Genomic DNA, 57,671 nt, shown 5'->3' with positions numbered 1-57,671 from the left:
GGAGCGAGCCACGATGATGTTTGAGGAAGAGAGAAAACAAAAAATCGTGCTTTTTGTGGAAAAGAACTCCAGAGCTTCTGTACAGGAGCTAAGTCAGGAAATGGGCGTATCTGAGTCTACTGTGCGCCGTGATCTGAAGGAGCTGGAAGAAGCCAAGCTATTAAAGCGTACTCATGGAGGAGCGGTTTCCCTGCAGAGCGTCAATTTTGAGGCGGCTTATCCTGATAAGGAAGACCATTTATTGGATGAGAAGCAACGGATTGCCCGTAAGGCCGTGGAGATGATTCAGGAGGGGGACGCAATACTGCTTGATGCAGGAACAACAACACTGCAGATTGCCAGAGAGCTGAAGAAATTTTCGAATATCAAAGTCATTACGAACTCGATTATGGCGCTGAATGAGCTGCGGGATTGCCGCAATATCGAAGTCTCAATTACAGGCGGTATGCTTCGCCCGGATACGATGGCTTTTGTTGGACCGATGACAGAGCGTTCCTTAGATATGGTGAGAGTGGATAAAACTTTTCTTGCCACTAATGGACTGGATTTGCGGGAAGGCATCACAACCCCGAACATGTTAGAGGCAGCTACAAAACGCAAAATGATCGCAGTCGCCAAGCAAGTTATTCTACTGGCAGATCACAGTAAGCTGGGGCAGGTATCCTTTAGCAAGGTTGCAGATGTGACGGAAATGGATCATTGCATTATAGATTCAGGAGCGTCTGACAAATTCATCCGTGAGATCACGCAATTGGGTGTGGATTTCACGCTTGTATAAATTTTATATAGGATAAGCAATTATGAATTACCGTGTGATCGTTTGGAGAAATTACAGATGCCGTATTTGTGATCGGTAATCTATGGCTTAGAAAACCAACATAATTGAGGGATAATCATGATCTATACTGTAACGCTTAATCCTTCCATTGATTATATCGTGGAAGTGGAAGATTTGAGACTGGGTGACTTGAACCGGATGAAACGTGATTTGAAGCTTCCGGGAGGGAAGGGGATTAACGTATCCCGAGTGCTTAATCAGCTTGGGGTTCAGAATAAGGCTATGGGATTCCTTGGAGGCTTCACCGGCCGATATATTGAGGATTGGTTACACGAAGAGTCAATTTCAAGCGATTTCGTGTTTGTTTCTGATGATACGCGGATTAACATCAAGCTCAAGCATGGAGAGGAAACGGAGATTAACGGTGTTGGACCCGTCATTCATGATCCTGAAGCCAACGCACTATTGCAAAAGCTGGCTGCCCTGAACGCGGAGGATGTAGTGATTTTGTCGGGAAGCGTTCCCCCATCACTGGGTGCAGATTTCTATGACAAGCTTATATCTGTGTGCAAACAGAGCGGAGCGGAATTCGTCATTGACACTACTGGTGCTGCACTTCAAAAAGCACTGGCGTATCAGCCATTGCTGGTTAAACCGAACCATCATGAGCTCGCAGAGCTATTCGGCGTAACCATAGATACGAGGGAAGAGATTATTACTTATGGACGCAAGCTGCTGGATGCAGGAGCGAAAAATGTACTGGTTTCCATGGCGGGTGAAGGGGCTTTGTTCATTACGGAGCAAGGGGTATACCACGCCAACGCCCCATCAGGTAAAGTGAAAAATTCTGTAGGTGCAGGAGATTCCATGATCGCTGGTTTTGTAGGGACACTGTCTTTGACAGGAGACTTGTTGGAGGCGTTCCGTGCAGGCGTTGCCTCGGGCAGTGCAACCGCATTCTCTGATGACTTAGCGGACAGAGAATTCATTGAACAGCTGAGACCGCTGATCCAAATCTCAGAAGTGTAAGCCGGCAGCATTCAAAGTACTTAAGGGAGTTGAGCATGATGAGAATAACGGATTTAATGATAAAAGAAACGATGATCATGGATCTAAAAGCTACAACTAAGGAAGCTGCAATTGATGAATTGATTGCGAGTCTTGCTGCAAGTGGCCGAATTAATGATCCGATCCTTTTTAAAGAGATGATTCTGAAGCGCGAAGAGCAGTCCAGCACTGGGATTGGCGGCGGCATTGCAATGCCGCACGCTAAGACTAAAGCGGTAAATGAAGCGACAGTTGTATTTGCTAAGAGCGCAAAGGGAGTGGAGTTTGAATCCCTTGATGATGAGCCAGCACGTATCTTCTTTATGATTGCCGCTCCAGAAGGAGCAGGCAATATGCATCTTCGTACACTGGCCTCATTGTCCAGACTACTGATCGATAGCGAGTTCATTGAACAGCTTATGAATACTCAGACTCCTGACGAGGTATCAGCTTTGTTTGATGCCAAGCAGGCGGAAGGTGAAGCTAAGGAGAAAGAGAACGAAGCTGCTGAAACTGCCGCGAAGTCAGAGCCTGAACGTGTAATCGTGGGCAACCCGGATTCCCAAGCTTTTGTCGTAGCTGTAACTGCTTGTCCTACAGGCATTGCACACACTTTTATGGCTGAAGATGCCCTTAAGAAAAAAGCTCTGGAAATGGGAGTTAATATCCGTGTAGAGACGAATGGTTCAGAAGGGGCCAAAAACGTACTTACCCCTGATGAGATTCGGCGTGCAAGCGGTGTAATTGTTGCAGCTGATAAAAAGGTGGAAATGGCCCGTTTTGACGGTAAGCCTGTACTGCAAAGACCTGTAAGTGATGGCATCCGTAAGTCGGAAGAGCTTATTCGTAAAGCTATGAATGGGGAAGCGCCGATCTATCACAATGAAGGTGGCAGTGGCAATGACGAAGGATCTAAAGAGAAATCTGGCAGTATCGGCAGTAAAATATATAAGGACTTAATGAATGGGATCTCCCACATGCTCCCGTTTGTAGTCGGTGGCGGTATACTGCTAGCAATCTCCTTCCTGATTGAACAAGTAGGTGGAGCAGATCACCCGCTGTTCCAGTTACTGCAGACAATCGGTGGCGGAGATGGTGCCTTCCATTTCCTAATCCCAGTCCTTGCTGGATTTATAGCGCTCAGCATTGGTGATCGTCCGGCTCTGATGCCAGGTATGGTTGGGGGTTACATGGCCTTGAATTCCAACGCTGGGTTCCTCGGCGGGCTGGCTGCTGGTTTCTTGGCGGGTTATGTAATTATCGGACTACGTAAAGTATTTGCAGGTCTGCCTAAAACACTTGACGGACTGAAGCCGATCCTGTTATATCCGGTATTTGGGCTTCTAATTACCGGCGGATTGATGTATTACCTGTTCGATCCGGTCTTTAGCTGGATCAATGTAGGACTGATTGATTGGCTTAATGATCTTGGAACTGTTAATGCTGTTATTCTGGGCCTGGTTCTCGGTGGCATGATGGCCATAGATATGGGTGGACCTTTCAATAAAGCTGCTTATACTTTTGCCATCGGTGTATTCACTACCAGTGGCAATACCAACGGCTTCATGATGGCTGCTGTAATGGCGGGGGGGATGGTACCTCCACTTGCAATAGCACTGGCTTCTACTTTCTTTAAGAATAAATTCACGGAAGAAGAACGTAAATCAGGCTTAACGAACTATGTGCTGGGCTTATCGTTCATTACAGAAGGGGCCATTCCATTCGCCGCAGCTGATCCGCTTCGTGTCCTAACCTCTTGTATTCTTGGTTCGGCCGTTGCTGGAGGTCTTACACAACTTTGGAATATCAACGTGCCGGCTCCGCATGGCGGGATCTTTGTAGCTGCCCTTTCAAGCCACGCGCTGTTGTTCCTGTTGGCTGTTCTGATCGGTTCGGTCATCTCCGGATTGATGCTCGGATTATGGAAGAAACCGCTTGAAGCAAAGTAACTTTATAAGTAAATTGAACTGCTGGGTGCCAGAATTTTCATTCTGGTGTCCAGCAGTTTTTGCATGGACATTAATCCCCCCCTCCTCACCCATAGGTAGATTTATCTCCATAAATGAGGTTTAATTTTATATAATTGAAAATATATATAATCAGAAGGAAAAGGAGCGAGCGAGATGATATTACATAAGGGGGAAGTCTTGTTCCGCCAAGGAGACAGCTGTGATTTTTTATTTAAGGTAAAAAGCGGGCTGTTCAAGGTCACAAGACTTCATGAGAATGGGAACATGGTGTTATTCAACATCCTGTATCCCGGTGAGATGGTTCCCCATCATTCACTCATTTCGCCAAAGGAGGCGCATGGAACGGCAGTTGCGATGATGAAGAGCGAGGTGGAGGCAGTTCCATCAGCTGAATGGTATCAACAGCTGCGGGATGATTCTGGTCAAGCGATGGAAATCGCCAGACTGCTTCAGGAGAAGGTACGGTTTATGCAGACACGGCTGGATCATCTGACTGTAGGTACACCTGCAGAACGTATGGAATTGCTAACCCGCTGGTTTAATGACTACTCTCATGGCGCAGCGCTAACAGAGTTATTGACCCAGGAAGAAATAGGACAATTGATCGGTGTAAGACGTGAAACAATCAACCGTTTGCTGCGGAGTACAGAGTGATTCCTGCTTTTTTCTGGCAAACTGTTTAGAGTAGGGTGGCTCCGTGGTATAATGTAAACAGAACTTATCAAATTAGAGAAAGGATCAGGATACCATGTGTCCCCGAAGGACGATTCCCCAAAGGACGATTTGGAAACGTTATGATCTGTCTTATACTTAGCTTCCCTGTAGAAGGTGCGTAAACCGTTGTTACTTGACGAACCGCCTCTGCGAGGGGAAGGAGTATATATATGCGAAGGAGCAATACCTCCGGTTTTACCCGTCGTAGAGGTTGGTGGGACGTCTAGCCGCCATATACGATAAGGGGAGACCTGTATGAGGAACCACAATTACGGAGTGAATGTACTGCTCCGATTGACAGTCATTTTGTTTGGAACATTTTTGCTTGCATTTACTTATTATCACATCAATTTTCAGAATCATTTGTCAGAGGGCGGATTCGTAGGATTATCGCTGCTCGGCAAATACGTATTAGGAATTTCACCTTCGATTTCAACTCTGCTTCTAGACGTTCCAGTACTCTTGATAGCATGGATGTTCAAAGGGAAAGCGTTCGTGTGTAACACTTTTGTTTCTGTAGGAGCTTTTACAATCTTCTACGGTCTCATGGAACGTTATTCCGGTTTGGTCATCAACTTGCAGGACAATTTGGCATTAGCAGCTCTTTTGTCCGGCGTACTGACAGGTTTAGGAGCGGGAATTATCCTGCGGAGTGGCGGGGCTAGCGGTGGAGACGATATTTTGTCGCTGCTGGTTAGTGAATGGAAGGGAATCAAAGTAGGTACGGTATTCATCATGATGGATGTAATCGTTCTGGCACTATCACTCTTTTATATGCCTGTTAAAGAAACGATGTATACAGTGATGGCAGTAGTCGTAGCCGGCTATGTGATCACCTTTACAACCTCTTTAGGCAAACCAAAGCTAGTGAAGGCGCCAAAGATTCAATCTACACTGCGTAAACCGCATGATGGTACGGTAATGTGAAGAAGGCTGGTATAAACAGCTTATTCGGGGATATACTACATTTAAGGTCAGCCAGAGTTTCTGGTTGACTTTTTTTTGCTGGATATGACGTAATTTAAAGGGTGTAGTCCTTAGGGGCGTTGCTTGGATGTTTCGCTCATAACAAAAGGTGGCGTACAGTGAAAATCCTGTACGCCACCTTTTAGTTAACTTAAGACTCACTAGTGCTCGTAATTGAATCGTGCAGAAACATTTGCGGCCAGCTTGTCCTTTTATTTAGCCCACAGCATTTGTGATAGCTTCGCATTCGTCCGAGCAATGACCGCTGTGCTGTGTTTCACAGTCCTCACAGCAAATATGCTGAAGATGACAAGCATCGTTAGCACAATTGATAAATTGGTCAGCTGGCTGACCGCAGTGATGGCAACGTCCGACAACGATATCCTCGTCGGTATGATTAATCTGTACGGAAATCCGCTCATCGAAGACATAACATTTGCCATCAAACAGTTGGCCCTGTACCTCAGGGTCTTTACCATAAGTCACAATGCCGCCATCCAGCTGGTACACCTGTCCAAAGCCTTCCTTCATCATAAACCCGCTTAATTTCTCGCAGCGGATCCCGCCTGTACAGTAGGTCAGGATTGGTTTATCCTTAAGGTCGCTCATATTCTCGCGAATCCAGTCCGGGAATTCTTTGAAGCTGTCTACTTCAGGGCGGATGGAGCCGCGGAAATGACCAAGATCGAATTCGTAGCCGGTACGACCATCCAGAATCACCACATCGTCGCGCTGCATCATTTCATAGAAATCTTTAGGCGCCAGATGCTTTCCGGTAATCACGTTTGGGTCTAGTTCATCCTCGACCCGGAACGTCACAAGTTCCTTTTTATAACGAACGAAGATCTTTTTGAAGGCATGACCATCAGCCTCATCGATCTTGAAGACGATATCGCTAAACAGAGGGTTTGCGCGCAAATCCTTCATGTATTGCTCGGTTTGGGCAACCGTACCAGATAGTGTTCCGTTAATGCCTTCATCTGAGATGAGAATTCGTCCCTTTACATCAAGCTCTTTGCAGTAAGCCAAATGCTCCTGGGCGAATAGTTCTGCATCCGGCACTTTTACAAATTTATAGTATAGCAGAATTGCATATTCCGATTGTGGATTCATTCATTTCACCTTTATCATTAGAATTAGACTACTAAATAAACATTTAAGTATAAAAAGTATTGTAACATATTATCAAGTATTGACAAGAGATGTGGTACAGTAACCTGAAGAAAGCTGGTATAAATAACATTTTTCAGAGATACCAGGATTAAGGTCAGCCAGAACCTCTGGTTGATTTTTTTTGCTGGATATAGGCGGTTTTCATGGATAGTTAGGTTTGCGAAACCGTGAATCGCAACGCACGTATATATTTTCATTCATAAGTCACATGTTGACTTTAATTATAAGGAGGAACTGCGGGATGAGTGCTCATGAGATTGATTATGCCATTATGGGTGAGGAAATACAGTGTGTAGAGGTGCAGCTTGACCCAGGAGAGAGTGTAATTGCCGAAGCCGGGAGCTTCATGATGATGGATCAGGAAATAACAATGGAGACGATATTTGGCGACGGCAGCGGAGGCTCGCGTGGAAGTGGCTTGATGGGGAAGCTGATGGGGGCGGGCAAACGTCTGTTGACAGGTGAAAGCTTGTTTATGACCGTCTTTACACACAGTGGTTCTTATGGACGTAAAAGTGTCACCTTTGCTGCTCCGTACCCAGGCAAAATCATCCCGCTCGACCTGCAGCAATACGGTGGAAAAATCATCTGTCAAAAGGATTCGTTCCTTTGCGCGGCAAAAGGTGTTTCAATCGGTATCGAATTTCAGCGTAAGCTGGGTACCGGCTTTTTTGGTGGTGAAGGTTTTATTATGCAAAAGCTGGAGGGTGACGGACTTTCATTTGTACACTCTGGCGGTTATGTTATGGAACGCACACTTCAACCGGGAGAGACGCTTAAGCTGGACACTGGCTGTTTAGTCGCTATGACATCTTCGGTGGATTACAATATTGAGTTTGTAAAAGGGGTCAAAACCGCGCTATTCGGCGGCGAAGGCCTGTTCTTCGCAACATTGCGCGGACCCGGCAAGGTGTGGGTACAGTCGCTGCCATTCAGCCGAATGGCCGATCGCATCCTGTCTGCTGCTGGCAACAGCGGTCGGAAAGAAGAAGGAAGCGTACTTGGCGGGCTCGGCAATCTGCTGGATGGTAGATAAGTCTGCGTGAGCGCATTGCATAGTGTGGAAGTAGAGGATATATAGAATGTGGAGTGAGCGTGGAAATGCTGAACATATGAGGCAAAGAGCGTACGAAATAAGGAACATACGAGGTATACAACATTACAAGAGGACGCGTCGTTTCAGCGGTAGTGCTATAGGTTGTGGTGAAACAAGGGCAGAAATGCCCTTGTTTTGCTGTAAAGGTTTAGTATCGCGTGAGACAAGGGCAAAAGTGCCCTTGATTTGCTCGAATGAGCTAGTGTGGCGCGAAAGAAGGGCAGAAGTGCCTTTGATTTGCACGAATGAGCTAGTATCGCGCGAAAGAAGGGCAGAATTGCCTTTGATTTGCACGAATGAGCTAGTGTTGCGAAAGAAGGGCAAAAGTGCCTTTGATTTGCACGAATGAGCTAGTTTGGCGCGAAAGAAGGGCAATAATGCCTTTTATTTGCACGGATTGGCTAGTGTGGCGTGAAAGAAGGGCAAAAGTGCCTTTGATTTGCACGGATTGGCTAGTGTGGCGCGAAAGAAGGGCAAAAGTGCCTTTGATTTACGCGATGCTGCAAAATGAACGGTATAAATCCCGTAGAATGGAGCCGATCGAGCGTATACGGTCAGATGTACGGTATAAATCCCGCAGAATGGAGCCGGTGGAGCAGTTGTGGCTAAATGAGCGGTATAAATCCCGCAGATGAGCTACTCCAACAAGTAATAAGTTACTTATGTTCGATGGGATATCACCGTTCGGCGTCTGCAATATCAACTTTACATTGTCCTCCACTACTGCTATCGCTACCACTAATACTGTTACTGCTACCACCACCACTACACTACCACCACTACACCACCACCACTACACTACCACCACTACACTACCACCACTCCTGTATCTTTAAACCAATTTATAGTTTGTTAGAGCCGTGATGAGCTATGCTCATTTACGGTTTTCTATGTTTTTTGTAAGTAATGGTTGTCCGGAGCAGGAGACCACTCATATACAATTAAGATAGTTTAATTGATAACTATATAATACCAGCTCATGAGTAGCTGGTTCAGGTATGATGTGTTCAACACTATATCGTACTTTGGAGGAATGTATATCGGTAAGGGACGTGGAATTTGGCAAGGAAATTGAGAGTGCTATTAGTTGGGCTGAGGAGCGGCTGGGGTCGCAGGAGTATCCGCTGCGTTGTCTTGCTTTTGTTGAAGATGCATATGAAAGAAGCAATGGAATCGAAATGTGGGGAGGCAGCGATGCACGCGAATCCGCAGAGCTGTACGATGCGCACAAGAATACCGGAGTTCCGCCAGCTGGCGCGTTTGTTTTTTATGCTTGCTCAGGGTTGGTGGACGGTGAGCTTAAGGATTGGGGGCATGTAGCTTTGGCCCTGGGGAATGGCGAGGCCATTCATGCCTGGGATAAAGTAAGGATAGATCACTACATGGAAATTTGCCATCTGCAAGCTACTCCGGGCTGGAGCCAACCAGAACTTATCGGCTGGGCACCTGTAGAGAGAGTTCTTGCCGGGATTCAGAAGAAACAATGGGACTAGTTGATATTCTTAAACCTAAATTATCCAAGAACCCAAAAGGTGCCGTAAACAGGTGCTTCAAGGGTTATTTTTTCTTCCTTCTGATTTGACTAACCCTATGCACGGTGTATATATTATTTGGCAGACCCCCTTATATTGTGAGGCTGGACCGGAGGCATGATATGTTCAAAATATTCATTATAGAAGATGACCGTGGACTTGTGGCTTTGCTGAAGGATTATTTACATAAGTTTGGATATGAAACGCAGGCGGTGAGTGACTTTGAGCGGGTCCGCACTCAGTTTGAGGCGTTCGTGCCACATCTGGTACTCCTAGATGTTAATTTGCCAAAATACGATGGCTATTACTGGTGCCGCCAAATTCGCGGAATTTCAACCTGCCCTATTCTTTTTATATCTGCCCGCGATGGCAAAATGGACCAAGTAATGGCGCTGGAAAATGGAGCCGACGATTATATCACTAAGCCTTTTGATTACGAAATCGCGATGGCCAAAATTAAAAGTCAGCTGCGGCGCGCCTACGGCACCTATGCTGGTGGGAATAATGAACGCACACTGAACGTTGCCGGAATGACGCTGGATGTAGAGCGGCTAATCCTTACCCGAGGCGAAGCTAAAGTGGACTTAAGCCACACGGAAGCCAAGATACTAGATGAATTGATGCAAAAATCGGGAGTCATCGTTACCCGGGACAGGCTGCTCGAAAAAATTTGGGATGATCAAGCCTTCGTGGATGAAAATACCTTAAATGTATATGTTACACGTGTACGCAAAAAACTTGCTGCTCTCGCTATCACAGACGGACTACAGACCGTACGCGGTCAAGGCTACCGTTTGATTCCGAATTGGGGGGATGAGGAATGAAGTTGTTATTACGGGAACAGTTCCCCCTGATCGTGGTCTATCTAGCCCAGCTAGTCCTGATCACATTAGTGTACCGGCTGGACGGAGGCAGCGGTCTGAATGTAAGTTTATATGCCGCGCTGCTCAGCACTTGTCTACTGATTGGCTACCTCGCTTACCGTTACGTCACCAATCGCACGTTCTATGAACGTTTGGAGACTACGCCCTCCTCTCTCGATGAGGCAGGTGGCCCTACACAGGATTCTCCGCTAGCCGTAAGCTTGCGAGGTTTACTGGGGTCGCAATTCCGCCTCTACAAAAATGATTTGCACAGCTACCGCCACAAATTAGAAGAACATATTCACTTTATTAATCAATGGGTACATGGCATGAAGACGCCGTTGTCTGTCATTCATCTGATCATTCAGGATAAGGATGGCTCTCCTTTTACGGCAATTGGTGATGAACTGGATCGTTTGAAAAAAGGACTGGATACCGTGCTTTATACGGCCCGTCTGGATACTTTTGAACATGATTTCTATGTGGAACGGCTGAATTTGGAGAGCATAGTACGTGGTGTGACCTCTGAGCAGAAGCGTCTTTTTATTCGGAAAAGAGTATTTCCAGCTATACAAATAGATGAGCAGATTACTGTAACCACGGATGAAAAATGGCTCACTTTTGTCCTTACGCAGCTGATTACGAACGCTGTACGTTATACGACAGAAGAGGGCAAACATGTTTTTTTTCAAGGGATGGTCACGGAAGATAAGCAGACTGTGCTTGAGATCCGGGATGAAGGAGTAGGCATACCAGCAGGAGATCTTCCGCGCGTGTTCGATGCTTATTTTACCGGGGTGAATGGACGAACCTTCCAGGAATCTACGGGGATGGGTTTATATCTCGTGAGGCAGATCTGCGGCAAGCTTGGACATGAGGTGAGTATCCGTTCCGAAGAAGGAAGCGGGACCACCGTGCGGATTGTATTTAGGGAGCAGCATATAACAAACCTTACAAATGTGTAAGGGCATTGTAAGTTTCAGAAATAGCAGCCTATGTGTACACTTTGTATAATGAAGGCAATCCAGTCGAAAGAAGGAGAGGTAACACTTGCCCATTCTAGATGTTCATAATTTATCAAAAATATATGAGGGTAAAGTGTCCACTCAGGCGCTGAATCATATCCGCTTTTCTGTAGAAAAGGGGGAGTTTGTTGGCATTATGGGTCCATCAGGGAGCGGGAAAACAACGCTGCTCAACACGATTGCCACCATCGACCAACCGACCTCCGGTCAGATTCTGATCAACGGCCGAGATCCTAATCTGCTTAGCAGAAAAGAAAAGGCGCTTTTTCGCCGTCATGAGCTAGGCTTCGTCTTTCAGCATTTTAATCTACTGGATACGCTCACTGTAGAGGAGAACATTGTATTACCTTTAACGCTTGCAGGTGCTCGTGTCCCAGAGATGGAGAGCAGGCTGAAAGAGGTCACTACCTTGCTTGGCATCGAACATTTGCTGAAGAAACGCACGTATGAGGTCTCAGGCGGACAAATGCAGCGGACGGCTATCGCCCGGGCGATGATTCATCGTCCAGCGTTAATTTTGGCGGATGAGCCCACAGGCAATCTGGATTCCAAAGCCTCAGGGGAAGTCATGAATATGTTGACAGAGGTGAATAAGGAAGAAGGAGCTACGGTGCTGATGGTCACGCATGACGCAGTGGCTGCTAGCTTTTGCAACCGGGTCATCTTTATTAAAGACGGACGTTTCTATAGTGAAATGTACAAGGGCAGTAATAGAGGCGCTTTCTTCCAAAGTATTATTGATATGCTGTCTCTGCTTGGGGGAACCAGCCATGACCTTTCGGCAATTCGCTTATAGGAATGTAACACGTAATAAACGCAAATATGCCGCTTATTTTGTCGTCAGTGCTTTTTCGGTGATGATCTTTTTCGTGTGCGCTTTGTTTATTTACCATCCGGATATTTCAAAGAGCTTAATTTATAGTACGGCGGCTCATACGATGATGGTGGCAGAGGCAATCATTTATGTCTTTTGTTCTTTGTTCGTGCTCGTATCCGTTGGATCCTTCCTGCAGTCGCGGAAGATGGAGTTCGGAATTTTATTGATGCATGGAATGACGAAGAGACAGCTGAACACCATGGTTTTTCTGGAAAATATGATGATCGGCACCTCTGCCATCCTGACAGGTACCCTTCTCGGTTTACTTCTGGGTAAATTATTTTTGATGATCGGGTCCACTTTTTTGGGAATCCCCCTGTTAACCTTTCATCTCCCATGGCAGGCACTTGTGCTTACGATCTGCAGCTTCGTGTTATTGTTTTTTCTGATATCACTTTGCACCTTTGTTTTTATTGGCAATGAGTCACTGATGCGTATGTTTCAGGGAGAGCGTAAGGCAGAAGAAGAACCCAAAGTATCCTTTGTATTATCTATTATTTCTGCTGTACTGCTGATCAGTGGTTATTATATGGCGGCTACTGCAAAAGCTGCTTCCGTAGAGAAAGTTATGTTTCCGGTCGTTGCAATTACGGTTATCGGGACGTATCTCTTTTATACCCAGCTAAGTATTTGTTTGGTTAAGCTGCTTAAGGACATTCGGCGCTTGTATTGGCATCGTACGAATATCATCACTTTATCCGGGTTGTCCTACCGCTGGAAAGAGAATGGCCGAATGTTTTTTATGGTGACGATTGTATCCGCAGTCTCCTTCACTTCCGTAGGAGTATTTGCATCGATACATACACTTTCCAGAGAGCTGAAATTGGATTATCCCGCAGCAGTGGGTTATGTAGCCAAAGGAAACCCGGCGGGTGTACCTTTTGATCAGCATCTGAACGAAATTAAGGAAGAGCTCAAGACGCACGGACTCCCTTATGAAGCGCTTAGTATTCCGATTAAATATGCTGAGGTTGAAGCTCAGACTGGACCCGATCGCACTTTACGCCTTCCCTTGATTGCTTTCAGTGATTATAATCTCGCCCTGCAACGTGCAGGTTTCACAACAGATGAGCGTGTTCTGGTGGGCAACGATGGTCTGGTGATGATTGGATCGCAGCGGGATCGCAGTTTAACAGAAGGCAGAGTAAAAGCAGTCTATTCCTTGCAGCAAGGACTTGCCATTAAAGAAATAGGTTATACCGAGCAAGTCCCCATCGCCGAATATTTATTGCCGGAGCTGGATGGTAGAGATGGCGGGGATTTTAGTGGTGTCGTGATCAGTGATGAGCTTTACAGCGCTATTGATCCCGTGCAGTCGGATCTTTATACAGGTTTTTATGTAGAGGATTTTCCACAGACGGTAGGTATCGCAGCTGATCTTGCCCATAAAGGTAAACAGTCCTATGAAAGTGATTCTCCGTATGCGATTGTGATCAGCGGCACGCTGTTTGAACTTCAGAAAACATTGTATAACACAATGCTTTTTGCTTCCTTGCTGGTGGGCACTGTCTTTTTTATCGCGGCGGGCAGCTTTCTTTACTTCCGGTTATATACCGATCTTGATCATGATCGCAATCAATATTCCACTTTGTCCAAGATGGGGCTTACGGATAAAGAACTCAATCGAATAGTTACGATTCAACTCGCTTTGTTGTTTTTTGTGCCGGTCGGAATAGCTATTTTACACAGTGTGTTTGCCTTTATTGCCCTTCAACGGTTGTTCTACTTATCTATCGCAACGGAGACAGGCGCGGTGTTACTCGGATATTTGGCTGTTCAAGGACTATACTTCTTTTTTATTCGCAGCCGCTATTTACGCAACCTGAAGAAGAACTTGATATGAGAAATGGGGGGGAACAAGATGCAAGCATGGATTACAGATTTTATGGAGCAGTTTGGTTACTTCGGTATTTTTCTGATGCTGGCCTTTGAAAATATATTTCCACCAATTCCTTCAGAAGTGATCCTGCCCTTTGGAGGATTTATGACGACTACGACGAGCTTAACGATCCCTGGTGTAATTATTGCTGCCACGGCTGGTTCGCTACTGGGTGCAGTAATCCTCTATTATATTGGCCGATTATTGGATGTGAGCCGGTTAGAGAAACTGGTTGAACGCTGGGGTGGCCTAATTCGGATCAGTAAAAAAGATATCCACAAGGCTGACGCCTGGTTTGATAAATATGGCTATTGGACTGTATTGTTTTGTCGGATGGTTCCGCTGGTCCGCAGTCTGATTTCGATTCCGGCGGGAATGTCGGGCATGAAATTTGGAGTGTTTATGATCTTCACAACGATTGGCACATTGGGATGGAATTTGCTGCTTGTGCTTATTGGCGCGGCTTTGGGCGAATCCTGGGAAGACATTGCCATGTACATGGATGTGTACTCCAATGTAGTCTATGTACTAATTGCTGGCGGATTAGTTATTATTGGGTTTCTGTACTTCCGCAAACGCAGCCGGAGAATGAACACTGAGGGCTAAGCGGGTGGAGGACTGATAATAGAAATGATTATTAAAAAGGAGGGAAACACATGGAGCTATTAACGATTATTAAAGCCATTATTTTGGGGCTTGTTGAAGGTTTAACTGAATTTGCTCCAGTATCCTCCACGGGTCATATGATTATTGTTGATGATATGTGGCTGAAATCACAGGCGTTATTTGGACAATATACGGCAAATACCTTCAAAGTAGTTATTCAACTGGGTTCAATATTAGCGGTTGTTGTGATTTTTAGAAATCGGTTCATTGATTTGTTAGGCTTAAAGCGTTTCAGCCGTAAGCAATTGGATCCTGTAACAGAGGAGCTACCGCAGATGGAGCAGGGCGGGCATCTCAAGCTGACTCAGGTTCTGGTAGGGTTAGTGCCTGCAGGTGTGTTAGGTGTTCTGTTTAATGATTATATTGATGAGCATTTATTCTCTACCTCAACGGTGTTAATTGGTCTAGTGATCGGGGCTATATTGATGATTATTGCGGATCTGTTTGGGCCGAAGAAGATCAGAACTGAGAGTGTAGATCAGATTACATACAAACAGGCACTTGGTGTAGGTCTTGTACAGTGTTTTTCGTTATGGCCTGGATTTTCACGCTCGGGCTCGACGATTTCTGGTGGCGTACTCCTCGGGATGAGCCATCGGGCCGCTGCTGATTTTACGTTTATTATGGCAGTACCCATCATGGCAGGTGCCAGTCTGTTGTCACTGATGAAAAACTGGCAATATTTCACCATGGACGCGTTGCCGTTTTTTATTGCTGGCTTTATTAGTGCCTTCCTATTTGCGCTGTTATCGATGCGTTTCTTCTTAAAACTGATCAATCGTATCAAGCTCTTACCGTTTGCTATATACCGTATAATTCTTGCTGCTGTAGTATATTTCGTATTTTTCTAAGTCCGTTATAAGGAATCGATATAACAGAAGCCCCAGTAATCTATTGCAGATTGCCGGGGCTTTCACGTATGATGACATCAGATTAAGACACTCAAATGATGAAAGATATCGGAGACAGGTGCTGACCGGAAAATAGTAATTCGGTAGGCTTAATAGGGAAATTCGGTTCGAAGCCGATGCGGTCCCGCCACTGTAACGGAAGAATCTCGAGCAACAGAGGTCACTGGCAATTTACTACTGCTGGGAAGACTGCTCAAGATGTTGACGCCGCTAGCCAGGAGACCTGCCTGTTTCAACAGCACTGCTTCACCTACGGAAGATAGGGAGGTGTTAGACGTTAACCATGGGTATATCATGGGCGTCTTTCCCTTTGACTTTTTTAGGGAAGGGCGCTCTTTTTTATAGGAAAGCAAGTAGCTTTGGAGTTTGAAATAAGAGATTGAAGAGGGAGTGTATCGAGATGACGAATAAAGTAAAAGTAAGCAATCTTGGATATCCGAGAATCGGAAAGAACCGCGAATGGAAAAAGACACTGGAAGCCTACTGGCAGGGGAAAATAAATGAGGAGCAATTCCGCTCCGAAATGGCAGCAATTCAGCTGCAGCATTTGAAGACCCAGCAAGAGGCAGGAATTGAGCTTATTCCGGTAAATGATTTTACATTTTATGATCATGTGTTGGATACGGCTGTTATGTTTGGAATTGTACCTCCACGGTACACGTATGATGGCGGCGACATCGGGCTTGATCTTTATTTTGCAATGGCCCGTGGTAATGCTGAGGCTACTGCCTGTGAGATGACCAAATGGTTCAATACGAACTATCACTATATCGTTCCAGAGATCGGCACACAAACACCACGCCTGACTGAAAATAAACCTCTAGCGGCTTATCGTTTTGCTAAATCGCAGGCAGGGATTGAAGGTAAACCGGTACTTTTAGGTCTGTATACCTTCCTTAAGCTGTCCAAAGGTTACGCAGCGGCAGATATCGCCAAGATTGCTGCACGTTTTGTTCCGGTCTATGTTCAACTGCTACAGGAACTGAAGCAAGAAGGGGTAAGCTGGGTACAAATCGATGAGCCAGCGATTGTTACAGGCATAAGTAAAGAAGAATTAACACTGCTTAACTCGATATACACAGAAATTGCCGGCTCCGTGCCGGGCTTGAATATTATTTTACAGACGTATTTTGAAGCTGCTGAACCGCTGGAGGCACTGCTAGAGTTGCCTGTTCAAGGCTTGGGTCTTGATTTTGTGCACGATGGTGGAGCGAATCTGGCTTCTATCGAACGTCTTGGCTGGCCGAAGGACAAATGGCTGGGTGCCGGAATTATTGATGGACGGAACATTTGGCGTTCCGATTTAGACGCTAAGCTGCAACTGGTAGAAAAGCTCAGCGTTCATGTGCCGCTTGATCGTCTTATTCTTCAGCCTTCTTGCAGTCTGCTGCATGTCCCAGTCACCGTTCAAGGTGAGGTGAAGCTGAAGGCGACAGTTAAGAATGCGTTAGCTTTTGCCGATGAGAAGCTTGCAGAGCTTAGTCTGCTCGGAGCAGCCCTCGCAGATAAAGGAGAAGCTTCTAAAGCAGCGCTGGCCGCTAGTCGTGAAGCTATTGCAGCATTCCGCGCACTACCTGAGCGTGGCCGTAAGGATGTGGCGGAGCAAGTGCTTGCACTTGCAGCTCTACCGGACCAACGCAGTCTGCCTTTTGCTGAGCGCTTAAAGGTGCAGCAAGAGAAATGGCAGCTTCCACTTCTGCCAACCACTACAATTGGTAGCTTCCCGCAGACAGTAGAAGTGCGTCAGGCGAGATTGAAATGGCGTAAAGGGGTCTGGAATCAGGAGCGTTATGATGGATTTGTTCGTGAGCAGATCGCGGATGCAATTACCTTCCAAGAAAAGCTAGGTCTGGATGTTCTGGTCCACGGTGAGTTCGAGCGTACAGATATGGTGGAGTTTTTCGGAGAAAAGCTGGATGGATACTTGTTTACTAGTAATGGCTGGGTTCAATCCTACGGTTCCCGTTGCGTTAAGCCACCGGTGATCTACGCGGATGTTGCATTTATACAGCCTATGACTGTAAAAGAAAGTGTCTATGCACAATCGTTGACGAAGCTTCCGGTTAAAGGAATGTTGACGGGCCCTGTAACGATCCTCAATTGGTCATTTGTACGTGATGATCTCAGCCGGGAAGAGGTGGCCAATCAAATTGCTCTTGCCCTTCGCCATGAAGTAAAAGCGCTGGAAGATGCAGGTATCGAAATGATTCAAGTGGATGAGCCGGCTATACGTGAAGGACTTCCGCTTAAGGCAGAAGACCGTGAGCATTACCTGAACTGGGCAGTGAAGTCGTTCCGCGTTGCTACGAACCATGTGAAGGCAACGACACAAATTCATACGCATATGTGCTATAGCGAATTCAATGACATGATCGATTCCATATCGGCTATGGATGCTGATGTAATCTCCATTGAGACTTCACGTAGCCATGGAGAGCTGATTATCAGCTTTGAGGAGCAGGACTATGATAAAGGAATCGGTCTTGGAGTGTATGACATCCATAGCCCGCGGGTTCCGGCTGTAGAAGAAATGACAGCGAATATCGATCGTGCGCTGCGGGTGCTGGATCCTGAACAGTTCTGGATTAATCCGGATTGCGGTCTGAAAACACGTGGCTGGCAGGAGACAGAGGATGCACTACGTAACATGGTAAGAGCTGCGGCTATTGCGAGGGAAAAGTCAGGGGTTATTGCTTCTAAATAGACATAAATAAATTAGAGCCAGGGTAAATTACCCTGGCTTTTTAGTTCACTTATTTTTTTATATCAGCTACTTGATAATAATTCTCAATCTTGTTAGAATGAAAAAGAAAAGAAGGAACCGTGGAGGGTCCCTTCAGGCATTTACTTATTTACTTTCGAAAGTTTTGCAATCTGTTTCTTCTGCGCGTTTTGGTTCTTGGGAGCTGTGGAAAGCTACGAAGATCGATTCAGCGCTGCATTTGTTCTCTTCTGCCCAGTGGGTGCACGAGTTAACTTCACAAACTACGTCTTTTGCCATGAGGGTTCACCTCCCCTTATAGTAATTGATAGGATCATTCAATGAACGGCTCTGTTCAGCAAGGTGGAGCTTGTCTCAACAAAGCCGTGTCACGCCCTCATTCTTTATGAATAGAGGGTATTTGGCTTTTTTTACTAGGTTAGACGTGGTAATTGTACCAAATAATGAGTTTGTAAGCAAATGAGTTCTTTAACTTTCGGGTCTCTCTCCCACATCAAAAATATGTCCAATAAGAGCCGCAGAAATGCGGCTTTTGTGTATTCAACAAGAAAACCAAAAGAAATTTACCGGAATTCCATATTCCTGTGCAACCTTCCAAGTTTTGGGACGTCAAAGAAATGAGAGACGGAAGAGATCTGTACAGAACATGACATTCCGTAACGTTACAATGCTAGGGATAACCACTACACTTTTGGAGGAATGAGAATGCGCAAATGGGGTCTGCATTACTTATGTTTATTAATTCTTGCGGTGGTATTGGCAGGTTGTGGTTCGGGTGATAACAATTCGGCGGCTGACAAATTAGCTAGTGACGGCGGAAATACGAGTAATTCTGCTGCAGCAACCACTGAGCAATCTTCGAAAGCTACATTAGCGGATAAGAGCACCTCAGCAGAAGCTGAGACAGCAGCGGGAGGCAACGAAACCCCAGTTGAAAAAGGTTTAACATCAGAGAACACGGATCAAGGAAACGCGGGATTCACGGGCAGTGATGTCGTGGAAGGGTTGAACAAGAAGCTAATCTATCATGCCAATTTGACTATGGAAGTAGAAGACTACGGTAAAGCTCAGACTGAAATCCGCAACATGGTAACGATGGCTAAAGGATATATTATTGAGTTTAACGAGAACATGTCGCAATATGAGCAAGGGGGGACGTTTATCCTTAAGGTGCCTGCCTCCGGGTTCTCTCCTTTTCTGAATAATTTGGAAAAAGTAAAACACGAATCGCTACAGCGCAGTATTCAAGGTCAGGATGTTTCGGAGGAGTATGTTGATCTGGAGTCGCGCCTGAAGGCAAAGCAGTTAATGGAAGCTCAATATACTGAGTTTATGAAAAAAGCAACGAAATCAAGTGATCTGGTCGCCTTTGCAAACGAGCTTGGTTCGATTCAAGAAACGATTGAGCAGATCAAAGGCAGAATGCGATATATAGATCAGAACGTATCCTTTTCAACGGTAGAGCTTAGAGTGTACCAGACGGATGAGAGCTTAGCCGTGAAGGAAAAGGCAGAGCAAGGTCCATTGCTAGAACGGGCATCGGATGCTTTAAAAGGAAGCCTGAACGCACTATCTGTTATGTTTCAGTGGATTTTTGTAATTCTTGCAGGCGCATTGCCGATTCTAATCGGTGCGGGTATTATTTTAGTCATCGTTTGGTTTGCCCGCAAAAATATCCGTGCACGACGGGAGCAGCAGACCCAGCGGATACGGCAAGAAAATCGGGAACTGAACAAAGAGATATTCCCTGCACCAGCAGAGCCAAAGGTGACAACCTCAATAAAGGATAAGAAAGCTAACGAGGACGAGAATAAAGAATAAGCTCCTATGAATTAAAAAGCCTCCAATTCATGGTATACCGTGAATTGGAGGCTTTTCTATAAGACAGTACAGTATTTCGCTTATCGAAGATTAGACAGGCTGGAAGAGTACACGATACTCGCCATAGCCCTCTTTCTCCAGATCCTCTTTTGGTATAAACCGCAGTGCCGCTGAATTAATGCAGTAGCGCAGGCCGTTTTCCCCTGGACCATCGTCGAAGACATGACCTAGATGGGAATCTGCTACTTTGCTGCGCACTTCTGTGCGAACCATCAAATGGCTGAGGTCCGTCTTTTCCTTCACGGCGTAATCGCGGATCGGACGTGTAAAGCTGGGCCAGCCACAACCGGAATCGTATTTATCCTGCGAACTGAATAATGCTTCACCAGATACGATATCTACATAAATGCCTTCTCCGTGGTGATCCCAAAAATCATTTCGGAAAGGTGACTCTGTAGCGCTATTCTGAGTGACTTCAAATTGAAGTGGCGTCAGACGTTCTTTCAAGCTTAGTTTGTCTTCTTTATGTGTCCAGTGGGTTTCGATAAAATCCTCTCGGCCGGAACCCTTACGGTAACGTTTGTAGTGGCCCGGGTTCTTACGATGGTAGCCCTGATGATATTCTTCGGCAGGATAGAAGGTTGCTGCCGGGAGGATCGGGGTTACAATCGGGCTAGAGAATCGGCCGCTTTCTTGCAAAGCTGCCTTGGAAGCCTCTGCTTGTTGCTTCTGCTCTTCAGAATGGGTGAAGATAGCCGTTCCGTAAGAGGTGCCGCGATCATGGAATTGTCCACCCGCATCGGTTGGGTCAATTTGCTGCCAGAATAACTCAAGCAGCTTGCTATAAGGGAAGATTTCTGGGTTGAACGTAATTTGTACGGCTTCAACATGTCCTGTAGTTTCGGAGCATACCTCTTCATAGGTAGGATTTACTGTATGCCCGCCTGTATAGCCGGAGACGACACTAATAATGCCTGGCAATTCCTCGAACGGCGAGACCATGCACCAGAAGCATCCACCTGCAAAGGTTGCTTTTTCCGCCTTGGAATTTATATGGTTAGTCTGATGTTCACTCATTAATATCCCTCCATTCATGTAATGCAATTAAATAGATCACAATCTAATTATAAAGCAAATAACCACAGCCTGCCAGCTTCCGCCAAATAAGCTCTCTGTTACCTAGTGTTTTTTACTTCCTGTGAACTGTAACGAAAGCTTAGCCCGGCTATAATAAGCACAATGGCATAAACAATAATGGCTATAATCGCATTTCCAGGGTTCTGGAACAGTTGATCCCCGAGGAAGGCATACAAGGCGATGCCTGGGATTTTTCCAATAGCTGAGGCAGCAAGATAACTCCAGAAGGGCAGTCCGGCTGCTCCGGCATAGATGTTAACTGCTGTCTGCGGGATAATCGGCAAGAGACGTGCTAAGACAATAGAAGCAAAGGGCCGCCGTTCTATGCCTTTTGTGAATTTTTCGAGTAGGGGAATAGAAGTCAGATAAGCTCTCGCTTGATCTTGAAATATGAACTTCACTACGCCGAAAAGGAATGCGGCAGCAAGGGTTGTAGCTACCCAGCAAATTAAAGCACCGGCCAAACTTCCGTATGCATAACCAAAAAATCCGATGACCGCTTTGTATGGTACAACTGGAAAGAGAGCCAGTAAAGTTGCGATCCCTATGGAGCCGAAAAGATTATGATCTTCTTTCATCCAGCTAAGGATGTCATATCTGTAGATAAACGCAAGGATTGTACCCGAAACATAAAGAATAATCGAGAACCATTTTCTCATAGCTAATATACCCTTTCTTCCACTCATTCATCTCATCATACGGGATAAAAAGTAAATATTGAAGTGAAGATCATTGTCGGCGAACGCCAAGCAGGTATAATAGCATTTATAGAGAACAAAGAGAGAGATAAATTCTTGAATTATAAAGAGGGGAGTTAGATCAGTGATCGTTTCTGCACGCAAAAGAGTCGCCATCATCGGGATTGGCAATATCGCCCGCAAAGTATATTTGCCACTGCTCTCTCAGCATGGACAAGTTGAGGTAGTGGGGGTTCTCAGTCACTCATCCACAACAGTAGAGCAAGCTGTTAATGCCTACCGTTTTCCTAAAGGAACGACAAATTTGGACGAGCTGTTGTCTTGGGACCTGGATGCAGTATTTGTGCATAGCCCAACGACGACCCATTATGATATAGTAACAAAATGTCTCGAACAGGGGATTTCGGTGTATGTAGATAAGCCGCTGTCCTATGATCTGGAAGAATCCAGAAGGATGGCAGAGCTGGCAGAAAATAAAGGGCTGCTGCTAGGCGTGGGCTTTAATCGGCGTTTTGCCCCAATGTATGTCACTGCCAAGAGTTGGCTCGAGGAAGCCGGCGGAATTAGCCATTGCCACGCGATTAAACATCGCACAAAGCTGCAGTCAGGCAGCAGCCGTGAGACTGTGCATGACGACTTGATTCATATGCTTGATCTGCTGTTATGGTTATGTGGAGCTCAGTATGAGCTGCTTCGCAGTAATCTTCAATCCAATGGAGAGGGGCGACTTGTGCAGGCATCTGGAATGCTGGGTTGGGAGCAAGGCTCAGTGGGGATGTATAGTATGGTTCGTGAGGCGGGTGTTGATTTGGAGAAGCTGGAGCTGCACGGTAATGGCCGTTCGGTGGAAGTGGCAGATCTGGACCAAGCCATCCTATATGAAAAAAATGCTTTGCCACGGACCCAGAGCTTTGGAAGCTGGGATACGGTGCTGGATAGAAGAGGTTTTGGTGGAGTGGTAGATCATTTCCTGAACAATATAAATACACCAGAGTTATGCAGTATTGCTGCTTCAGCAGTTCTGCCTAGTCATAGATTGGCAGCTCAGCTTGCTGAATGAGGTCTCTAAGAAAGGAGTAAATTATGGAAGACAACCGTAAATTAGTGGAGGAACAAATCATCGAAAGCTATAAGCGTGAGGAAGAGATGATGATCCTTGTATTCGCCCAGTGGTGCGTGAATCAAGGACTCGACCCGCACAGTTTGTATTTGCAGGCTTATCCACAGCAAGAAGGGAATGAAGCCTTGCGAAAAGCGCTTGCCCTAACGGTTTCTGCGGAGGAAGCAGGGGATATCTCCGATGACACAGTTCTCGGCGTACTCTCCTTATTCGGAAATGATGACTTGGCGCAAATCGTGACAGAAGCGATTGCTCAAAGGAAATCTAAAGCACATACAGGGGATTGACAACGAGGATATAATGATAATGTCAGATGAACTTTTTTTAGTAAACGATGTTCATCAGGGATGAAATGTGTTAATATTATATATACTAACTAATAGTAAGTTTCGCTAGTGAGAGGTGAGAACAATGGAAGAACATCAAATTTCGATGTGTCCCAGATTTGAGACAGCCTTCTCTTTCTTAGGCAAACGTTGGAATGGACTTATTATTCAGACATTGATGAGTGGACCGAAGCGGTTTAAAGATATTTCCGGCCTCATTCCTTCAATGAGCGATAAGATGCTGTCCGAGCGGATGAAGGATTTGGAAGGTGAGGGTATTCTGGTTAGACATGTATACCCGGAAACACCTGTACGTATTGAATATGAACTAACAGACAAAGGCCGTGCGCTGGAGCCTGTTATGCAGCAGATTCAGTCTTGGGCTGAGAGCTGGGTAGAGTAGAAATCAAAGTCGTGTTGTGGCCCTTTTTCCTGAAGAACGGAGGAGGGCTTTTCAATTTTTAAATAAAAACCTTGCACAGATCGAAAAAATCTGTAATATAATAGAAAAAACGTTGTATGTTCCTCGAATGGAAACGCTTGCAATATTGGTTTTTGCTCAAATCTACTCAGCTGGAGTACAGGCATAGCAAAACTATTAGGAGGCGAGGGAGATGAAGACCACCCTGTTTTCCCGGGAAATAACGTATGGAAAAAAGGATGTTGCTGAGCTGGAGAACGCTTCGATCAAAGTACAGTTCATCTATGACAAGACGTTGTTCATGCTGCATAGCCATCTTCCAGATTCCTTATGGGATGCGTGGATTGGCGTGCCTTACAGCATTATCTCTTCACTCTACAAAGGCAACAATGATAGCGGGACTATTTTTCAAAAATGGATTCAAAGTCCTTCTGGCTGGAAATGTATCGGCTGTGAACGGCATTGTCTGGAGTCGACGGAACCTCTTCAAGAAGTGAATGTGGCGAGTAATCAACGACAATATAAGTTCCATAATGGCATTCGCCAAAGCATGGTGCTACAAGCCCTAATTTGGTCCATGTACGAGAATACCGTATTATTCAAACCCTTTTTAGGGGATGAGCCTTTTTTTGATGAAGATGATTTGCATACGATATCCTCTTATTTCGTGCCAACCTACCTTAATGATCTACGTCTTCTGGAGCAGTCTAAGCCTTGTAAAGAGTACAAAGATCAGAATATACAGATCTATCAGGAATGGATTGCCGCCCCTGACCTTGTTCTCAAATGGAATGGTGGCCTGACAGAGGGAAGATGGATGACTGGTGTTTATATGGATCACTCCCGCTTTGCTGGCTTAGGACCTTATTTGAAGGACGCAAAGGGTAAGCGAACGTATATGCAGGCTTATGTTCAATAGAAGATACAGATTCTAGTGTCAGGTCGATTGTGGAGATTTATCTCCAGGATTGACCTGTTTTTGTTATCTGCTATTTTCAGGGCAGTAATTAGAAATGAAAAATTAAAAGAAAGGATTTAAAGTAAAATAATGGGAGTTTAAATGAATGAAGACACGGCTATTTATAAGTTGCGGTGCAGTTTAAGGTTTAGAAAGCCGACTTTATTAAGAAATGCAGAAAATGGACACGCTCCTTTTAAGGCTGTAACAGAAGAAACTTTCTAAGTATCGCTCAAATTTCTTCTTTTGCCGGGGCTACCCAGTGCCAAAGTAATCTATTATTCAGCCAATAACACATATAATACCTGTATAAAATTTCGTCATTTCGTTTGTACATCAATAATGCTTGATAGTTTTAACCTAAAGTACGCTAAAGCGTCAGATACCACCATGATTGACCTTTTTCGTTCAACAAAGAGATACAATTTTCGTGAGTACAATCACAAGTCAAAACTCCTTTCAGGGTTAAGGTGAACAGGTAGAAAAGATTTTTTCAGAACCTGATCACATATCCCGAGGAGGAACTATTATGGAAACTAAACAACCTAATGATAGAATTTCGGATTTACAGCATAAGCAATCGGTGCAACCTGGATTTACTCCAGATGCCCTGGTAAAAGATATTGTGCTGCAATTCCCAAAAGCTGCGGATTATTTCAAGTCCAAACGGATTGATTTCTGCTGTGGAGGCGCCAAACCTCTTGCTGAAGCAGCGGTAGAACGTGGACTAGATCAAGAGATGATCATTAGTGATCTCAACAAGCTATTCGAGGAATATCCGGTACCACAAGAAGAACTCGCATGGAACACAGCACCTTCTGCAGAGTTAATCGACCATATAGTGAGTAAACATCACCATTACCTGCGGGAAGAGCTGCCCCTGATTAGCCAAAATGTAACTAAGGTATACCGGGTGCATGGCGGAGATTCCCCTCATTTAGAAGAGTTATATAGCTTGTTTAATACACTTAAGGAAGATCTGCTTCAGCATACAGCTAAAGAAGAGGAAGACGAGTTTCCAAAATTATTAGCGTGTGATGCCAATCCAAGTGAAGAAGGGCTGACCATACTTCGTGAGGCATTAGTTGACCTTGAGAGTGAACATGACACAGCAGGCGATATATTGAGACAAATACGCAAAATAACAGATGATTTCACCCCACCGGCTCATGCTTGTACAACCTATCGTTTGACTTATGCCCGGCTAGAGGAGCTGGAGAGCATGACTTTTGAACATGTTCATCTGGAGAATAATATATTGTTCCCTAGATTCCAGTAGAAAAAATGAGTTTTCAAAGAGTCCCTTAGGGGACTTTTTTTATATTTGAGAACAAAGCTTATTTACGTTATTCTTAAATAGACAGTATGCATAACTTACTACAAGCCTGAGACGCTGTGTGGTCATTAGGCGGGACAAGGCGGTGTCACTATGCCCACGAAATATATGTGGAGGTTGTTACTAGGATTAGTCATCGTATTCATAATAGGGGGATGTTCCACTCTTGTTGACGTTAATAATGAAGGGAATAATGGCTTAGCAGGATCAGACGGACCTGCGCTTTCGCTTATCGTTGCGGGAAATGACTTGCTTACCAACCCTTTGGACAAGCAGCTTAGCGAGAGCTACAGAAAAGGGATAACGATCTTTGACCTACTGAAAGGTAGTGGGAAGGCCACCTTTTCTGAGGATAACACAAGCATTCTAGCAGTAAATAATATTTCACTCGGTCCAGGAATGAATTGGGAGCTGCAAATGGATGGGGAGACCATTGGACCTGAGGATTGGGGTCGAACCGTCGGGCATGAATCAAAATTAGTAATTACGGCGATGTCTAAGGAACATCAGGAACCCCTTCAAATTGTGATGTTGACCGTGAATGGTGGAAGTGAGCAAGTGAATTTGAATCATTCATATGTTATGGGATTTACTGAAGATTTAACAGTGAGAGGTTTGTTGAAGAACAGCAGTGTGGTGCAGTTGACCGAAGACAACAAAAAGGTGTTATCCATTGGTGATTATACTCCTCTTAGCAATGAAGTTTGGAAGATGAAGGTGAATGGGAAGCAGCTGCTTGAGAATGGAATGGACATGAAGCTTAGAGTGCAGGATGAATTGGAGATTTTATTGGCTATACGTTAAAAAAAGTACATAAATGCCAGATCTACGGTTGCTCAGAACCCGTGATCTGGCTTTTTTAATTGGAAGTTATAACCTAATAAAGTTGTCTTATTTTTATGTGAAAATATTCACATTTAATGTGACTGTAATCACAATCTCTCTTAAATTTTGAAATGTATAATTCCATTATGTAGAAGAGAAGTTGAAGCAAAGTTCAACAAGAACGGATAAGACTGAGGAGGCACCTAACCATGGCAGCGAAGAGAGAAAAATTAGTATTAGTCGGCAACGGTATGGCAGGCATAGGTACGCTAGAGCAGATATTGAAGCTAGGTGGAGCTTATGACATTACGGTCTTTGGAAGCGAACCTCATCCCAATTATAATCGGATCATGTTGTCCTATGTTCTCGAAGGCAGCAAAACCATCAACGATATCATCCTAAACGACTGGAATTGGTATGAAGATAACAACATTACCTTGCATACTGGAACAACAGTTACACGAATTGACGAGCATTCCAAGCAAGTAATTGCGGATAACGGTATGGCTGTTTCTTACGATAAAGTGATTATTGCAACGGGTTCGAATTCATTTATTTTACCTGTACCTGGTTGTGATAAGGAAGGCGTAGTGGGTTTCCGGGATATTGCAGATTGTGATGCGATGCTGGCTGCAGCTAAACAATACAACAAAGCGGCGGTAATCGGTGGTGGCTTACTTGGATTGGAAGCGGCAAAGGGTCTTGTGAACCTTGGCATGGACGTTACTGTAGTGCATCTGATGGAAGATCTAATGGAGCGCCAGCTGGATCGTAATGCCTCCTCTATGTTGCAAGCTGAGCTAGAGCGTCAAGGCGTGAAATTTGCCATGGGCAAACAAACAGTAGAATTGACCGGGGAACAGAGAATAAGTGGATTACAATTTAGTGATGGCACTTCACTTGCGGCTGATTTTGTAGTTATGGCTGTTGGCATCAAACCGAATATAACTGTGGCAAAAGAAAGCGGAATTGCTGTTAATCGTGGGATTGTAGTGGACGATTATTTGCAGACCTCTATGCAAAATGTATATTCCATTGGCGAATGTGCCGAACATCGCCTAGTTTGTTATGGATTAGTAGCGCCGCTCTTTGAGCAGGGGATGGTTCTAGCTAAACATCTCTGCGGAAGTGATACAAACCCATATGAAGGTTCTGTTGTCTCCACCAAATTAAAAATTTCCGGTGTGGATGTATTTTCTGCAGGTGAGTTTATGGATTCCCCTGAACATACTGTAATCTCAAGCAAAGATGAATGGAAGCGAACCTATAAGAAAATTCTGCTCAAAGACAATGTCATTGTTGGTGCAGTCCTGTTCGGGGATGTGACAGAGTCGGCTAGCCTGCAAAAGTTAGTTAAACAAGGCGCTGTAATGACCGATGAAATTTATACAGAGGTTATGGGTACGGGCTGCTGCGGAAGCGGAGCCAAAAAGAGCACATCCGTAGAAGCGATGGCGGACGAAGAAATCGTCTGTGGCTGTAACGGGGTTACGAAAAAAGCGATTGTGGATGCGGTCATAGAAAATGGTTTTACTACTGTGGACGAAATTAAAGCATGTACAGGAGCGACGCGCTCTTGCGGAGGTTGTAAACCGGTTGTAGAACAAATTTTACAATTTGTCCTGGGTGATAGTTTTGAACAGTCTGCCAAGCAAGGGATTTGTAGCTGCACAACGCTTAGCAGGGATGAGATTGTTGCTGAGATTACAGCTAAAGGTCTTAGTACTACTAAAGAGGTTATGCATGTACTGGGTTGGAAACAAGAGGAAGGCTGCTCTAAATGCCGTCCGGCGATTAACTATTATCTGGGGATGATAAATCCGGATACACATCAAGACGAGAAGGAATCACGCTTTGTTAATGAACGTATGGGAGCCAATATTCAAAAAGACGGAACCTATACCGTTATTCCACGCATGTACGGCGGGGTAACGACACCGGAGGATTTGAAGAAAATCGCTGATGTCTCCCTTAAATATGATGTAAAAGTTGTGAAGGTGACTGGTGGGCAACGCCTGGATCTAATCGGGGTGAAAAAAGAGGATCTGCCGAAAGTATGGGAAGAGCTCGATATGCCATCAGGTTATGGTTATGCCAAATCGCTACGTACCGTTAAGACTTGTGTGGGTTCACAGTTCTGCCGTTTCGGCACACAGGATTCGCTGGGAATGGGCGCGCTCATAGAACGTAAGTATGAACGTCTTGATTTTCCTGCCAAGTTTAAAATAGCTGTCAACGGCTGTCCACGTAACTGTGCGGAATCCTGTACGAAGGATATTGGCATCGTCGGTAATGATGGCGGTTGGGAAGTATTTATTGGTGGTAACGGTGGGATCAAGCCACGGATCGCTGACTCCTTCTGCAAAATTAAGACCGATGAAGAGTTGATCGAAGTGTGCTCCGCTGTGATGCAATATTACCGTGAGACCGGCAATTATTTGGAGAGAACCTCCGAGTGGGTTGAGCGTATGGGACTTGAGCAGATTCAAATGGTCATTTTGAATAATGAAGATAACCGCAAAGAGCTGGCCGCACGGATTGACTTTGCTCTGACTCAGGTGACGGATCCTTGGAAAAAAATGCTCAATGACAGCAGCACTCGTACTGCGCTTTTTGAAGAAACAAGAGTCTAGCGGATATAACGCACACAGAAGGGGAGAGACCGATGAATAAGACCACACAAACGTATGCAATAGGATCAGTACAGGATTTCTTGCTGCAAATTGGCCGCGTAGTGATTGCTGGAAATGTTGAACTGGCTGTGTTCCGTGCCTCTGACGGAGCCATCTATGCAATAGAGAATCGCAGTCCTCATCCTAAGGGGGGACCGCTTGCTGAAGGGATTGTGTCAGGTCACTATCTGTACGATCCACTGTACGATTGGAAAATCGATCTGCGCACGGGTGAGGTGCAGGCACCAGACCAAGGTAGTGTGGTGACTTATCCAGTCACACTGGATGGAGAGAAAGTTACAGTGAGCGTGTAGACACCGAAGAGTGTAGTAATAGATTTAATAGAAAACGGTGGGGTGGAGTATTATGTTTACGCAAAGTGTGGAGAGCATCGTAGAGACGGCAGTCAGTAAGCGGGACAAAATGAATGAAAGCTTGCCAAGATATTTTTTAGCAGCCCTATTGGCAGGTGCTTATGTAGGCATTGGGATTATCCTAATTTTCTCCCTAGGAGCACCACTGGCAGCTGCCAAATCTCCTTTCCAACCGCTTATTATGGGCACATCCTTCGGCATCGCCCTGACGCTCGTAGTATTTGCAGGCTCCGAGCTGTTTACCGGAAATAATATGTTTTTTACTGTAAGTACACTGGCAGGCAGAACCAGTATCTGGGATACCGTTAAGAACTGGATTCTTGTATTCATCGGGAATGTGGTAGGTGCAGTGATTTTAGCACTTTTAATTCGTGGGACTGGGTTGTTCAGTGCTGCGCCGCCGGAGCATTTGATCTTTACAGCCGCTGCTAAAAAAATGAGTCTCCCATTCTCTGAGCTGTTTTTTCGTGGAATCCTATGTAACTGGCTGGTCTGTTTAGCGCTATGGATGTCCTCACGCGCTAAAAGTGAATCTGCTAAGCTAATTTTAATCTGGTGGTGTCTGTTTGCCTTTATCGCAAGCGGATATGAGCATAGTGTGGCTAATATGACTCTGCTTAGTGTTGCTGTGTTGCTTCCAAATCATCCAGAAACCATTACGATAGCTGGATGGCTGCATAATATGATCCCTGTAACTTTGGGGAATATCATTGGTGGAGGCGTATTCGTCGGCATGGCCTATTGGGTGATCTCACCAGTGCGTGGTGCTCGCAACAACCGTTAAGATCCATTTTTAATTAACTATATTAGAGCTGAACCGATCTTGGGTTTAGCTCTTTTTTTGTTGAATATAAAAAAAAGACACCTGCATTAGGCGCCTTGGACCACTCTATTTAATATTATGCAGAATAATTGGGTCATGTATGTTTCATTGAGGTGAATAGAGGGTATATTATAACGGAATTAGATCCGGCAGATTTCGTTTGGACACAATTCGCAGTGGCAAATTTCTTGCAGCATGCCAAGGTCCTTGATGACAATCATACCGTTCTCATACTCAACAGCATCTTTTTTACGCAGGTCGCTCAGCATCCGGTTAACACTTTCACGAGTGGCACCGATCATGTTGGACAAATCTGTATGCGTAATTTTTTTGTTGATAAGGATATTCTCACCATCGCTGCTCTTCTCACCGTAGGTGTTGCCAAGACGAATGAGCGTGGAGCAGAGTGCACCTGGTTTGCCGTACATCATTAGATCACGGAATTTAGTTTGGGTGAGACGGTGATGAATACCCATCCATTTCATAAAGTCGATAGCAAAATCACAATGTTGGCAAATGAGAATTTCTAGATCCTTTTGTTCGATGACGCCAACTTCACTTTCTTCAATCACTTCGGCTGTAAAGCTATGCTTAGTGCTGAAGAATGGATCTGCTTGACCTACCATATCACCAGCTTGATACATATAAAGAATGAGTTCTTTACCTTCATCAGTAGATTTAGTTAATTTCACACGTCCACGTTTGATATAAAACAATTTATCCGAGTAGTCGCCTTCCCAGAATAGATGTGAACCCTCTGGAACTATGCGCTCTTTCATTGTAACTAGAAGTCTGTTGAAATTCTGTTCGGAGAAACAGTTTGTATTTCCGTGGGCTTCGATAACATTGTAATGTTCTTTTAGCATAATCGACATCCCCTTTATTCCCTCAGTTTTTCAGTAAATTTTAAATTAATTATACCTTGAAAATCCCTCGAATTGGTTATAAAAAATCGTTTAAAAGTGTCGAATTTTCAACATTGTGATAAATTTCACTTCTAAAGTGTTCGATGTAATATTCTTTTTAACTAAAAAAGAGTAAGTGATCTCACGTTTATGATATATGAACAGCGGCTATCCATTATTCTCAAATACTGGGTTAATCGCTGTTTTTTTGCGTCCCCGTTAGATTGTAACATATAACATAGCTGAAATTCATGTTCAAGAAATTAGTTTTATCTCAACTCCGTATAAATGCACACATCTTCATTACGGTCGGACATTGGCTCTACTGCTATGCAGCGATATCCTGAAATTGGAGCAAAAATCAGGAGAAGGAGAAATCATATATGGCTAAAGTAGCAGACAAATATCTTAAGGTTGATCCGTGGGCAATTATTGAAGAGGGCTTTGATCCAGAGCGAAATCGGACTTCGGAATCTATTTTTTCATTGGGTAATGAATATATGGGTGTACGGGGATATGCAGAGGAAGGATATTCAGGTGACACCCTGCAAGGAAGTTATTTTAATGGATTAAATGAACAATTGGATATTGGCAATCACTATAAAGGGATTATTCGCTCGCTGAGATATATGGTGAATGCGGTGGACTGGCTGTATACACGTCTATCTGTAGATGGTGAACAGCTTGATTTAGCAAAAAGTAACGTAACGGATTATGTGCGTAGGTTGGATCTTCGTAAAGGTACGTACCGGAGAGAGCTAGTCTGGCATCTAAACGATGGCAAGTCGCTAAAAGTAGTCTTTACACGTCTGGTCAGTATGACTATGTCTCATTTGGGGTTGCAGCGGGTAGATTTTGAACCTCTTAATTTCTCGGGGAGCGTGGACATTTGTACAGGTCTTGATTTCGGCATTATTCATGAAGAACGCGGCGAATGTATGTGGAACAGTCTCCGCAGCGGAGTAAGTGGAGCGTCCTCTGCTATTATGGCGAGTACAGTGAATACTGGGAATAAGCTGTTCTCAAGCTTTACCTTACAATCCTCGCAGCCGTTACAGCTCACTGCTGTCGAGAGTGATAAATTTATTGGACAAAATTTCACCCTGGACCTTACGGAAGGAGAAGTCTCCTATTTTACCAAACTGGTTATGAACTATTCGGATAGTGATTCTGCCCATACAGCTGAAGAGCTGTGGAGCAAAGGTCTGTCTCTTGCTGAAACAGCAAGCCAGTTGACAGATACCCAAATAATCGCTGATCAGACAGCTTATTGGAAAAGCATCTGGGAGACAAGTGATATCCGAATTGAGGGTGATCCTGAGAATCAACAGGGTATTCGTTTCTGTATCTTCCAGCTTTATCAGACCTATCATGGCGATCATCCCGGATTTAATATTGGTGCCAAAGGGCTGACGGGGGAAGTATATCGTGGGTTGGCTTTTTGGGATACAGAATCCTATTGCCTACCGTTCTATATGTTCAATAATCCAAAGGCTGCCCGGAGCTTATTGGAATTCAGATATAAAACATTGCCGCAGGCTATGCAGCGCGCTAAAGAAGTGGATTGTGAGGGAGCCTGCTATCCCATTGCTACTATAGATGGAACAGAAAGCTGTGATCTCTGGCAGCACTCTAATCTTCAGCTTCATGTAGGGACTGCTGTTTCTTATGGCATTTGGCATTATGTCAAAAATACCGGTGATAAAAGCTTCCTGCACAGTAAGGGGGCTGAGATGCTGATTCAGATCAGCAGATTCTATGCTACACGTGGTCAATGGGGGCAACGCAGCGGGGAATATGGTTATTTTGGCGTCATGGGCCCTGATGAGTTCCAATTGATGGTCAATAACAACTGTTACATTAATCTGATGGCTCAACAATCTTTTGAATACACTCTAGGGACTCTTCGGGAGATGAAAGAACAGGCTCCTGCTGCTTTTGCAGTTGTGGTAGAAAAAACTGGACTCCATGACGAGGAACTCACCGATTGGGACAACAAGGCGCAGCATATGCGGATTCCGGTTGACGAAGTGACAGGAGTTTATGAAGAGCATGATGGGTTCTTCGATATGCCACATATTGATATTCATTCGATTCCGGTAACAGAATTCCCGTTATATTCGAACTGGTCATATGATCGTTTGTATCGCTATGACATGATTAAACAGCCGGATGTACTTATGTTTATGTTCTTGTACAGCGGACAATTCTCTAAAGAAGCGAAGCTGGCGAACTATGAATACTACGAGCCTAGATGTATTCATGAGTCTTCGCTGTCACCTTCGATCCACTCCATTTTGGCAAGTGAAATCGGCAAACCCGAGGAAGCATATTCGTTTTTTGAATTTGCTACTCGACTGGATTTAGACAACTATAACCGCAATACCCGTGAAGGGCTGCATACTACCTCAATTGCTGCTGCTTGGATGAATATTGTTTACGGCTTTGGCGGAATGCGCTCGGATGGAGCACGTCTGTCCTTTCAGCCAACCCTGCCAGAACGCTGGGATGAATATAGCTTCCAAGTGTTGTATGAAGGAGTGCTCCTGAGGATTGTGGTCGACAAAAATTCAGTAACAATCACTGCGGTTAATGGTGGAAGTACCGAAATTATAGTGTACAAACAGTCGATTACAGTGGATGCTTCCGGGAAGACGCTTCCGCTAGGTGAAGGGATGCTGGCAGGATGAACTGGACCGTAAAGGATAGCTGTTTTGATAAACAGCTGGTGACGACAAACGGTAACAAATATATGTTAGGCAACGGCTACATGGGATATCGCGGCACACTGGAGGAATTCAGCAAAACCGAGCTGGTAGCTGTCACCCTCGCAGGTCTATATGACAGAGCAGGAGACAAATGGAGAGAACCAGTTAATGCCCCTAATGGATTGTTGACCAAGATTTTCTGTAATGCTCAGCTCTTAAGTGTACTTGACCGTGAACCGGTCGCTCATACTCAGGAGCTGAATATCCGAAATGCCATTCATCATCGGAGCACTGAATATGCTGTACCTGACGGCGGGACGTTAACGTTTACTGCAGAACGTTTCGTAAGCCAGGATAATCTTCACTTGCTCGTTAGTAAATACTCTATTCGCAGCACACAAGACTGCCGAGTAGCCATTGAGACGGGAATTGACGTAGATGTGTGGGATATCAATGGACCTCATCTCTACGGACAAACGGTGCAATTGAAGGACGAGGTGCTGATCTCTTCATCGGTTAGCGGAGAATTGAAAATTCCGGTGGTTGTGGCGGAGAGGGCGGTATTCAGTTTTGGTGAGGAGCAACTGGAAGATGGGGCTGCTGTTCGCCGGATTTCTTTTGATGCCCGTGCGGGTGAGACGTATGAATGGTTTAAGTATGTAGCAGTCTATACTGGACTTGATGCGGATCAGCCGGAGACGGAAGCTGTTAAATCTGTCCATGTTGCTGAGGCGTTGGGTTATGAGGCGTTATTTAAGGCTCACCGTCTGATATGGGATGAGAGATGGTCACACAGTGATGTAATCATCGAAGGTGATGAAGCTGCCCAATTTGCCTTGAGATATAGTATCTATCAGCTGTTAATCATTGCGCCTACAGTTTCGGAGAAGGTGTCTATTCCAGCCCGGGGATTATCGGGTCAGGTATATAAGGGAGCTGTATTCTGGGATACGGAAATGTTTATGTTGCCGTTTTTCCTGCACAGTGATCCTAAGGTAGCGCGGAACTTGATGATGTACCGGATTCATACATTGGATGGTGCTCGCCGTAAGGCAGCGGAATATGGATTTTTGGGCGCATTTTATGCTTGGGAAAGTCAGGATACGGGAGATGATGCCTGTACTTTGTTTAATGTAAATGATGTATTTACAGGCCGGCCGATGCGCACCTATTTCCGCGATAAACAGGTTCATATCAGTGGTGACGTTGTGCATGGGATCTGGAAATATGTTCAATTCACAGGGGATGAAAGTCTGCTTACTAGTGGAGGAGCTGAGGTGATCTGGGAATGCGCTCGTTTTTTCTACTCTTACGCTTACTATAATCCGGTTAAACAGCGGTTTGAGATTCTGGATGTTACAGGTCCGGATGAATATCATGAGCGTGTGAACAATAATGCTTTTACCAATGCACTGGTTAAAGAGACGCTGGAGATTGCCTTGCATACAGCAGCTTTGCTGCAAGAGAAGTATCCTGAGGACTACGGTCAATTGTCCGCTCAGTTTAGCTCAGGGCCATTCCTGGAGGAGTTCAAAACGATGCTGGATAGCTTTTATGTCCCACAGCCTGATCCTGCCAGTCTTGTTATTGAACAATTCGACCGGTACCTCACCTTGGAGGATGTAGAACTAACAGAACTGAAATCACGTGTGCTTAATAAAAATGAGTATTTTGGCGGCGGCAATGGCTTAGCTACCACCACAACCATACTTAAACAAGCAGACGTTGTGTTGATGCTGAATCTGTTTAAACACTCCTTTAGCAAGGAAGTGAAACAAGCAAACTGGGAATTTTACGAACCGCGTACGGAACACGGATCAAGCTTAAGCCCTTGTATTTACGCTTTGGTAGCTGCAGATATTGGTTCACCGGATTGGGGCTATCCGTATTTTATGCGTACAGCTACTGTCGATCTCACCGGCGGATCTAAGCAATATGTAGGGGATCTCTACATTGGTGGGACTCATCCAGCTGCGAATGGTGGTGCTTGGATGGCTGCGGTTCTTGGCTTCGCTGGGTTGGACTACGCTGGAGGGGTTGTCCACATCAATCCATCTCTGCCGCAACATTGGCAGTCCGTTCAGCTTCCGGTTACCCTGCGCGGCGACACCATCCAACTGCGGATCAGTAAGGATGAAGTCACTGTGATCACAGCTGCTGATTACAGTGGAGACTTAGTATTCTCGGTGCAAGGCGGAGAAGGCAAGTCCTGCTCTGCAGGGGAGATCCTTCGACTGGCCTTTGATGAAACGGGATTATAAATATTAATACACAACGGAGAGGAAGCAAATCAATGTTGGAAAATATGAAAGGCGCCATCTTTGATCTGGATGGCGTGATCGTAGATACAGCCAAATATCATTATTTGGCGTGGGCGAGTCTTGCAGATGAGCTTGGCTTTAAATTCACGGAGGAGGATAACGAACGGCTTAAAGGTGTGAGCCGGATGAGATCACTTGATATCCTGCTGGAAGTGGGTGGCCTGGAATTTAAGGAAGCAGAGAAGCTGGCAATGGCGGAGAAGAAAAACCGCCTGTACGTAGAATACATTTCTCGACTCGAGGAATCGGAGCTGCTGCCTGGAGTGAAAGAATACCTGACAGGATTGAGATCACGTGGCATTGGCATTGCATTAGGTTCAGCCAGTAAGAACGCTGAGTTTATTTTGAATAAGCTGAACATTACAGACTTATTTGATGCGGTTGTTGACGGCAACAAAGTGTCACTAGCCAAACCGGACCCGGAGGTGTTCCTGATCGCGGCTCAGGAGATAGGCTTGCAGCCGGATGAATGTGTTGTGTTTGAAGATGCTGAGGCAGGTGTTCAAGCCGGTAAAGCTGCTGGGATGAAGGTTGTAGGTATCGGCAAACCTGAGGTGCTGAAGGAAGCTGATCTGGTCGTAAAAGGATTGTATGAGCTGCTGACAGACTAAAGCTTAGTTAGTCATATAATGTTAACAGTGCAACGATGTTATGTGACCGACCCCATGGTAGCGGATGCTACTATGGGGTCGGTCTTTTTTTGTTCTTAATTCCTGCGCCAAGTCCCTTTATTCAGCTAGCGCAGAAAGCTTGGTAGAAGCTGCGACAGGTCTAGCAGAAGCTGAGACTATCTATCGGACCTCATAGTCGCTATTAGCCAAAATTTGGCTTATTTGCGAACCTATCGGACTCCATAGTCGCTATTGGCTCGAAAAGCCCTCATATCGCGCATGTTTGGAACGAATAATGCCTCTGGAGTCCGAAACTCCCCGTAAAAGCTGGAATTAGACCAAATAGTTGCATATGAGTCCGATAGCGTATCGTGCTGAGAGTGTATGGGAATGCAAAACGCCGAATAAGTAGCTGAGCTGTACATTAAGTAATTCAGATAATTAGTCAAAAGGTTGGTCAAAAAGCTCAACAGTTTATCGGACCGCATAGTCGCTATAAGTAATAATTCGGCTCATTTGAGAACCTATCGGACTCCATAGTCGCTATTGGCTCGAAAAGCTCTCATATCGCACATTTATGGAACGAATAACGCCTCTGGAGTCCGAAACTCCCTGTAAAAGCCAAAAATTAGCCAAATAGCTGCATCTGAGTCCGATCGCTCATCGTGAAGAGGGTGTGTGGGAATGCAAAACGCCGAATAAGTAGCTGAGCTACACATTAAGTAATTCAGAAGGTTAGTCTTAAGCTCAGACGGTGATCGGACCCATAATCGCTATTAGTCGTATATTAAGAAATTCAGAAGGTTAGTCAAAAAGCTCAACAGTTTATCGGACCGCATAGTCGCTATAAGTAATAATCCGGCTCATTTGCGAACCTATCGGACTCCATAGTCTTTATTGGCTCGAAAAGCCCTCGTATCGCGCATGTTTGGAACGAATAACGCCTCTGGAGTCCGAACCTCCCCGTAAAAGCCAAAAATTAGCCCAATAGCTGCATCTGAGTCCGATCGCTCATCGTGAAGAGGGGGTGTGGGGATGCAAAACGCCGAATAAGTAAGTCGCACATCAAGCAATCCAACGCCCACAACGCCCACAACGCCCTACAACACTACCATCGCACATCAAGCAATCCAACGCACAATAAGCACCACCATCGCACATCAAGTAATCCAGACGCCCAACAACAAAGCACATTCAAGTATTGAAGTACTTGAGTATTCAAGTGTTCAAGAACATACATCGCACTTCTTACATATAGAGATCATTCCTCCTAGCCCCACGCAGTGTCCTTTACGTCGCCTCCCACTTTTTCTGTTTGCGGTTTTTAAGAGTTCCGTTGATGGAGTTGCGAAGTGGAGGTTTGGAGCTGGAGAAACGCCAGTGGTCGCCTTTATCCTCGGATTTCTACCGCTCAGCGGTATAAAATCAGGAAATCTGAGGATAACAGCGATCGTAAGCCCAAACGCTCCACGTAGTGGCGAACATATCGACGTGCTCTTTTTATCCGCCCAACAGAAAAAACTACATACAAATGAACATAAAAAACTTTAAAATAAACATATGTAAGCGTTTATCACTTTGATATAGTTATTGAACCCGGAGGTGTATCTCGATGTTGTCTAGGCTGATTAGGCCGATTCTGAAGCTGAACGTCAAACAACAGCTTATCCTGCTGTTTCTGATTATGATCTCGCCGATTCTGTTTTTGAACATTTACGGGAATATGAAGGCTGAGCAAATTCTGAAGCGCCATGTGACGAATGCTTATGTAGAGCTGAACAAGCAAAACTTCACCATCATTAACCGAGATATCGATACCGTAAATAAAATTACTACCACTGTAATACAAAATCCTCTGATTCAGCAGATTAATATGACGGGTTCGGATACCATCCTGGAGCGGGTTAAACGTTATGAGACGATAGAGAAGCTGTTGGTCAGTTACTCGCAGGGAGCTGAGCGTGGGGACGGCATCTATTATTCCCTTTATATATACGATCCCGAGGATTATTATTTTTTTGCACCCAATTTCCCGCAGGTTAAGAAGGCGGGGGTATATTTCTTTTCCAAAGCGGAAGAGCCATATTGGTTCGAGGAGGTTGTCCAGAAAAAGGGTCGCGGATCTCTAAAATTCACAGGGAAGCTAAGTGCGCAAGCGGAAAACTTGAAGACTCTTACCTATATGAGAGCTGTCAATAACATCTCCAGAAAAGCTGAGACCATTGGGGTTTTAGTCATTACCAAAATGGACGCAAAAATCGGAGAATCCCTCAAATCCATATCGTTGCCTGATGGTGATATTTACTTAACAGATCTGGATAATCGTGTACTCGCTTCTACTACGAATAATACTGGTGAGATCATTACACTGCCGGAGACGGTCGTTGCTGAGGATTTGGAAGGAACCGTGGATGTTATTACTTCGGATTTTATTTATGTGGTCAATAATAACCATGCCTTAGGACAGAAGCTAGTCTACAAAATCGCCGTGAAAGCGCTGCTGCAGCAACAAAACGAAATGAAAAGTGTGATTCAATACATAACTGTGGCCTATGCTGTTTTTGGATTAATCATGATTACTTATTTCTGGCGTTCATTAATGACGCCTTTGCAAAAGTTAGCTTTTTTCGTCCGGAAGTTTGAGCCAGGCAATCGTGTCCCGGAGACGCCAAAAAGAGGGAGTAACGATGAGGTCAGTGTGCTGATTGGATCTACCTATGACATGGCCCGCAGGCTAAATGGACTAATTACTTATAAATATCAGATGGAGCTAAAACAGAAGGAATCACAGCTTCAACTGCTCTATCAGCAGATCAATCCGCATTTGCTCTACAACACTTTAGAGAGTATTTACTGGAAAAGCTCGCTGGAAGGCAACGTTGAATCCGCCGAGATGATCAAGGAATTATCCAAGCTTATGAAGATTAGCCTCAGTCGGGGAAGGGAGCTGATTAGCCTTGAAGAAGAGCTGGAGCACGCAACGGCCTATATCAAGCTGCAGCAGCACCGGTATGATTATATATTTCGTGTAGTAATGGAGATTCACCCAGATACGAAAAGAAATCTAATTCCTAAAATTACCCTGCAGCCGTTAATTGAGAATGCTATTATTCATGGTGTCAAAAATATGGGCGAGGATGGGGAAATCATCATTAGCGCAGTTTGTGTGGACGATACCGTCGAGATCTCGATTGAAGATAACGGCTATAAGTCTGTTGATTATCAGGCCATCGAAGCTGTGCTGAATGACGACAGTCCAAATCCGGCCAGCGGTTACGGGATTCGCAACATTAACCAGCGTATTCATTTACACTTCGGCTCTGATTATGGCATGAGCTATACCCCTCGTAAAGAGGGCGGTACATTGGTGACGGTTAAGCTTCCGAAATCAGAGAATCAGGACTAAGGAAGGGGAGCATACAGATATGTTCAATATATTAGTTGTGGATGACGAACCCTTGATTTGTAAAGGGCTGAGCAATTTATTAGCTTCTTCGGGGTTAAACATAGACCATATTTATACAGCAAACAGTGGTTTTGAAGCGCTGGACTGCATTCGGATGGAGGAAATAGACCTGCTCGTTACGGATATTCAGATGGGCGCAATGAGCGGGATTGATCTAATGCAGCATGCAAAATTGGCCAAACCTTGGGTACAGACCATCGTGATTTCTGCACACGAGACATTTCAATATGCGCAAATGGCGGTTAGGCTTGGCGCGAAGGATTATTTGATCAAACCTTTGAACAGTGAGCAATTTCTGGATTCGGTGCGAAATGTGCTGCTTAAGATGGGGAAACCATCACCAGAATTGGATATTTTCATGTCAGGAATTAATGAAAGCTTTCGGCTGGAAGAGCCGCTTCCGGAATACAGCAAGTTATTGAATGAGCTGCTCATTGAGCCTGAAGGTGTACTGTGTGATGCGGAACGCTTGCAAAAGCTGGATAACCTGAAACTGCAAGGGCCTTATTTTTCCGTCTTAAAAATTAAGGTGCCTCTGGCTGGAATGAATCAGGAGAAGCACTACACCCTGCGGGACAGACGGCTTCTTTGTTATGCCGCTCTGAATATCGCCAAAGAGCTGATGGATCAGGAGTGGAACTCGACAGCCTTTTACGCAGAGGATGAAGAGATTACGATCATTATTCAATGGGATGAAAAAAGCTATGAAGATTCGTCTGCCAGTCAAATCAATAGGCTAGATATCCTTGGCCGTAGTCTTCATTTTAATATTCAAAAATATTTGCACTTAAATGCAGTTATCGGCATCAGCCAGATTCTCAAGGGTCTTTCTTTTATGGCTGTATTGAACCGTCAAGCCTCCAAAGCCATTCTCTGGAATAATGAACATAATGACCATTATGTGTTTTACTACGGGGATTTTAATTGGAACAGCTACACAACCGATCCTTCAGTAGAAGAGCTTCATACACGCAGCAATCTGATTGTAGAGAAGGCGAGAGAGTATATTGACGAGAACTATGCGCAAAAAGGATTAACCATCCATGAAGTGGCTAAGAAAAACCATGTCAGTCCCAATTATTTGAGCTATCTGTTTAAGAAAAATACAGGTTACAACCTGTGGGAATATGTAATTAAGCTGCGGATGGAAGAAAGCCGGGAGATGATTTTGAACACTGATCTTCGCAGATACGAAATCGCCGAGCGTGTAGGTTATGAATCACCAGAGCATTTTAGTAAAATTTTCAAAAAATATTATGGGATTAGCCCCAGTGAATTGAAGAAGTAAAAACACATACTACTTCGGTAGATTTAGACATGTTCAGTACAACCCTCATTTTCTACAATTTAAGGTAGGAAGCATTTTGCGAAAAATGCTGAAAGAAAAATGGAATGAGGGAGCCTGATGAATCAAACCGCAGTTGTATCCGAAAATCCGCCGGCGCTGAAGGGTACACCTTACAAGCAAAACCGCTGGAAGAAAAACTTTTGGGGATATATGTTCCTCGTACCTGCTGTGATTATTTTTGTAATGTTCCTGTGGGTGCCAATTTTTAAAGGCTTGTTGTACAGCTTCTACCATGTTGATTTTGTAAAAGGGAATAGCTTTGTTGGCTTTGAGAACTACGCTAGAGCCCTTAGTGATCCGGATGTTTTGACCGCGTTAAAAAATACGGGGTATTACATGCTTCTATGTCTTATTATCGGGTTCTGGGTTCCGATTGCTTTTGCCATTATGATCTCGGAGCTGAGAAGGTTTGGGGGCTTTGTACGGGTAGCGGCTTACCTTCCTTTCGTAATGCCTGGTGTGGTTCTATATGGACTCTGGAGATGGCTTTATGATCCGGTGGGCCCAATCAACGCGGTATTAAGCTCGCTTGGTGTGGACCAGGTTGCTTTCCTGACAGATACAAGGTGGTCGATGATTTCCCTTGTTTTTATGGAGACGTGGCAGCAGTTTGGATCAGGGATGCTAATATACTTGGCTGCTGTACTCAGCATTCCGCGGGATTGGTATGAAGCAGCTGAGATTGATGGGGCGGGTGTGTGGGCACGTATAAAGTACATCACATTGCCTTCGCTACGTAATTTGATCATTTTGATGCTGATATTACAGATTATCGGGACTTCACAAGGGTATCAGTCACAAATGGCGCTGCTTGATGGTGGGCCGAATAATACTACGCTTACCTATGCGCTGCTGATCGTAAAATATGCTTTTACGCGACTCGATTATGGAACAGCGACTGCGCTTGGCATGCTAATGTTCGTTGTCCTAGGTGGTTTGGGCATTTTACAGTTCAAGCTTAACAAGGAGGACAACTAAGATGAAGAGCGCAGACAGAGGGATTCTCTCAGAACATGATTTGAAAAAAACAAGCAATAAGATCGTTTATGGCTTGATGTGCGTGGTTATTTTGATTATGGTGTTCAGCATGCTGTATCCGATCTGTATGACGTTATTTAACGGACTGAAATCGAATCAAGAGGTGAACTCATTCCCACCGCATTTTTTCCCGCAGGAATGGCACTTCAGCAACCTTAAGGAAGCGATGAATTACATTGATCTGCTGATGTTCCTTAAAAACACCATTTATATTTTTGTGGGGAATATGGTCGTGACACTAGTCGTATTGGGAATGTCTGCTTTCAGCATTTCTCGTATGAATGTCCCTTACAGAAAGGCAATTTATTTCTTTTTCCTGATGACATTGTTTATTCCGGCGACCAGCTATATGATTCCCAACTTTGTCAATCTAAAAGAGCTTGGATTACTGAATCAGTACGCTGCTTTTTGGCTGCCTGCTGGTGCGAATACATTCTATTTTCTACTCTTAAAGAACTTTTTTGATGGGATACATCCTGAAATTTTTGAAGCCGCGCGGATTGACGGTTCCTCTGAGCCGAGAAGCTTTTTCTCCATTGCAGTGCCATTGTCGGTTCCGATTTTTGCTACGCTGGCGATCTTTATCTTTTCTACAGCATGGAATGACTGGTTCTGGCCATCTCTGGTTATGCACAGTGAAGAGAAATATACGCTCGCGACAGCAATCTATAAATACGTTATTAATGTAAAGGCACTTAATACGAATATTAAATTCGCCATCCTATTTATCGTATCGTTGCCGCCGATCCTTGTCTTCCTGATCTTCCAAAAGTTCATTATGCGTGGCGTCGCATTATCAGCAGTTAAGGGATAAGCAAGGATCGACGGATTTAGTCACGGATCGTAAACATGCACATGAAAGGAATATAAATGCACCTCGTTTGTAAACGATTTCTCTTTTATGATCGATATGTAAGATAACTATGAATTGAAAAGGGGAGTTTCAATGCGTAAGTACTCTAGCGTGCTACTAAGCCTCCTTGTGGCCGGATCGTTGTTAACCGCTTGCGGCGGTAATAACAATAACGGAAACACGACAGGAAACAAGGAAGGGGAAGCGACTACTGCGCCAACGAATGCTGCAACAGATAATGCTGGCAGTGCTACAGCAGCGCCAACTGATGATATCACACAAAGAAAAGTGACCATCAAAATTCACTATCCAACCCCTGACCTAACCGAAGTTAGAGCACAGGAAGATGACAAGATCAAACGTTTCCAAGAGGAATATCCCAATGTTGAAATCGTCAAAGACGATTGGCAGTACAATGTAAGTGAAATCGGCATCAAAATGGCAGCAAATGAAGCTCCAACCTTCTTTAACACTTACGCTACAGAAGCAAAATTCTTAGTTGAAAAAGGCTGGGTAGCTGACATTACGGATCTGTGGAATAAATACGAATTTAAGGATCAAATTAACCCGGTTCTCCAAAATCAATTTATCATTGACGGAAAAGTATTCGGCGTAACTCAAAAGGGTTATGTAACAACCACAATGATCAACAAAAAAATGCTGGATGAAAAAGGCGTTGCTGTTCCACCTATGGATTGGACTTGGGATGATATGCTGAATACCGCTAAAGGCGTAGCTGATACCAAAAAAGGGATTTCTGGTATTGCTCCAATGGGTAAAGGGAATGAAGCAGGCTGGAACTGGACCAACTTCCTGTTCGAAGCTGGCGGTGAAATTCAGAAGATTGAAGGCGGTAAGGTTGTAGCTACTTTTAATTCTGAGGCTGGGATTAAAGCGCTGGATTTCTACAAGAAACTTAGATGGGAAGCAAACGCGATTCCTCAGGACTGGGCACTAGGCTGGGGCGATGCTGTAGGCGCATTCCAACAAAGTCGTACAGCAATGGTAATGGCTGGATCTGACGGCGTTATTGAGCAAGCGTTGAATCAAGGCGGTCTGAAACCAGAAGATGTACTTACGTATCCAATGCCTGCGATGGAAAAAGGCGGAAAACACACTGGGGTACTTGGTGGTGACTACCTTGTAATCAATCCAAATGCAACCCCAGACGAGCAAGAAATGGCATTCCGTTATATTACATTTGATTACTTCTCTGATAAAGGTCTAGAAGCACTGGATGCGGTTCTGCAACAACGTACAACGGATGGCAAATACTTTATTCCGCCGCTCTTAGATTACTATTCTGCAGATTCTGACTTCGGTAAGAAAACAAAAGCTGTGTATGATAAATATACAAATGTATATCAATACAGCCCTGATATTTTAGGTTTGCTGGACGGTAAACCGGAAGCGCAATACAATACACAGGACTACTATGCAACCATGTCCAATGTAATTCAAGAGCTGTTCTCCAAAAAAGGAACAGATTCCAAGACACAGCTTGAAGCTGCTGCCAAAACAGTGCAAGAGAAATTCTTCGATACAATTAAAGTAGAATAGGCAAGGAAGAACAGAACCGGCTCCTTTAGGAGTCGGTTTTTTTATGTTTATATTATTGATATTTTTATAAATTAACACGACGGGTGACACTCGACTATTTTTTAGAGGGTCATGGGAAAAAATAGAGTGTCAACAAAATTAGATTTGCTTTTTTAAAATATTTTTGCGAACGAAAAGGTAGAAAATGGGTATTGGTTCTTGTCTTTTTAAACATAAACTTTAGATTTAAGGGATATTACAGCGTAAATAATGGTAAAAAACCTATAAAATGATCGAATGAAAGCGCTTTGAAAACAAATCAAAAAAACTTTATACTTTGTGAAAGATTTCACTATACAAGGTGGAAATGATGTGATAAGATAAATGTGTAGAGAAAAACAACCTAAAAATTGACAGGAGGACGAGGGAGATGGCAGTTAAGAACGAAGTCGCCGCCCAAGTTAAACAAACTACCGCTGAAGAGTATATTCAGACTTTGGTGGATAAAGCGAAAAAAGCACATGAGGCATTCATGGCGCTGGATCAAGAGCAAGTTGACACAATCGTTCATGCAATGGCGTTGGCTGGACTCGACAAACATATGTACCTCGCTAAATTGGCTGTAGAAGAAACTGGCCGCGGGGTTTACGAAGACAAAATTACTAAAAACATCTTCTCGACAGAATATATCTGGCACGGAATTAAATACGATAAAACAGTAGGCGTTATTGAAGACAATGCTTATGAGAGCTTCCAAAAAATTGCTGAGCCCGTCGGAATTGTAATGGGTATCACACCGGTAACCAACCCTACATCCACCACGATGTTTAAAGCGTTGATTTCGATTAAGACACGGAACCCTATTATATTCGGTTTCCACCCATCTGCGCAAGAGTGTAGTGCAGCAGCTGCTAGAATTCTTCATGATGCGGCTGTAAAAGCTGGCGCACCTGAGAATTGTATCCAATGGATTGAAATGCCAACGATGGACAAAACAAATGCTTTGATGAACAACCCAGACGTTGCACTTATTCTCGCAACAGGCGGTTCTGCAATGGTAAAAGCAGCTTATAGCTGTGGTAAACCAGCTCTTGGCGTAGGTCCTGGTAACGTACCTGCATTCATCGAAAAGAGCGCGGATATTGATCAAGCCGTAACGGACATCATTCTTTCCAAAACTTTTGATAATGGTATGATCTGTGCTTCCGAGCAAGCTGTTATTATCGAAGAACCAATCTTCGATCAAGTGAAAAAGAAAATGATCGCTAATGGCTGCTACTTTGTTAACAAAGAAGAAGCTGCTAAACTTACTAGCGGCGCTATGAACGTTGATAAATGTGCGGTTAACCCAGCAATCGTTGGACAATCCGCAGTGAAAATTGCTGAAATGTGCGGCATTCAAGTTCCTGCCGGCACTAAGATTCTGGTAGCAGAACTTGAAGGTGTAGGCACTAAATATCCATTGTCCGCTGAAAAATTGAGTCCTGTGCTTGCTTGCTACAAAGTTAAAAACGCAGATCAAGGTATCGAACGCGCAGCACAAGTTGTTGAATTTGGTGGTATGGGCCACAGTTCGGCTATCCACTCCAACAACGAAGAAGTAATCATGAAGTTCTCCAATCGTCTGCAAACAGGACGTATTCTCGTTAACTCGCCTTCCACTCATGGTGCGATCGGCGATATCTATAACACTAACATCCCTTCGTTGACGCTGGGCTGCGGATCTTATGGTCGTAACTCCGTGTCGCAAAACGTTACAGCAATCAATTTGATCAACGTGAAAAGGGTGAATCGTCGTACCGTGAATATGCAATGGTTTAAAGTACCTGACAAGATCTATTTCGAAAAAGGCGCTACACAGTACCTGACCAAAATGCCTGATATCACACGTGTCGCAATTATCACTGACCCAATGATGGTTAAGCTTGGATATGTTGAGAGAGTTGAACATTATCTGCGTCAACGCCAAACTCCTGTAGCGATCGAAGTGTTCTCGGAAGTTGAACCAGATCCATCGACAACTACAGTTGAAAAAGGTACAGCAATGATGAACAGATTCCAACCGGACTGCATCATCGCACTTGGTGGTGGTTCCCCAATGGATGCTGCAAAAGGAATGTGGTTATTCTATGAACATCCAGACGCAGACTTTAACGGTCTGAAACAAAAATTCATGGATATCCGTAAACGGGTTTACAAATTCCCTAAACTTGGAAACAAAGCTAAGTTTGTAGCGATTCCAACTACTTCGGGTACGGGTTCGGAAGTAACATCTTTCGCAGTTATTACCGATAAAACAACTGAACAACATACTAAATATCCTTTGGCTGACTATGAGCTAACTCCAGACGTAGCTATCATTGATCCAGAGTTTGTATATAGCTTGCCAAAAACTGCTGTAGCTGATACAGGTATGGACGTATTGACACATGCTATCGAAGCTTATGTATCTGTTATGGCGAGTGACTACACTGATGGTCTGGCAATTAAAGCGATCCAATTGGTATTCCAATACCTTGAAAAATCGGCGCTTGAAGGCGACAGAGTTGCCCGTGAGAAAATGCATAACGCATCAACACTTGCTGGTATGGCCTTTGCTAATGCTTTCCTGGGTATTAACCACAGTTTGGCGCATAAATGGGGCGGTCAATATCACACTGCTCACGGTCGTACTAATGCGATCCTTATGCCACACGTTATTCGTTACAATGCTAAGAAACCTACGAAGTTCGCTTCGTTCCCTAAATATTCACACTTCGTAGCTGACGAGCGTTATGCAGAAATCGCCCGCATTCTGGGATTGCCAGCTCGCACAACTGAAGAAGGTGTAACTAGCCTGATCAATGCTATTCGCGACATGAACAAAAAACTGGGTATCGAAGAATCCTTCCAACAATTGGGCTTTGATCCTAAGGATTTTGAATCCCGTGTAGATTACTTGGCTGACCGTGCATTTGAAGATCAATGTACAACTGCCAATCCTAAGCTGCCACTGGTATCTGAACTTGCAGATGTATACCGTAATGCTTTCTACGGAAGATTTGATAATTAATATTTGGTTAAGTAGATAATAGGATGGTTGTGGATTAGATATAAGTGACAAATATCACCCGAAAGGTGATATTTGTCACAGTCTATTTATAGAAAATAAACTAAAATGTTTATATAAACAACGGTCCCATCCATGGAACAATGATTGTGAATTTTCGAACAACCATATCTTTCTTGGGATCACGAGACACGGGATCAACCTTCAAGCCCGCGATCTCTACAAATATTATAAATATAGATGGAGGGATTTAGCATGTCGGTGATTGAAAAAGATGTACAAGAAGTGAAATCCGGTTGGAGAAGTTTTACAAAAGGTAAATGGTCCAGAAAAGTTGACGTTAACAACTTTATCGCAAGCAACATTAAGCCTTATGAGGGAAATGAAGAATTCCTCGTAGGACCTACTAGTAACACAACTGAACTGTGGAAGATTATTTCCCAATTGAGCAAGGAAGAAAGAGAAAGAGGCGGCGTATGGGATGTTTCCCTAGATACTGTCTCCACAATTACTTCACATGCTCCAGGCTACATTGACAAAGACAAGGAACAAATTGTAGGTGTGCAGACTGACGCTCCTTTCAAACGTTCCATCCAGCCATTCGGCGGGATCAAGATGATGGTTGATGCTACGAAGGCTTATGGCTTCGAGCTTCCACAAAACATCGTTGACATGTTTACGAACATTCGCAAAACGCATAACCAAGGCGTATTTGATGCATATACACCAGACATGAGAGCTGTGCGTAAATCCGGCGTAATTACAGGTCTTCCTGATGCTTACGGCCGCGGACGCATCATCGGCGACTATCGCCGCATTGCTCTGTACGGTATTGATTTCCTCATTAAAGACAAAAAACAACAACAAACTGAGCTTGAAGTTGATTCCATGACTGAAGATATCATTCGTTTGCGTGAAGAGCTGTCCGAGCAAATTCGTGCACTTGGCGAATTGAAAGAAATGGCAGCCGCTCATGGTATGGATATTTCCAGACCAGCGACCAACTTCAAAGAAGCTACTCAATGGGTATACTTCGGGTATCTTGCAGCAGTTAAAGAGCAAAATGGTGCAGCGATGTCCCTAGGCCGTGTGTCCTCTTTCTTGGACATCTATGCAGAACGCGATATTGCTGAAGGTACTTTGACTGAAGAACAAGTACAAGAAATCGTCGATCATTTCGTAATGAAACTGCGTATCGTGAAATTCTTGCGTACACCTGACTATAATGATCTGTTCTCCGGCGACCCAACATGGGTAACTGAATCCATCGGTGGTATGGCTGAAGACGGAACAACTCGTGTTACCAAGAACAGCTTCCGTTTCTTGAACACCCTGTACAACTTGGGTCCGGCTCCGGAACCAAACTTAACTGTACTGTGGTCCGAAAAATTGCCTGAAGCCTTCAAAAAATATTGTGCTAAGGTTTCCATTGAAACTAGTGCAATTCAGTATGAAAATGACGATGTAATGCGTCCATACTGGGGTGAAGATTATGCGATTGCTTGCTGCGTATCTCCAATGCGTATCGGTAAACAAATGCAGTTCTTCGGCGCTCGTGCCAACCTGGCAAAAGCATTGCTGTATGCTATCAATGGTGGTATAGACGAAAAATCCGGAGCACAAGTTGGACCGGAATTCCCAGCGATCACTTCTGAATATCTGGATTATGACGAAGTAATGAAACGTTTCAAACCGATGATGGAGTGGTTGGCTAAGACTTATGTTAACACTTTGAACATCATTCACTATATGCATGACAAATATTCTTACGAGCGTATCGAAATGGCGCTGCATGACCGTGACATTCTGCGTACGATGGCTTGTGGTATTGCTGGGCTGTCCGTTGCAGCTGACTCACTAAGCGCAATTAAATACGCCAAAGTAAAACCTATTCGTAACGAACAAGGTATTGCGATCGACTTCGAAACCGAAGGCGAATTCCCTTGCTACGGTAACAATGACGATGCTGTAGACAGCATCGCAGTAGAATTGGTTGAAACCTTCATGACTATGATCCGTAAAAACAAAACATATCGTGATTCTGTGCCGACTCAATCGGTACTGACCATTACTTCGAATGTAGTGTACGGTAAGAAGACAGGTACTACACCTGACGGACGTAAGAAAGGTGAACCTTTCGCACCAGGTGCTAACCCAATGCACGGACGTGACAAGAAAGGCGCCTTGGCTTCCCTGAACTCTGTTGCTAAACTGCCTTACTCCGATGCACAAGATGGTATCTCTAACACGTTCTCCATCGTACCTAAAGCACTTGGTAAAGACGAGGATTCCCGTAAGTCTAACCTGGTACACATGATGGATGGATACTTCCATAACAACGCTCAGCATCTGAATGTTAACGTATTTAACCGTGAACAGCTGATGGACGCTATGGAGCACCCAGAGAACTATCCACAATTGACTATCCGTGTATCCGGTTATGCAGTTAACTTCATCAAGCTGACTCGTGAACAACAAATGGATGTAATCAACCGTACATTCCACGGTTCGATGTAATTTGTTCCTGTCATGAAGATCTTTGAATTAGTACTACATTGAAATAATTGCAAGGAAGATACCGCCCTTGTCTCAAGGGCGGTAATATCTTGTTTGAGAATTGTTAAAATTTTAAATTTTATTGCCGCGATATAGGGATATGACAGTCTCAAGGACAGGGAGCTTCATCGTTGAAAAAGGGACTGTTAGTCTGGCGTGGCGAAAGGATGACATCCTATGATTAAAGGTCGCATACACTCTTTGGAAACCTTTGGAACCGTTGATGGACCTGGTATTCGATTTGTCTTATTTATGCAAGGCTGCTTGCTGAAATGTCAGTATTGCCATAACCCTGATACTTGGGCTTTAGATGAAGGTAAAGAAATGACTCTAGAAGAAGTACTTTCGGAGATCGAGCCATATATAAACTACTATCGTTCATCCGGTGGCGGGTTAACTGTATCCGGTGGAGAACCAACCTTGCAGGCGCAATTTGTAAAGCAGTTATTCACGGAAGTGAAGAAGCGTTGGAATCTGCACACCACATTAGATAGCAATGGCTACAACGAAGGTGACAAGATTAATGACTTATTGGACGTTACAGATTTGGTTATGCTTGATCTGAAGCATATTGATGAAGAAGCGCATATCAAGTTAACCGGTAAATCCAATGATCGAACTTTGAAGCTTGCACGCTGGCTCTCAGACCATAATCGTAAGATGTGGATCCGACATGTATATGTTCCTGGTATTCATGATCGTGAAGAGGATCTCATTAACTTAGGTCGTTATATTGGAACCTTAAATGGCGTCGAGAAATTCGAAATCTTACCTTATCATCAGATGGGGATCTATAAATGGGAAATGCTCGGCAAAGCTTATGAACTGGATGGAGTGCCTTCTCCAACAGAAGAAGAAGTGCAACGGGCATATCGCTTGGTCGAAGAAGGTCGTAAGCAAACGGCATTGGTATAATAGATAGCTATTTTTAAGAGAGACCGTACCCTCAGTGGTTGATCACTGAAGGTGCGGTTTTTTGTTATGAGGAAGTAAAAAAGGGAGGGGATAAAGCTCCCCTGAGGGGGAATTTTATACTATTCCTAATAAAGACATGCTATAGTTACACGTGGTTAATGGGGTAGATAATAAATGAATATGTCAGGTAATATGACTAATTAGATATTTTCATTACATGTTTTTAAAGAAAAACAAAGTTTTGTGATGAAAAAAACAAATGCATAAAGTGAATTAACATTTTTGCGTTAGATAATATAACTTATTATGTAGTTGATTCCGCTTACATTAGAGATTTTTATCCCTATAGTGGATGAATCTTAACCTTACGATAATGAAGTCTGTTTTCTATAATAAGAAGTGTAAAGCACATCAATATATAGGGAGGGTCACAAGAAATGAAAAAAAGTATGACTTTGCTATTGTCCCTGATTTTCGTATCATCAGCTTTACTGACTGGTTGCGGAGGCAACAACAATGAGTCTTCTAACAAAGGAGATGGAAACGCTACCGCGACGAACTCAGCCGCTACAAATGCTCCAGCAACAGAAGAACCGGTAAATAACGAGCCATTTGAAATGACGATTCGTCACACTCAAATCGGTGCAGACAAGCAGAAACGTCTGGCTATTCTCGAAGAAGTAGTTAACAAGGTACAAGAGGATGTACCGGGTCTCACCTTTAAACTCGATGGGGTAGATTCAGATGTAAACCGTAAAGAAAAATTGCGTGGCGAAATGGCTGCCGGTAATCCACCGGAAATCTTCGATCTGTTCGGTAGCCCTGACTCCAAGATCTATGCTAAAGAAGGTAAATTACTTGACCTGACTCCAATTCTTGAGGAACTTGGAATTAAGGATAAATTCTCAAATCTGGATCCTTTCACTTATGAAGGAAAAATCTATGGATTGCCAATCGGTGGTTCTGGTGAAGGCTTCTTCTATAACAAAGAATACTATACAAGCAAGGGCTGGAAGGCTCCAACAACATTTGCTGAATTGGAACAACAATTGGCTGATATCAAGGCTGATGGAAAAGTACCTTTGGCTGGTGCATCCAAAGCTGGTTGGGTACCACTTATGTTAGCTAACCACCTGTGGTCACGTTATGCAGGTCCGGATGTAACTGCTAAATTTGCAACAGGCGAAGCTAAGTGGTCTGATCCAAATGTAGTAAAAGGATTTGCGAAATACAAAGAATGGGTTGATAAAGGCTACTTCAAAAAAGGCGAACTTGGCTTTGAATATGCTGAATACACAACACAATTCACTAGTGGTGAAGCGATCCTGCTGTATGATGGTACTTGGAAATCCTCCGTATTTAAAACGGGTCAATCTGGCGAAGGTTTGATCGGTAAAGTTGGATTCTTCAATATCCCAGCAGTTGAAGGCGGAGCGGGTGACCAAACTGCATTGATGCGCGATGTGAACAATGGTTATGGTTTCTCTGCATCTGCTGAAAAAGATCCACGTCAATTGGCTGCTGTGAAATCATTTATTAAAAACTTATTTAATGAAGAAATGCAATTGCGCGGACTTGTTGAAGATGGTGTATTGCCAGCAATGAAGATTGACCAAAACGTATTGAATGAGAATATTACTGATGATCTGATGAGCGAAATCGTAGGTGTACTTAACAACTCACAATCTTCGTTCCCAGCATTTGACTCTCTTGTTCAAGCTGATGTAACTACAGAAATCAGTAACATTCAAATTCAAAAACTGATTGGCGATCAGACGACTCCTGAGAAAATGGGCGAAGCTTTGCAAAAGGTACAAGAAGAAGCAAACGCAGCAGTTGAATAAATAGCTGCAAACTGAATGTACCCTGGTGCTAAATCCAGGGTGCATTTTTAAAATCAAAGAAAATATGTGTTTGCACTTGATCTGAAGCATTCACTATTCGCCAGATGTCAAAGCAACCGGAGGTAGTCATGAATAAAGCATTAAGAAATCCAGTGGTATTTTTCCTTTTCGTTCTTCCAGCATTGATATTGTTCACGATGTTTTTCATTTACCCCATTTTTAGTTCTATTTATTACAGCTTTACTAGTTGGAACGGTGTATCGGAGACGGTTAAATCAGCCGGATTAAGTAATTATGAGAAAGCGCTGGGAGATGAACGATTCTGGATATCTGTTAAAAACAACGGTTGGTTTATTCTTTTCTCCGTATGTATACAGGTACCGTTGATCGTATTCTTTTCATTATTGATTTCTAATGTGAAAAAGTTAAAGGGCTTATATAAGACAGCAGTCTTTATGCCTTCCATTATGTCTACAGCGGTTATCGGTATTCTCTGGGGGTTTATCTATGAGCCCAATATTGGACTTTTTAATAAGCTCCTTAGTCTAGTAGGAATTAATCCTATTTACTGGCTGTCAGATGAAAGATTTGCAATGCTTTCTATTTTGTTAACGAATGCTTGGCAGTGGACTGGATTTTATATCGTTATGGTGCTAGCTGCGATTCTAGCTATTCCTGGTGAATTGGATGAAGCTGCAGCCATTGACGGCGCAACTGGATTTCAACGCGCTACTCGTATCACGCTTCCTCTAATCGTACCGATCATCTCGGTTGTAATTATGCTATCGATTGCTGGAGCAATGAAAGCTGCGGATATCGTCATCGTTATGACTAAGGGGGGACCTGCAGGTTCAACCGATGTAATGGCAACATACATGATTAAATATGCGATCACGAACTTTAAGTATGGATACGGAAATGCCATCGCTGTCCTGATCTTTGCGTTTACACTGGTGGTTACAGTCCTTTATCAGCTGCTGATTGCACGTCGTACAGAAAGGATTGAATACTGATGCCACGCGCCCTGAAAAAGAGTCTGCCACATATTGCCCTTTTATTCTATTTGTTAGTGATCCTGTTTCCTTTCCTATTCGTATTATTCTCATCTGTGAAAAAGGATAATAATGAGATTGCGCTTAATCCTTTTGGCATCCCAAAGGAATTCGTCTTCAATAACTACGTGGAAGCTTGGGTAAATGCCAAGATTAGTACTTACTTTTTCAACAGTTTGTACATTTCGATTCTTGCCTCTGTAGTGTCCATTCTGCTTGCGTCTATGTTTGCTTTTGCGGTTACGCGGATGCGACAGGGAAAATGGAATACTATTTTGTTCTCACTGGTTTTAGTAGGAATGCTCATTCCGAATAATGCTTTAATGCTGCCGATTTATACGATTGTACGTAAGTTAGGAATACTGAACACCCACTGGGCGTTGATCATTCCTTATATCGCCAACGCGATTCCATTTACCATCATTATTTTAGCAGCATTTATGCGAAATTTACCTAGAGAAATAGAAGAAGCTGCGGTCATGGATGGCTTGAAGGCACCGGGTATCTTTGCTAGAATTATTGTACCTCTAACGGTTCCGGCTATGGTTACGGTATTCATTGTTAATTTCCTGGGAAATTGGAACGAGTTCTTGCTAGCTAACTACTTCCTGTCGAATGACGAGCTGCGAACGCTTCCAGTAGGTATGGTCCAATTCCGTGATCAATACCAGATGAACTATGCACAAATGTCAGCCGGTATCGTCTTCAGCGTACTGCCGGTAATTATCATTTATGCTATTCTGCAGGAGAAAATTATTGAAGGTGTAACAGCGGGCGGCGTAAAAGGATAACTTTATTCTCAGTCAGGAGCACTAGCCGATGAATTTGCGCTATAAATTATTTACGGCATTTTTGGGCCTGATTATCATTCCTTTATTTATTCTAGGCATGCTTATGTTTTTTGTGACTTATAATTCTATTGAAAAAAAGTACAGCCAGCAGTCGGAATACTCACTTAAAGCGATTAGCTACAGTATTTCTAATGTATTAAAAGATATGGATAACGTTACAGACAACGGAATTGCTACCTCGGTATTTCATATGGCCCTTAGTGCAGATGATCCTAACAACCAGGATTTGACTGATGCTGAGCAATTGAATCTGAATGCGAGCCAGCGCAATTTCCGTAGTCTGTTGTTTAATCATCCATCGATCAGCTATGCATTTTTGTACAATTTTAACGGTAGAGGTAACTCTGAAATCGTGTCGCTTTTTAACAAGGAAAATTTCCGAACGCTACCCTATGATACATTCAAAAAAAGTGATTTGTACCAGGAAGTTATGGACTTGAATGGTGTGCCGAAATGGCTGGCTCCTCACGAGTATCCCGAGCTTACGGGTACTGAACCTGTGTTTACACAAATTCGGCTAGTGAAGGAATTGAGCTTCTTTCAAAACATAGGTATCCTAGTTGTGCAGATCAAGAATTGGGAGTTCGAATCCATATTTCGCAATCTAAAAATTGGGGATAGCAATCAGGATGTATCCTTTATGCTTGTAAATGATGATGGAATGATTCTTTTTGACCCAGATCAAAAGCTGGATGGACAGGACTTCCAGTCTTTCGCGGATAAAGAGATTACCTTTAAAAAAGGGTTTCAGAGTTTCAAAACAGAGTACAACGGGGAGAAAAGCATTCTTTCCATGTATCACTTGAAGGACTATCCATGGAGTCTGGTATCTGTGACTTCTTGGGATACGCTGTCTCACGAAGTTACAGTATTTGCTCGCTGGTTCGTCGCTGTGATTTTCCTTTGCTTATTGGCAGCTGTGATCTTCAATTTATTTTTTATGAACCGGATTACCGGCGGCATCGCTGTCATTGTTCGTTTTATGCGCCGGGTTGAAGACGGAGATCTGACCACTAGGGTAGAAGTTAAAGGAAATGATGAGCTAACGCTGCTTGCTAAGGGTTTTAATGATCTTATGGATAAAATCAATGGGTTGTTTAACAGAATTCATGTGGAGCAGCGTCGCAAGAATCAAGCTGAGATGCGTGTTCTGCAGGCACAGATTAAACCACATTTTTTATTCAATACATTAGAATCAATCAATGTTCTCGCTATACAGAATGAAGGCAAAAAAGTTAGTGAGATGGTCTATAGGCTGGCCAGTATTTTGCGAATCAGCATTCAGGATCGGGAAGAGATTACACTGGATGAAGAAGTTAAACATTTGCGCAATTATTTGGATATACAAAAATTCCGCTTTGAAGATTTGTTCGAATACGAGATCGATATTCCGAATGAATTGATGAGTTGCGGTATCCTTAAACTCACTTTACAACCGCTTGTAGAGAATAGCATTCAACATGGATTTGAGGGCATTGATTACAAAGGTCATGTTTCTGTGAAAGTTTGGGAGAAGCAGGGGGATTTGATTTTACGTATTGAAGATAATGGTATTGGTATTACACCTTCTCAGTTGGCTATTTTTCAATATATTGTGAATGATCCTGTGGAGCAAGAAGTTAAGGTTGAACGGGATAACCGGATGAATCTTGAACGCAGAGGTCTTGGTATTCGCAGTGTAGCAGATCGCATCCGCATTGAATACGGTGACAGGTACGGAATATTTATCTGTTCTAGTCCAGGTCATGGTACTATTATCCAATGTGTCATACCTAAATACGAGCAGGGGGAAGATCATTATGCTAAAAGTATTATTGGTTGATGACGAAGCCCCAATTCTGAATAATCTGAACAGGGTGTTGCCTTGGCAGGAGATGGGGATGGA

General features: G+C 44.0%; 46 protein-coding genes, 1 pseudogene and 1 riboswitch (1 of these 48 only partly in view). Of the genes and pseudogenes, 41 read left to right on the top strand and 6 right to left on the bottom strand.

The window, feature by feature from the left end; genetic code table 11:
* Positions 1–13: 13 nt before the first annotated feature.
* The 5 genes from MHH60_RS04425 to MHH60_RS04405 all read left to right on the top strand — a co-directional run bounded on the left by MHH60_RS04425 (position 14) and on the right by MHH60_RS04405 (position 5,436).
* Positions 14–778, top strand: coding sequence for a DeoR/GlpR family DNA-binding transcription regulator (locus tag MHH60_RS04425; RefSeq protein WP_341161113.1), 765 nt, complete (start codon positions 14–16; stop codon positions 776–778).
* Between the two features lie 117 nt (positions 779–895).
* Complete coding sequence (gene pfkB / locus MHH60_RS04420) at positions 896–1,807, top strand: 1-phosphofructokinase (protein ID WP_076134545.1); 912 nt, start codon at positions 896–898, stop codon at positions 1,805–1,807.
* Between the two features lie 38 nt (positions 1,808–1,845).
* Positions 1,846–3,774 (top strand): PTS fructose transporter subunit IIABC, encoded by a 1,929-nt coding sequence (locus MHH60_RS04415; RefSeq protein WP_076134544.1) that lies wholly within the window; start codon positions 1,846–1,848, stop codon positions 3,772–3,774.
* 174 nt (positions 3,775–3,948) lie between these two features.
* A complete protein-coding gene (locus MHH60_RS04410) occupies positions 3,949–4,449 on the top strand; it encodes a Crp/Fnr family transcriptional regulator (protein ID WP_076134543.1) in 501 nt (166 codons plus the stop codon).
* Between the two features lie 315 nt (positions 4,450–4,764).
* Positions 4,765–5,436 carry a YitT family protein gene (locus MHH60_RS04405; RefSeq protein ID WP_076130250.1) on the top strand — a complete coding sequence of 224 codons (672 nt, stop codon included), beginning with the start codon at positions 4,765–4,767 and terminating at the stop codon, positions 5,434–5,436.
* A gap of 255 nt (positions 5,437–5,691) precedes the next feature.
* Here MHH60_RS04405 and trhO read toward each other — a convergent pair whose 3' ends face one another.
* Entirely contained in the window at positions 5,692–6,588 is an 897-nt protein-coding gene (trhO, locus tag MHH60_RS04400; protein ID WP_076134542.1) for an oxygen-dependent tRNA uridine(34) hydroxylase TrhO, read from the bottom strand.
* Between the two features lie 301 nt (positions 6,589–6,889).
* On the opposite strand from trhO, the gene MHH60_RS04395 reads away from it, so the two are divergent.
* The gene (locus MHH60_RS04395; protein ID WP_038572584.1) at positions 6,890–7,684 is read left to right on the top strand and encodes a TIGR00266 family protein; all 795 of its coding nucleotides are present in this window, start codon (positions 6,890–6,892) and stop codon (positions 7,682–7,684) included.
* A gap of 550 nt (positions 7,685–8,234) precedes the next feature.
* Here MHH60_RS04395 and MHH60_RS04390 read toward each other — a convergent pair.
* The gene (locus tag MHH60_RS04390) at positions 8,235–8,510 is read right to left on the bottom strand and encodes a hypothetical protein (RefSeq protein ID WP_143766669.1); all 276 of its coding nucleotides are present in this window, start codon (positions 8,508–8,510) and stop codon (positions 8,235–8,237) included.
* Positions 8,511–8,742: 232 nt separating this feature from the next.
* On the opposite strand from MHH60_RS04390, the gene MHH60_RS04385 reads away from it, so the two are divergent.
* The 8 genes from MHH60_RS04385 to metE all read left to right on the top strand — a co-directional run bounded on the left by MHH60_RS04385 (position 8,743) and on the right by metE (position 18,201).
* Entirely contained in the window at positions 8,743–9,237 is a 495-nt protein-coding gene (locus MHH60_RS04385; protein ID WP_218640671.1) for an NlpC/P60 family protein, read from the top strand.
* 161 nt (positions 9,238–9,398) lie between these two features.
* Positions 9,399–10,100 (top strand): response regulator transcription factor, encoded by a 702-nt coding sequence (locus MHH60_RS04380; protein ID WP_076134538.1) that lies wholly within the window; start codon positions 9,399–9,401, stop codon positions 10,098–10,100.
* Positions 10,097–11,104 carry a sensor histidine kinase gene (locus MHH60_RS04375; RefSeq protein ID WP_076134537.1) on the top strand — a complete coding sequence of 336 codons (1,008 nt, stop codon included), beginning with the start codon at positions 10,097–10,099 and terminating at the stop codon, positions 11,102–11,104. Before MHH60_RS04380 ends, MHH60_RS04375 begins: the two co-directional genes overlap by 4 nt.
* An 85-nt stretch (positions 11,105–11,189) precedes the next feature.
* A complete protein-coding gene (locus MHH60_RS04370; protein ID WP_076134536.1) occupies positions 11,190–11,960 on the top strand; it encodes an ABC transporter ATP-binding protein in 771 nt (256 codons plus the stop codon).
* A complete protein-coding gene (locus MHH60_RS04365; RefSeq protein ID WP_076134535.1) occupies positions 11,935–13,884 on the top strand; it encodes an FtsX-like permease family protein in 1,950 nt (649 codons plus the stop codon). Before MHH60_RS04370 ends, MHH60_RS04365 begins: the two co-directional genes overlap by 26 nt.
* Positions 13,885–13,902: 18 nt before the next feature.
* Positions 13,903–14,526 carry a DedA family protein gene (locus MHH60_RS04360; protein WP_076134534.1) on the top strand — a complete coding sequence of 208 codons (624 nt, stop codon included), beginning with the start codon at positions 13,903–13,905 and terminating at the stop codon, positions 14,524–14,526.
* 50 nt (positions 14,527–14,576) lie between these two features.
* Entirely contained in the window at positions 14,577–15,437 is an 861-nt protein-coding gene (locus MHH60_RS04355; protein ID WP_076134533.1) for an undecaprenyl-diphosphate phosphatase, read from the top strand.
* Between the two features lie 99 nt (positions 15,438–15,536).
* Positions 15,537–15,742: riboswitch (cobalamin riboswitch) on the top strand.
* Between the two features lie 155 nt (positions 15,743–15,897).
* Positions 15,898–18,201: a 5-methyltetrahydropteroyltriglutamate--homocysteine S-methyltransferase gene (metE, locus tag MHH60_RS04350; protein WP_076134532.1), complete on the top strand. Its 2,304-nt coding sequence runs from the start codon at positions 15,898–15,900 to the stop codon at positions 18,199–18,201.
* A gap of 144 nt (positions 18,202–18,345) precedes the next feature.
* Here the strand turns inward: metE and MHH60_RS04345 are convergent, their stop codons facing one another.
* A complete protein-coding gene (locus tag MHH60_RS04345; RefSeq protein WP_076098619.1) occupies positions 18,346–18,498 on the bottom strand; it encodes a DUF1540 domain-containing protein in 153 nt (50 codons plus the stop codon).
* Between the two features lie 426 nt (positions 18,499–18,924).
* Between MHH60_RS04345 and MHH60_RS04340 the strand changes: the two genes are divergently transcribed.
* Positions 18,925–20,040, top strand: coding sequence for a DUF4349 domain-containing protein (locus tag MHH60_RS04340; protein WP_076134531.1), 1,116 nt, complete (start codon positions 18,925–18,927; stop codon positions 20,038–20,040).
* Positions 20,041–20,130: 90 nt separating this feature from the next.
* Here the strand turns inward: MHH60_RS04340 and msrA are convergent, their stop codons facing one another.
* Positions 20,131–21,117 (bottom strand): peptide-methionine (S)-S-oxide reductase MsrA, encoded by a 987-nt coding sequence (gene msrA / locus MHH60_RS04335; RefSeq protein ID WP_076134530.1) that lies wholly within the window; start codon positions 21,115–21,117, stop codon positions 20,131–20,133.
* A gap of 98 nt (positions 21,118–21,215) precedes the next feature.
* The gene (locus MHH60_RS04330) at positions 21,216–21,836 is read right to left on the bottom strand and encodes a TVP38/TMEM64 family protein (protein WP_076134529.1); all 621 of its coding nucleotides are present in this window, start codon (positions 21,834–21,836) and stop codon (positions 21,216–21,218) included.
* Between the two features lie 166 nt (positions 21,837–22,002).
* Here MHH60_RS04330 and MHH60_RS04325 point away from each other — a divergent pair, with 166 nt between their 5' ends.
* From MHH60_RS04325 to MHH60_RS04280, 10 genes and pseudogenes are all read left to right on the top strand, one after another.
* Positions 22,003–22,935 carry a Gfo/Idh/MocA family protein gene (locus MHH60_RS04325; RefSeq protein ID WP_370511484.1) on the top strand — a complete coding sequence of 311 codons (933 nt, stop codon included), beginning with the start codon at positions 22,003–22,005 and terminating at the stop codon, positions 22,933–22,935.
* A gap of 23 nt (positions 22,936–22,958) precedes the next feature.
* A complete protein-coding gene (locus MHH60_RS04320; protein ID WP_076134527.1) occupies positions 22,959–23,282 on the top strand; it encodes a hypothetical protein in 324 nt (107 codons plus the stop codon).
* 124 nt (positions 23,283–23,406) lie between these two features.
* Entirely contained in the window at positions 23,407–23,724 is a 318-nt protein-coding gene (locus MHH60_RS04315) for a winged helix-turn-helix transcriptional regulator (RefSeq protein WP_036682958.1), read from the top strand.
* A gap of 211 nt (positions 23,725–23,935) precedes the next feature.
* Positions 23,936–24,661 carry a hypothetical protein gene (locus MHH60_RS04310; protein WP_076134526.1) on the top strand — a complete coding sequence of 242 codons (726 nt, stop codon included), beginning with the start codon at positions 23,936–23,938 and terminating at the stop codon, positions 24,659–24,661.
* A 141-nt stretch (positions 24,662–24,802) separates the two neighbouring features.
* A pseudogene (locus MHH60_RS04305) lies at positions 24,803–24,925 on the top strand (hypothetical protein); the annotation flags it as partial.
* Positions 24,926–25,283: 358 nt separating this feature from the next.
* Entirely contained in the window at positions 25,284–25,979 is a 696-nt protein-coding gene (gene ric, locus MHH60_RS04300; RefSeq protein ID WP_076134626.1) for an iron-sulfur cluster repair di-iron protein, read from the top strand.
* A gap of 150 nt (positions 25,980–26,129) precedes the next feature.
* A complete protein-coding gene (locus tag MHH60_RS04295; RefSeq protein ID WP_076134525.1) occupies positions 26,130–26,840 on the top strand; it encodes a hypothetical protein in 711 nt (236 codons plus the stop codon).
* 230 nt (positions 26,841–27,070) lie between these two features.
* Positions 27,071–29,494 carry a nitrite reductase large subunit NirB gene (gene nirB, locus MHH60_RS04290; protein ID WP_076134524.1) on the top strand — a complete coding sequence of 808 codons (2,424 nt, stop codon included), beginning with the start codon at positions 27,071–27,073 and terminating at the stop codon, positions 29,492–29,494.
* A 32-nt stretch (positions 29,495–29,526) separates the two neighbouring features.
* Positions 29,527–29,847: a nitrite reductase small subunit NirD gene (nirD, locus tag MHH60_RS04285; RefSeq protein WP_076134523.1), complete on the top strand. Its 321-nt coding sequence runs from the start codon at positions 29,527–29,529 to the stop codon at positions 29,845–29,847.
* Positions 29,848–29,899: 52 nt separating this feature from the next.
* Positions 29,900–30,691 carry a formate/nitrite transporter family protein gene (locus MHH60_RS04280; protein ID WP_076130683.1) on the top strand — a complete coding sequence of 264 codons (792 nt, stop codon included), beginning with the start codon at positions 29,900–29,902 and terminating at the stop codon, positions 30,689–30,691.
* Positions 30,692–30,870: 179 nt separating this feature from the next.
* On the opposite strand, the gene MHH60_RS04275 is transcribed toward MHH60_RS04280, so the two are convergent.
* Complete coding sequence (locus MHH60_RS04275; protein ID WP_036682945.1) at positions 30,871–31,596, bottom strand: Crp/Fnr family transcriptional regulator; 726 nt, start codon at positions 31,594–31,596, stop codon at positions 30,871–30,873.
* A 422-nt stretch (positions 31,597–32,018) separates the two neighbouring features.
* Between MHH60_RS04275 and MHH60_RS04270 the strand changes: the two genes are divergently transcribed.
* The 16 genes from MHH60_RS04270 to MHH60_RS04195 form a co-directional block, all read left to right on the top strand.
* Positions 32,019–34,325: a glycoside hydrolase family 65 protein gene (locus MHH60_RS04270; protein WP_076134522.1), complete on the top strand. Its 2,307-nt coding sequence runs from the start codon at positions 32,019–32,021 to the stop codon at positions 34,323–34,325.
* Positions 34,322–36,604 carry a glycosyl hydrolase family 65 protein gene (locus MHH60_RS04265; protein WP_076134521.1) on the top strand — a complete coding sequence of 761 codons (2,283 nt, stop codon included), beginning with the start codon at positions 34,322–34,324 and terminating at the stop codon, positions 36,602–36,604. The genes MHH60_RS04270 and MHH60_RS04265 overlap by 4 nt, the downstream gene beginning before the upstream one ends.
* A gap of 32 nt (positions 36,605–36,636) precedes the next feature.
* Positions 36,637–37,275 (top strand): beta-phosphoglucomutase, encoded by a 639-nt coding sequence (gene pgmB, locus MHH60_RS04260; protein WP_076134520.1) that lies wholly within the window; start codon positions 36,637–36,639, stop codon positions 37,273–37,275.
* Between the two features lie 1,612 nt (positions 37,276–38,887).
* On the top strand, positions 38,888–40,681 hold the full coding sequence (locus MHH60_RS04255; protein ID WP_076134519.1) for a cache domain-containing sensor histidine kinase: 1,794 nt from the start codon (positions 38,888–38,890) through the stop codon (positions 40,679–40,681).
* A gap of 19 nt (positions 40,682–40,700) precedes the next feature.
* A complete protein-coding gene (locus MHH60_RS04250) occupies positions 40,701–42,029 on the top strand; it encodes a response regulator (RefSeq protein WP_076134518.1) in 1,329 nt (442 codons plus the stop codon).
* Positions 42,030–42,239: 210 nt separating this feature from the next.
* On the top strand, positions 42,240–43,067 hold the full coding sequence (locus MHH60_RS04245; RefSeq protein ID WP_370511483.1) for a carbohydrate ABC transporter permease: 828 nt from the start codon (positions 42,240–42,242) through the stop codon (positions 43,065–43,067).
* A 1-nt stretch (position 43,068) separates the two neighbouring features.
* A complete protein-coding gene (locus MHH60_RS04240) occupies positions 43,069–43,941 on the top strand; it encodes a carbohydrate ABC transporter permease (RefSeq protein ID WP_036682930.1) in 873 nt (290 codons plus the stop codon).
* A 132-nt stretch (positions 43,942–44,073) separates the two neighbouring features.
* Positions 44,074–45,540, top strand: a complete 1,467-nt coding sequence (locus MHH60_RS04235; RefSeq protein WP_036682927.1) for an ABC transporter substrate-binding protein — start codon at positions 44,074–44,076, stop codon at positions 45,538–45,540.
* Positions 45,541–45,949: 409 nt separating this feature from the next.
* Positions 45,950–48,571, top strand: coding sequence for a bifunctional acetaldehyde-CoA/alcohol dehydrogenase (gene adhE, locus MHH60_RS04230; RefSeq protein ID WP_038572553.1), 2,622 nt, complete (start codon positions 45,950–45,952; stop codon positions 48,569–48,571).
* A gap of 252 nt (positions 48,572–48,823) precedes the next feature.
* Complete coding sequence (pflB, locus tag MHH60_RS04225; RefSeq protein ID WP_036682923.1) at positions 48,824–51,085, top strand: formate C-acetyltransferase; 2,262 nt, start codon at positions 48,824–48,826, stop codon at positions 51,083–51,085.
* A gap of 216 nt (positions 51,086–51,301) precedes the next feature.
* Entirely contained in the window at positions 51,302–52,039 is a 738-nt protein-coding gene (gene pflA / locus MHH60_RS04220; RefSeq protein WP_036682920.1) for a pyruvate formate-lyase-activating protein, read from the top strand.
* 437 nt (positions 52,040–52,476) lie between these two features.
* On the top strand, positions 52,477–53,883 hold the full coding sequence (locus tag MHH60_RS04215; protein ID WP_036682919.1) for an extracellular solute-binding protein: 1,407 nt from the start codon (positions 52,477–52,479) through the stop codon (positions 53,881–53,883).
* A 128-nt stretch (positions 53,884–54,011) separates the two neighbouring features.
* Positions 54,012–54,896 carry a carbohydrate ABC transporter permease gene (locus MHH60_RS04210; protein ID WP_036682917.1) on the top strand — a complete coding sequence of 295 codons (885 nt, stop codon included), beginning with the start codon at positions 54,012–54,014 and terminating at the stop codon, positions 54,894–54,896.
* Entirely contained in the window at positions 54,896–55,726 is an 831-nt protein-coding gene (locus MHH60_RS04205) for a carbohydrate ABC transporter permease (RefSeq protein WP_036682912.1), read from the top strand. The genes MHH60_RS04210 and MHH60_RS04205 overlap by 1 nt, the downstream gene beginning before the upstream one ends.
* A gap of 28 nt (positions 55,727–55,754) precedes the next feature.
* A complete protein-coding gene (locus MHH60_RS04200) occupies positions 55,755–57,608 on the top strand; it encodes a cache domain-containing sensor histidine kinase (RefSeq protein ID WP_076134516.1) in 1,854 nt (617 codons plus the stop codon).
* Positions 57,586–57,671, top strand: partial view of a response regulator transcription factor gene (locus tag MHH60_RS04195; protein ID WP_076134515.1) — the start only. It continues 706 nt past the right edge of the window; 86 of the gene's 792 nt are visible here — the first part of the coding sequence; it begins with the start codon at positions 57,586–57,588; its stop codon lies beyond the right edge, outside the window. Before MHH60_RS04200 ends, MHH60_RS04195 begins: the two co-directional genes overlap by 23 nt.

Source organism: Paenibacillus sp. FSL H7-0716, from assembly GCF_038002705.1.
Taxonomy (GTDB): domain Bacteria; phylum Bacillota; class Bacilli; order Paenibacillales; family Paenibacillaceae; genus Paenibacillus_AQ; species Paenibacillus_AQ odorifer.
Note: the sequence above shows the minus strand (reverse complement) of the source record. Positions and strands in the feature narration are given on the sequence as shown.

Bases quoted from the DNA above. Each gene is read 5' to 3' on its own strand.
- MHH60_RS04425 (WP_341161113.1), top strand. From the start codon at position 14: ATGATGTTTGAGGAAGAGAGAAAACAAAAAATCGTGCTTTTTGTGGAA.
- pfkB (WP_076134545.1), top strand. From the start codon at position 896: ATGATCTATACTGTAACGCTTAATCCTTCCATTGATTATATCGTGGAA.
- MHH60_RS04415 (WP_076134544.1), top strand. From the start codon at position 1,846: ATGAGAATAACGGATTTAATGATAAAAGAAACGATGATCATGGATCTA.
- MHH60_RS04410 (WP_076134543.1), top strand. From the start codon at position 3,949: ATGATATTACATAAGGGGGAAGTCTTGTTCCGCCAAGGAGACAGCTGT.
- MHH60_RS04405 (WP_076130250.1), top strand. From the start codon at position 4,765: ATGAGGAACCACAATTACGGAGTGAATGTACTGCTCCGATTGACAGTC.
- trhO (WP_076134542.1), bottom strand. From the start codon at position 6,588: ATGAATCCACAATCGGAATATGCAATTCTGCTATACTATAAATTTGTA.
- MHH60_RS04395 (WP_038572584.1), top strand. From the start codon at position 6,890: ATGAGTGCTCATGAGATTGATTATGCCATTATGGGTGAGGAAATACAG.
- MHH60_RS04385 (WP_218640671.1), top strand. From the start codon at position 8,743: ATGATGTGTTCAACACTATATCGTACTTTGGAGGAATGTATATCGGTA.
- MHH60_RS04380 (WP_076134538.1), top strand. From the start codon at position 9,399: ATGTTCAAAATATTCATTATAGAAGATGACCGTGGACTTGTGGCTTTG.
- MHH60_RS04375 (WP_076134537.1), top strand. From the start codon at position 10,097: ATGAAGTTGTTATTACGGGAACAGTTCCCCCTGATCGTGGTCTATCTA.
- MHH60_RS04365 (WP_076134535.1), top strand. From the start codon at position 11,935: ATGACCTTTCGGCAATTCGCTTATAGGAATGTAACACGTAATAAACGC.
- MHH60_RS04360 (WP_076134534.1), top strand. From the start codon at position 13,903: ATGCAAGCATGGATTACAGATTTTATGGAGCAGTTTGGTTACTTCGGT.
- MHH60_RS04355 (WP_076134533.1), top strand. From the start codon at position 14,577: ATGGAGCTATTAACGATTATTAAAGCCATTATTTTGGGGCTTGTTGAA.
- metE (WP_076134532.1), top strand. From the start codon at position 15,898: ATGACGAATAAAGTAAAAGTAAGCAATCTTGGATATCCGAGAATCGGA.
- MHH60_RS04345 (WP_076098619.1), bottom strand. From the start codon at position 18,498: ATGGCAAAAGACGTAGTTTGTGAAGTTAACTCGTGCACCCACTGGGCA.
- MHH60_RS04340 (WP_076134531.1), top strand. From the start codon at position 18,925: ATGCGCAAATGGGGTCTGCATTACTTATGTTTATTAATTCTTGCGGTG.
- msrA (WP_076134530.1), bottom strand. From the start codon at position 21,117: ATGAGTGAACATCAGACTAACCATATAAATTCCAAGGCGGAAAAAGCA.
- MHH60_RS04330 (WP_076134529.1), bottom strand. From the start codon at position 21,836: ATGAGAAAATGGTTCTCGATTATTCTTTATGTTTCGGGTACAATCCTT.
- MHH60_RS04320 (WP_076134527.1), top strand. From the start codon at position 22,959: ATGGAAGACAACCGTAAATTAGTGGAGGAACAAATCATCGAAAGCTAT.
- MHH60_RS04315 (WP_036682958.1), top strand. From the start codon at position 23,407: ATGGAAGAACATCAAATTTCGATGTGTCCCAGATTTGAGACAGCCTTC.
- MHH60_RS04310 (WP_076134526.1), top strand. From the start codon at position 23,936: ATGAAGACCACCCTGTTTTCCCGGGAAATAACGTATGGAAAAAAGGAT.
- MHH60_RS04295 (WP_076134525.1), top strand. From the start codon at position 26,130: ATGCCCACGAAATATATGTGGAGGTTGTTACTAGGATTAGTCATCGTA.
- nirB (WP_076134524.1), top strand. From the start codon at position 27,071: ATGGCAGCGAAGAGAGAAAAATTAGTATTAGTCGGCAACGGTATGGCA.
- nirD (WP_076134523.1), top strand. From the start codon at position 29,527: ATGAATAAGACCACACAAACGTATGCAATAGGATCAGTACAGGATTTC.
- MHH60_RS04280 (WP_076130683.1), top strand. From the start codon at position 29,900: ATGTTTACGCAAAGTGTGGAGAGCATCGTAGAGACGGCAGTCAGTAAG.
- MHH60_RS04275 (WP_036682945.1), bottom strand. From the start codon at position 31,596: ATGCTAAAAGAACATTACAATGTTATCGAAGCCCACGGAAATACAAAC.
- MHH60_RS04270 (WP_076134522.1), top strand. From the start codon at position 32,019: ATGGCTAAAGTAGCAGACAAATATCTTAAGGTTGATCCGTGGGCAATT.
- MHH60_RS04265 (WP_076134521.1), top strand. From the start codon at position 34,322: ATGAACTGGACCGTAAAGGATAGCTGTTTTGATAAACAGCTGGTGACG.
- pgmB (WP_076134520.1), top strand. From the start codon at position 36,637: ATGTTGGAAAATATGAAAGGCGCCATCTTTGATCTGGATGGCGTGATC.
- MHH60_RS04255 (WP_076134519.1), top strand. From the start codon at position 38,888: ATGTTGTCTAGGCTGATTAGGCCGATTCTGAAGCTGAACGTCAAACAA.
- MHH60_RS04250 (WP_076134518.1), top strand. From the start codon at position 40,701: ATGTTCAATATATTAGTTGTGGATGACGAACCCTTGATTTGTAAAGGG.
- MHH60_RS04245 (WP_370511483.1), top strand. From the start codon at position 42,240: ATGTTCCTCGTACCTGCTGTGATTATTTTTGTAATGTTCCTGTGGGTG.
- MHH60_RS04240 (WP_036682930.1), top strand. From the start codon at position 43,069: ATGAAGAGCGCAGACAGAGGGATTCTCTCAGAACATGATTTGAAAAAA.
- MHH60_RS04235 (WP_036682927.1), top strand. From the start codon at position 44,074: ATGCGTAAGTACTCTAGCGTGCTACTAAGCCTCCTTGTGGCCGGATCG.
- adhE (WP_038572553.1), top strand. From the start codon at position 45,950: ATGGCAGTTAAGAACGAAGTCGCCGCCCAAGTTAAACAAACTACCGCT.
- pflB (WP_036682923.1), top strand. From the start codon at position 48,824: ATGTCGGTGATTGAAAAAGATGTACAAGAAGTGAAATCCGGTTGGAGA.
- pflA (WP_036682920.1), top strand. From the start codon at position 51,302: ATGATTAAAGGTCGCATACACTCTTTGGAAACCTTTGGAACCGTTGAT.
- MHH60_RS04215 (WP_036682919.1), top strand. From the start codon at position 52,477: ATGAAAAAAAGTATGACTTTGCTATTGTCCCTGATTTTCGTATCATCA.
- MHH60_RS04210 (WP_036682917.1), top strand. From the start codon at position 54,012: ATGAATAAAGCATTAAGAAATCCAGTGGTATTTTTCCTTTTCGTTCTT.
- MHH60_RS04205 (WP_036682912.1), top strand. From the start codon at position 54,896: ATGCCACGCGCCCTGAAAAAGAGTCTGCCACATATTGCCCTTTTATTC.
- MHH60_RS04200 (WP_076134516.1), top strand. From the start codon at position 55,755: ATGAATTTGCGCTATAAATTATTTACGGCATTTTTGGGCCTGATTATC.